49 protein-coding genes, 1 pseudogene and 1 riboswitch (2 of these 51 cut by a window edge) are annotated in these 57,439 nt (G+C 59.3%); of the genes and pseudogenes, 31 read left to right on the plus strand and 19 right to left on the minus strand.

Going from position 1 to position 57,439, the window contains the following annotated elements:
- On the minus strand, positions 1–259 hold the start of the coding sequence (nfo, locus tag OHJ17_RS08025) for a deoxyribonuclease IV (RefSeq protein ID WP_002912937.1). 596 nt of this gene lie to the left of the window's left edge; 259 of the gene's 855 nt are visible here — the first part of the coding sequence; the start codon lies at positions 257–259; the stop codon falls past the left edge of the window.
- A 72-nt stretch (positions 260–331) separates the two neighbouring features.
- Entirely contained in the window at positions 332–1,381 is a 1,050-nt protein-coding gene (locus OHJ17_RS08030; RefSeq protein ID WP_002912935.1) for a YeiH family protein, read from the minus strand.
- Positions 1,382–1,646: 265 nt separating this feature from the next.
- Here OHJ17_RS08030 and yieE point away from each other — a divergent pair, with 265 nt between their 5' ends.
- From yieE to cirA, 3 genes are all read left to right on the plus strand, one after another.
- A complete protein-coding gene (gene yieE, locus OHJ17_RS08035; RefSeq protein ID WP_002912932.1) occupies positions 1,647–2,513 on the plus strand; it encodes a DNA-binding transcriptional regulator YeiE in 867 nt (288 codons plus the stop codon).
- A 178-nt stretch (positions 2,514–2,691) separates the two neighbouring features.
- Positions 2,692–4,161: an amino acid permease gene (locus tag OHJ17_RS08040; RefSeq protein WP_002912929.1), complete on the plus strand. Its 1,470-nt coding sequence runs from the start codon at positions 2,692–2,694 to the stop codon at positions 4,159–4,161.
- Between the two features lie 498 nt (positions 4,162–4,659).
- On the plus strand, positions 4,660–6,633 hold the full coding sequence (cirA, locus tag OHJ17_RS08045) for a catecholate siderophore receptor CirA (protein WP_002912926.1): 1,974 nt from the start codon (positions 4,660–4,662) through the stop codon (positions 6,631–6,633).
- Between the two features lie 70 nt (positions 6,634–6,703).
- Here the strand turns inward: cirA and fghA are convergent, their stop codons facing one another.
- Positions 6,704–7,537 (minus strand): S-formylglutathione hydrolase, encoded by an 834-nt coding sequence (fghA, locus tag OHJ17_RS08050; protein ID WP_004151123.1) that lies wholly within the window; start codon positions 7,535–7,537, stop codon positions 6,704–6,706.
- Between the two features lie 360 nt (positions 7,538–7,897).
- On the opposite strand from fghA, the gene folE reads away from it, so the two are divergent.
- The 6 genes from folE (at position 7,898) to mglC (ending at position 14,877) form a co-directional block, all read left to right on the plus strand.
- On the plus strand, positions 7,898–8,566 hold the full coding sequence (gene folE / locus OHJ17_RS08055; protein WP_002912924.1) for a GTP cyclohydrolase I FolE: 669 nt from the start codon (positions 7,898–7,900) through the stop codon (positions 8,564–8,566).
- Between the two features lie 15 nt (positions 8,567–8,581).
- Complete coding sequence (yeiB, locus tag OHJ17_RS08060; RefSeq protein ID WP_004149106.1) at positions 8,582–9,739, plus strand: DUF418 domain-containing protein YeiB; 1,158 nt, start codon at positions 8,582–8,584, stop codon at positions 9,737–9,739.
- Positions 9,740–9,894: 155 nt separating this feature from the next.
- Positions 9,895–10,917 carry an HTH-type transcriptional regulator GalS gene (gene galS / locus OHJ17_RS08065; protein ID WP_002912919.1) on the plus strand — a complete coding sequence of 341 codons (1,023 nt, stop codon included), beginning with the start codon at positions 9,895–9,897 and terminating at the stop codon, positions 10,915–10,917.
- A 296-nt stretch (positions 10,918–11,213) separates the two neighbouring features.
- Positions 11,214–12,212, plus strand: coding sequence for a galactose/glucose ABC transporter substrate-binding protein MglB (gene mglB, locus OHJ17_RS08070; protein ID WP_002912878.1), 999 nt, complete (start codon positions 11,214–11,216; stop codon positions 12,210–12,212).
- Between the two features lie 118 nt (positions 12,213–12,330).
- Positions 12,331–13,851: a galactose/methyl galactoside ABC transporter ATP-binding protein MglA gene (gene mglA, locus OHJ17_RS08075; RefSeq protein WP_004175074.1), complete on the plus strand. Its 1,521-nt coding sequence runs from the start codon at positions 12,331–12,333 to the stop codon at positions 13,849–13,851.
- A gap of 15 nt (positions 13,852–13,866) precedes the next feature.
- Positions 13,867–14,877 (plus strand): galactose/methyl galactoside ABC transporter permease MglC, encoded by a 1,011-nt coding sequence (gene mglC, locus OHJ17_RS08080; RefSeq protein ID WP_002912871.1) that lies wholly within the window; start codon positions 13,867–13,869, stop codon positions 14,875–14,877.
- A 70-nt stretch (positions 14,878–14,947) separates the two neighbouring features.
- Here mglC and sanA read toward each other — a convergent pair whose 3' ends face one another.
- The 4 genes from sanA to OHJ17_RS08100 all read right to left on the minus strand — a co-directional run bounded on the left by sanA (position 14,948) and on the right by OHJ17_RS08100 (position 18,042).
- The gene (gene sanA, locus OHJ17_RS08085) at positions 14,948–15,664 is read right to left on the minus strand and encodes an outer membrane permeability protein SanA (RefSeq protein WP_002912870.1); all 717 of its coding nucleotides are present in this window, start codon (positions 15,662–15,664) and stop codon (positions 14,948–14,950) included.
- Positions 15,665–15,939: 275 nt separating this feature from the next.
- On the minus strand, positions 15,940–16,824 hold the full coding sequence (gene cdd, locus OHJ17_RS08090) for a cytidine deaminase (RefSeq protein ID WP_004200488.1): 885 nt from the start codon (positions 16,822–16,824) through the stop codon (positions 15,940–15,942).
- A gap of 127 nt (positions 16,825–16,951) precedes the next feature.
- Entirely contained in the window at positions 16,952–17,647 is a 696-nt protein-coding gene (locus tag OHJ17_RS08095; RefSeq protein WP_002912867.1) for a CidB/LrgB family autolysis modulator, read from the minus strand.
- Positions 17,644–18,042, minus strand: a complete 399-nt coding sequence (locus tag OHJ17_RS08100) for a CidA/LrgA family protein (RefSeq protein ID WP_002912865.1) — start codon at positions 18,040–18,042, stop codon at positions 17,644–17,646. The genes OHJ17_RS08095 and OHJ17_RS08100 overlap by 4 nt, the downstream gene beginning before the upstream one ends.
- A 357-nt stretch (positions 18,043–18,399) precedes the next feature.
- Between OHJ17_RS08100 and dusC the strand changes: the two genes are divergently transcribed.
- The 6 genes and pseudogenes from dusC (at position 18,400) to mdtQ (ending at position 27,167) form a co-directional block, all read left to right on the plus strand.
- Positions 18,400–19,332 carry a tRNA dihydrouridine(16) synthase DusC gene (dusC, locus tag OHJ17_RS08105; RefSeq protein WP_002912862.1) on the plus strand — a complete coding sequence of 311 codons (933 nt, stop codon included), beginning with the start codon at positions 18,400–18,402 and terminating at the stop codon, positions 19,330–19,332.
- Positions 19,333–19,688: 356 nt separating this feature from the next.
- Positions 19,689–21,053 (plus strand): carbohydrate porin, encoded by a 1,365-nt coding sequence (locus tag OHJ17_RS08110; protein WP_004175080.1) that lies wholly within the window; start codon positions 19,689–19,691, stop codon positions 21,051–21,053.
- A 155-nt stretch (positions 21,054–21,208) separates the two neighbouring features.
- Complete coding sequence (gene bglG, locus OHJ17_RS08115) at positions 21,209–22,042, plus strand: transcriptional antiterminator BglG (RefSeq protein WP_002912842.1); 834 nt, start codon at positions 21,209–21,211, stop codon at positions 22,040–22,042.
- A gap of 30 nt (positions 22,043–22,072) precedes the next feature.
- Positions 22,073–24,047, plus strand: a pseudogene (gene bglF, locus OHJ17_RS08120) (PTS beta-glucoside transporter subunit IIABC).
- A gap of 15 nt (positions 24,048–24,062) precedes the next feature.
- Positions 24,063–25,457, plus strand: a complete 1,395-nt coding sequence (locus OHJ17_RS08125; protein WP_015958733.1) for a glycoside hydrolase family 1 protein — start codon at positions 24,063–24,065, stop codon at positions 25,455–25,457.
- 270 nt (positions 25,458–25,727) lie between these two features.
- Entirely contained in the window at positions 25,728–27,167 is a 1,440-nt protein-coding gene (gene mdtQ / locus OHJ17_RS08130; RefSeq protein ID WP_004149095.1) for a multidrug resistance outer membrane protein MdtQ, read from the plus strand.
- 33 nt (positions 27,168–27,200) lie between these two features.
- Here the strand turns inward: mdtQ and OHJ17_RS08135 are convergent, their stop codons facing one another.
- Positions 27,201–27,770, minus strand: coding sequence for a DedA family protein (locus OHJ17_RS08135; RefSeq protein WP_002912833.1), 570 nt, complete (start codon positions 27,768–27,770; stop codon positions 27,201–27,203).
- Between the two features lie 154 nt (positions 27,771–27,924).
- Between OHJ17_RS08135 and OHJ17_RS08140 the strand changes: the two genes are divergently transcribed.
- Together OHJ17_RS08140 and pbpG are read left to right on the plus strand one after the other, a co-directional pair.
- On the plus strand, positions 27,925–28,512 hold the full coding sequence (locus OHJ17_RS08140) for a Yip1 family protein (RefSeq protein WP_002912831.1): 588 nt from the start codon (positions 27,925–27,927) through the stop codon (positions 28,510–28,512).
- A 188-nt stretch (positions 28,513–28,700) separates the two neighbouring features.
- A complete protein-coding gene (gene pbpG / locus OHJ17_RS08145; RefSeq protein ID WP_004180615.1) occupies positions 28,701–29,651 on the plus strand; it encodes a D-alanyl-D-alanine endopeptidase in 951 nt (316 codons plus the stop codon).
- Positions 29,652–29,992: 341 nt separating this feature from the next.
- Here the strand turns inward: pbpG and OHJ17_RS08150 are convergent, their stop codons facing one another.
- Positions 29,993–30,547 carry a GNAT family N-acetyltransferase gene (locus OHJ17_RS08150; RefSeq protein ID WP_002912829.1) on the minus strand — a complete coding sequence of 185 codons (555 nt, stop codon included), beginning with the start codon at positions 30,545–30,547 and terminating at the stop codon, positions 29,993–29,995.
- A gap of 85 nt (positions 30,548–30,632) precedes the next feature.
- Positions 30,633–32,378, minus strand: a complete 1,746-nt coding sequence (dld, locus tag OHJ17_RS08155) for a D-lactate dehydrogenase (RefSeq protein WP_002912827.1) — start codon at positions 32,376–32,378, stop codon at positions 30,633–30,635.
- A 194-nt stretch (positions 32,379–32,572) separates the two neighbouring features.
- Here dld and bglX point away from each other — a divergent pair, with 194 nt between their 5' ends.
- The 5 genes from bglX (at position 32,573) to OHJ17_RS08180 (ending at position 38,750) form a co-directional block, all read left to right on the plus strand.
- Positions 32,573–34,870, plus strand: a complete 2,298-nt coding sequence (bglX, locus tag OHJ17_RS08160) for a beta-glucosidase BglX (protein WP_021470311.1) — start codon at positions 32,573–32,575, stop codon at positions 34,868–34,870.
- 136 nt (positions 34,871–35,006) lie between these two features.
- Positions 35,007–35,924, plus strand: a complete 918-nt coding sequence (locus OHJ17_RS08165; RefSeq protein WP_039819413.1) for a glycine betaine ABC transporter substrate-binding protein OsmF — start codon at positions 35,007–35,009, stop codon at positions 35,922–35,924.
- 7 nt (positions 35,925–35,931) lie between these two features.
- The gene (locus tag OHJ17_RS08170) at positions 35,932–37,089 is read left to right on the plus strand and encodes an ABC transporter permease (protein ID WP_004144224.1); all 1,158 of its coding nucleotides are present in this window, start codon (positions 35,932–35,934) and stop codon (positions 37,087–37,089) included.
- Positions 37,082–38,029 carry an ABC transporter ATP-binding protein gene (locus OHJ17_RS08175; protein WP_004149083.1) on the plus strand — a complete coding sequence of 316 codons (948 nt, stop codon included), beginning with the start codon at positions 37,082–37,084 and terminating at the stop codon, positions 38,027–38,029. Before OHJ17_RS08170 ends, OHJ17_RS08175 begins: the two co-directional genes overlap by 8 nt.
- On the plus strand, positions 38,013–38,750 hold the full coding sequence (locus tag OHJ17_RS08180; protein WP_004151128.1) for an ABC transporter permease: 738 nt from the start codon (positions 38,013–38,015) through the stop codon (positions 38,748–38,750). Before OHJ17_RS08175 ends, OHJ17_RS08180 begins: the two co-directional genes overlap by 17 nt.
- Here OHJ17_RS08180 and OHJ17_RS08185 read toward each other — a convergent pair.
- On the minus strand, positions 38,725–38,838 hold the full coding sequence (locus OHJ17_RS08185) for a protein YohO (RefSeq protein WP_002912762.1): 114 nt from the start codon (positions 38,836–38,838) through the stop codon (positions 38,725–38,727). The two genes, OHJ17_RS08180 and OHJ17_RS08185, sit on opposite strands and share 26 nt — an antisense overlap.
- Positions 38,839–39,066: 228 nt before the next feature.
- Between OHJ17_RS08185 and OHJ17_RS08190 the strand changes: the two genes are divergently transcribed.
- The 3 genes from OHJ17_RS08190 to OHJ17_RS08200 are packed head-to-tail and all read left to right on the plus strand — an operon-like array spanning position 39,067 to position 41,986.
- The gene (locus OHJ17_RS08190) at positions 39,067–40,755 is read left to right on the plus strand and encodes a sensor histidine kinase (protein WP_002912760.1); all 1,689 of its coding nucleotides are present in this window, start codon (positions 39,067–39,069) and stop codon (positions 40,753–40,755) included.
- Complete coding sequence (gene btsR / locus OHJ17_RS08195) at positions 40,749–41,468, plus strand: two-component system response regulator BtsR (protein ID WP_004144215.1); 720 nt, start codon at positions 40,749–40,751, stop codon at positions 41,466–41,468. The genes OHJ17_RS08190 and btsR overlap by 7 nt, the downstream gene beginning before the upstream one ends.
- A 47-nt stretch (positions 41,469–41,515) precedes the next feature.
- Positions 41,516–41,986 (plus strand): YehS family protein, encoded by a 471-nt coding sequence (locus OHJ17_RS08200; protein ID WP_002912756.1) that lies wholly within the window; start codon positions 41,516–41,518, stop codon positions 41,984–41,986.
- Between the two features lie 114 nt (positions 41,987–42,100).
- Here OHJ17_RS08200 and metG read toward each other — a convergent pair whose 3' ends face one another.
- The gene (metG, locus tag OHJ17_RS08205; protein WP_002912753.1) at positions 42,101–44,134 is read right to left on the minus strand and encodes a methionine--tRNA ligase; all 2,034 of its coding nucleotides are present in this window, start codon (positions 44,132–44,134) and stop codon (positions 42,101–42,103) included.
- Positions 44,135–44,287: 153 nt separating this feature from the next.
- On the opposite strand from metG, the gene apbC reads away from it, so the two are divergent.
- Positions 44,288–45,397 (plus strand): iron-sulfur cluster carrier protein ApbC, encoded by a 1,110-nt coding sequence (gene apbC, locus OHJ17_RS08210; protein WP_002912751.1) that lies wholly within the window; start codon positions 44,288–44,290, stop codon positions 45,395–45,397.
- Here apbC and OHJ17_RS08215 read toward each other — a convergent pair.
- Together OHJ17_RS08215 and OHJ17_RS08220 are read right to left on the minus strand one after the other, a co-directional pair.
- Positions 45,394–45,858: a GNAT family N-acetyltransferase gene (locus OHJ17_RS08215; protein WP_015958728.1), complete on the minus strand. Its 465-nt coding sequence runs from the start codon at positions 45,856–45,858 to the stop codon at positions 45,394–45,396. The genes apbC and OHJ17_RS08215 overlap by 4 nt on opposite strands.
- A complete protein-coding gene (locus tag OHJ17_RS08220) occupies positions 45,830–46,147 on the minus strand; it encodes an RcnB family protein (protein WP_002912749.1) in 318 nt (105 codons plus the stop codon). The genes OHJ17_RS08215 and OHJ17_RS08220 overlap by 29 nt, the downstream gene beginning before the upstream one ends.
- A gap of 183 nt (positions 46,148–46,330) precedes the next feature.
- Here OHJ17_RS08220 and OHJ17_RS08225 point away from each other — a divergent pair, with 183 nt between their 5' ends.
- Positions 46,331–47,230 (plus strand): LysR family transcriptional regulator, encoded by a 900-nt coding sequence (locus tag OHJ17_RS08225; protein WP_004149074.1) that lies wholly within the window; start codon positions 46,331–46,333, stop codon positions 47,228–47,230.
- On the opposite strand, the gene OHJ17_RS08230 is transcribed toward OHJ17_RS08225, so the two are convergent.
- Both OHJ17_RS08230 and OHJ17_RS08235 read right to left on the minus strand, forming a co-directional pair.
- A complete protein-coding gene (locus tag OHJ17_RS08230; protein WP_023317089.1) occupies positions 47,220–48,563 on the minus strand; it encodes an NCS2 family permease in 1,344 nt (447 codons plus the stop codon). The genes OHJ17_RS08225 and OHJ17_RS08230 overlap by 11 nt on opposite strands.
- Positions 48,564–48,565: 2 nt before the next feature.
- A complete protein-coding gene (locus OHJ17_RS08235) occupies positions 48,566–50,377 on the minus strand; it encodes an adenine deaminase (RefSeq protein WP_023317088.1) in 1,812 nt (603 codons plus the stop codon).
- Positions 50,378–50,497: 120 nt separating this feature from the next.
- On the opposite strand from OHJ17_RS08235, the gene OHJ17_RS08240 reads away from it, so the two are divergent.
- Positions 50,498–51,412, plus strand: a complete 915-nt coding sequence (locus tag OHJ17_RS08240) for a LysR family transcriptional regulator (protein ID WP_004175111.1) — start codon at positions 50,498–50,500, stop codon at positions 51,410–51,412.
- Here the strand turns inward: OHJ17_RS08240 and OHJ17_RS08245 are convergent.
- Entirely contained in the window at positions 51,409–51,831 is a 423-nt protein-coding gene (locus OHJ17_RS08245) for a universal stress protein (RefSeq protein WP_004189084.1), read from the minus strand. The two genes, OHJ17_RS08240 and OHJ17_RS08245, sit on opposite strands and share 4 nt — an antisense overlap.
- A gap of 185 nt (positions 51,832–52,016) precedes the next feature.
- Positions 52,017–52,114: riboswitch (TPP riboswitch) on the plus strand.
- A 34-nt stretch (positions 52,115–52,148) separates the two neighbouring features.
- On the opposite strand from OHJ17_RS08245, the gene thiM reads away from it, so the two are divergent.
- The 3 genes from thiM (at position 52,149) to fbaB (ending at position 54,919) form a co-directional block, all read left to right on the plus strand.
- A complete protein-coding gene (gene thiM, locus OHJ17_RS08250; protein ID WP_004151131.1) occupies positions 52,149–52,922 on the plus strand; it encodes a hydroxyethylthiazole kinase in 774 nt (257 codons plus the stop codon).
- Positions 52,919–53,719, plus strand: a complete 801-nt coding sequence (gene thiD, locus OHJ17_RS08255) for a bifunctional hydroxymethylpyrimidine kinase/phosphomethylpyrimidine kinase (RefSeq protein WP_002912707.1) — start codon at positions 52,919–52,921, stop codon at positions 53,717–53,719. Before thiM ends, thiD begins: the two co-directional genes overlap by 4 nt.
- Before the next feature lie 147 nt (positions 53,720–53,866).
- On the plus strand, positions 53,867–54,919 hold the full coding sequence (fbaB, locus tag OHJ17_RS08260; protein ID WP_002912704.1) for a class I fructose-bisphosphate aldolase: 1,053 nt from the start codon (positions 53,867–53,869) through the stop codon (positions 54,917–54,919).
- A 58-nt stretch (positions 54,920–54,977) separates the two neighbouring features.
- On the opposite strand, the gene OHJ17_RS08265 is transcribed toward fbaB, so the two are convergent.
- The gene (locus tag OHJ17_RS08265) at positions 54,978–56,261 is read right to left on the minus strand and encodes an RbtT/DalT/CsbX family MFS transporter (protein WP_023317087.1); all 1,284 of its coding nucleotides are present in this window, start codon (positions 56,259–56,261) and stop codon (positions 54,978–54,980) included.
- An 81-nt stretch (positions 56,262–56,342) separates the two neighbouring features.
- Positions 56,343–57,439, minus strand: partial view of an FGGY-family carbohydrate kinase gene (locus OHJ17_RS08270; protein WP_004214752.1) — the 3' portion only. Its footprint extends 511 nt past the window's final position; only the last 1,097 of its 1,608 coding nucleotides appear in the window; its start codon lies off the right edge, out of view; its stop codon occupies positions 56,343–56,345.

Consider the following 57,439-nt stretch of genomic DNA (forward strand, 5'->3'; position numbering starts at 1 on the left):
ATTTTTCCAGCGCTTCTTCCACCGGGTGGCCAAGGTTAATCAGGTAGCTGTCGTGCGGCAGGATCTGCCCCGGGCCAAAGTGATACTTTTCACAGGCGGCTTTGAATTCGGCGATGGTCTCGTCGCTGAGCGGCGCGGCGCGCCACTGGCGCTGGTTCTTGGTGAAGAGGGCGAAGGCGGTTGCTTCGATTTCGGCGGCGCGAATGGCGGCATTGGCCAGTCCACCTGAGGCGCTTACGTGCGCTCCTACGTATTTCATAAAAAAAACTCCAGTTAAAGCCGCTGGGGGGTGGGTAATGATAGCGGCTTAACTGGAGAAAGATGTAGTGCTTTATGCCATCAGGCTGTGGATAGCGACGTTAATGACCCCGCCGCCGACAATCAACCAGACGAACAGCATCAGCGCCATCAGCAGCGGTTTCGCCCCGGCTTTTTTCAGCGCGCTGACGTGGGTGGTGACCCCGAGGGCGGCCATTGCCATCGCCAGCAGGACGGTATCCAGCGTCACCAGCATATCCACCACGGCTTTCGGCAGCAGATGGAAGGAGTTAAACACCGCCACCAGGATGAACATAATGGCGAACCACGGAATGGTGATTTTGCTTTTCTCGCCGTTGCCTGCCGGGGTCAGCTGTTTAACACGCGCCGCCAGGAACAGCAGGAACGGAGCCAGCATCATGACGCGCAGCATTTTGGCGATAACCGCCGCGTTCTCCGCGTCCGGGCTGACCGCATGGCCGGCGGCAACAACCTGCGCCACTTCATGCATGGTGGAGCCCATATAGATCCCGTAGGTCTCCGGGGTAAACCAGTGCGCCAGCAGCGGGTACATCGCCGGATAGAGGAAGATGGCGATGGTACCGAAGATAACCACTGTAGCGACGGCAACCGTCACTTTACTGGCTTCGGCTTTGACCACCGGCTCGGTGGCGAGCACGGCCGCCGCGCCGCAGATGCTGCTGCCGGCGCCGATCAGCCAGCTGGTGTGTTTATCGAGACCAAACACTTTCTGGCCAAGGAAGCAGGCGATGAAAAAGGTACTGGAGAGCGTCAGAACGTCAATCAAAATACCGCTCACGCCGACGTCGGCAATCTGGGCGAACGTCAGGCGAAAGCCGTAGAGGATGATCCCCAGGCGCAGCAGATGCTGCTTGGCGAAGATCACCCCGCCGTCGCAGGGCTGCCAGATTTTCGGGTAGACCGTGTTGCCGACGACCATCCCGAACAGGATAGCGAGGGTCAGGGCGCTAAAGCCCGCGCCGGCGATGGCCGGGAAACTACCGGCCCACAGGGCGGCGCCGGTCAGAGCGGCGGTCAGCGCCAGGCCTGGGACAAAATGCCACAGGGAACGATGTTTGGTGGGTAAAGTGAGTGCTGTCATAACCTTCTCCTTTGTCTGCCTAAAGGTTACGCCGCGCGGGATTAAATATAAAATTGATTATATGTTTATAATCAATCGTAATAAGTGGTTAATGGCCGCTTCGCCGGTTACAACGGTGCGAGAGCGGGTTAGGCAGAAGCGGGGCGGTCTCGCCGGCAAGACGATGATTTTGTGATATAAGCGGATTTTCCTTCCGTCAGCCGCCTCGATTTGTGTCACCATAGTAAGGAAGGTTATTCAGGTTGGATTACTAAACGGGTGGGTTATGCATATTACGCTGCGGCAGCTGGAAGTGTTCGCCGAAGTCCACAAGAGTGGGTCGACCACTCAGGCGTCACAGATGCTGGCGCTTTCGCAATCCGCGGTCAGCGCCGCGCTGACCGATCTGGAAGGGCAGCTCGGCGTGCAGCTGTTTGACCGCGTCGGTAAACGACTGGTGGTGAATGAGCATGGACGGCTGCTGTACCCGCGTGCGCTGGCGCTGCTGGAGCGGGCCCTGGAGATCGAGCAGCTGTTTCGCGGCGATAACGGGGCGATCCGAGTCTACGCCAGCAGCACCATCGGCAACTATATTATGCCGGAGATTATTGCCCGCTATCGTCATGACTTCCCGGATCTGCCGGTCGAGCTGAGCGTCGGCAACAGCCTGGACGTCATCAACGCCGTCGCCGACCTGCGGGTGGATTTCGGCCTGATTGAGGGGCCGTGCCATGCCGCCGATATTATTGCCGAGCCGTGGCTGGAGGATGAGCTGGTGGTGTTTGCCGCGCCCAACTCACCGCTGCTGGCGGGGGAGGTGACCCTGCAGCAACTGGCTGAGGCGCCGTGGATCCTGCGCGAGCATGGCTCCGGCACCCGGGAGATTGTCGATTACGTTCTGCTGTCGCATCTGCCGGCGTTTCATCTGGGCATGGAGCTGGGTAATTCAGAGGCGATCAAGCACGCGGTCAGGCATGGCCTGGGCATCAGCTGTCTATCGCGGCGGGTGATTGCCGAACAGCTTGCCTCGGGCACGCTGGCGGAGCTGAAAGTGCCATTGCCCCGGCTGACGCGCACGCTGTGGCGGATCCATCACCGGCAGAAGCATATTTCTAAAGCATTACAACGTTTTCTGCACTATTGCCAGGTGTAGCAGCCCGGTTTTATCGCCTGATTACGGGGGGAATTCGCTGGCAATTCCGCAGGTTAGTGCTTTACTAATAATTTGCGGGCGATCATGAAGCTCTCTTATAACTTTGCATTTGTACCGGATGGAACCCCGATCGTCTGCTACAATCGCGCCTCATTTTTTGGATGGATAGCATTATCACATGGTTTCGGAAACTAAAACCACAGAAGCGCCCACGCTACGTCGTGAACTGAAGGCGCGCCACTTGACCATGATCGCCATCGGCGGTTCCATCGGTACGGGTCTTTTTGTTGCCTCTGGCGCAACCATTTCGCAAGCAGGTCCCGGCGGGGCGCTGCTGTCTTATATTCTGATCGGTTTGATGGTCTATTTCCTGATGACCAGTCTCGGCGAGCTGGCGGCGTTTATGCCGGTATCCGGTTCCTTCGCCACCTACGGGCAGAATTATGTTGAAGAAGGCTTCGGCTTCGCGCTGGGCTGGAACTACTGGTACAACTGGGCGGTAACGATCGCCGTTGACCTCGTGGCCTCACAGCTGGTGATGAGCTACTGGTTCCCTGACACTCCGGGCTGGATCTGGAGCGCCTTGTTCCTCGGCATCATGTTCCTGCTGAACTGGATCTCGGTGCGCGGCTTTGGCGAGGCGGAATACTGGTTCTCGCTGATAAAAGTGGCCACCGTCATTATCTTTATCATCGTCGGCGTGATGATGATTGTCGGCATCTTCAAAGGGGCGCAGCCAGCCGGCTGGAGCAACTGGGGGATCGCGGATGCGCCGTTCGCCGGCGGTTTCTCGGCGATGATTGGCGTGGCGATGATTGTCGGCTTCTCGTTCCAGGGCACCGAGCTTATCGGCATCGCTGCCGGTGAATCTGAAAATCCGGAGAAGAACATTCCGCGCGCGGTGCGCCAGGTCTTCTGGCGTATCCTGCTGTTTTACGTCTTCGCGATCCTGATTATCAGCCTGATCATTCCGTATACCGATCCGAGTCTGCTGCGCAACGATGTGAAGGATATCTCCGTCAGCCCGTTCACCCTGGTGTTCCAGCATGCTGGTTTGCTGTCGGCGGCGGCAATCATGAACGCCGTTATCCTGACTGCCGTGCTGTCGGCGGGTAACTCCGGGATGTACGCCTCCACGCGTATGCTGTACACCCTGGCCTGCGACGGTAAAGCGCCGCGCATTTTCTCGAAGCTGTCGCGTGGCGGCGTGCCGCGTAACGCGCTGTACGCGACCACCGTGATCGCGGCGCTGTGCTTCCTGACTTCCATGTTTGGCAACCAGACGGTGTACCTGTGGCTGCTGAACACCTCCGGGATGACGGGCTTTATCGCCTGGCTGGGTATTGCGATCAGCCACTATCGTTTCCGTCGCGGCTACGTCCTGCAGGGTAACGATATTAATAATCTGCCGTATCGTTCCGGGTTCTTCCCGCTGGGGCCGATCTTCGCCTTCGTGCTGTGCCTGATCATCACCCTCGGACAGAACTACGAAGCGTTCCTCAAGGACACTATTGACTGGGGCGGCGTGGCGGCGACCTACATTGGTATTCCGCTGTTCCTCGTCATCTGGTTTGGTTACAAGCTGGCGAAAGGCACCCGCTTTGTTCGCTACAGCGAAATGACCTTCCCGGACCGCTTTAAGCGTTAATCTTCGCGATTGTGCGATAAAAGCCCTCTGTGAAGAGGGCTTTATATTGCTGGCAAAGTGCAATCTTCAGGGATTGCCCGGCGGCGCTGCGCTTGCGTAGGCCTACAGATAACCTCGTAACTGATTGATATTGCGATGTTTCGTAGGCCTGGTAAGGCGGAAGCCGCCACCCGGCAGACATGTGAGCACAATAACGAAGACAGATTTGTCATCACCCGGAAGCCCTCTGAACAGAGGGCTTTTTTTATGTTTGTGCGGTTACAGCTTGTCACAATTCTTCATAATTATATTGATAATCGTAATCATTATCTTTATCATTTTCGCCCATTACGGATGAAGCCACTCCCCGTCTCTGCCGCTTGTACAGACTGACACCGGGCGACCAGCCACATCGACGAGAAAACAGCGCGAGCATGCCGCCGACAGAGCGGCAAGCCGCCAGCGCGTGTGAGCAGCACCTTGTTGTTTGTTTGGTTGTACACCTCATGGAGATTTGGAATGTTCAGGTTAAACCCTTTTATCCGGGCGGGATTGTCTGCGTCCGTCGTATCGTTGGCGTTTCCGGCTCTGGCCGATGTGAATGAAGAAACGCTGGTGGTGACCGCCTCGGCCACTGAACAGAATGTCAAAGACGCGCCGGCGAGCATCAGCGTCATCACCCAACAGGATTTACAACGCAAGCCTGTTCAGAACCTGAAAGACGTGCTGCGCGATGTGCCTGGGGTCCAGCTCACCAACGAAGGGGATAACCGCAAGGGCGTTAGCATCCGCGGTCTGAGCAGCAGCTATACCCTGATCCTGGTCGACGGCAAGCGCGTTAACTCGCGGAACGCCGTCTTCCGCCACAATGACTTCGACCTTAACTGGATCCCGGTGGATGCTATTGAGCGTATCGAAGTGGTGCGCGGCCCGATGTCCTCCCTTTACGGCTCCGATGCGCTCGGTGGGGTGGTCAACATTATTACCAAAAAAATCGGCCAGAAATGGACCGGGACGCTGAGTGCTGATACCACTATTCAGGAGCACCGCGATCGCGGGGATACCTATAACGGCCAGTTCTTCACCAGCGGCCCGCTGATCGACGGCGTACTTGGAATGAAGGCCTACGGCAGCCTGGCAAAACGCGCCAAGGACGATCCGCAGTCATCCAGTAATGCCACCGGCGAGACGCCGCGCATCGAGGGCTTCACCAGCCGCGATGGCAATGTTGAATTCGCCTGGACGCCGAACGAAAACCACGATTTTACCGCAGGCTACGGCTTTGACCGTCAGGATCGCGATTCCGATTCCCTTGACCGCAACCGCCTTGAGCGGGAGAACTACTCTCTGAGCCATAACGGCCGCTGGGATATCGGCAACAGCGAGCTCAAGTTCTACGGCGAAAAGGTGGATAACAAAAATCCAGGGCAGAGCGGGACTATTACCTCGGAAAGCAATGCCATCGACGGCAAGTATGTCCTGCCGCTGGGCATGATTAACCAGCTGGTGACCTTCGGCGGCGAATGGCGCCACGACAAACTGAAAGATCCGGTCAACCTGAGCAGCGGCGGCCAGTCGACGTCGGCCAGCCAGTACGCCCTGTTTATCGAAGACGAATGGCGCATCATCGAGCCGCTGGCGCTGACCACCGGCATTCGTATGGACGACCATCAGACCTATGGCGATCACTGGAGCCCGCGCGCCTATCTGGTGTATAACGCCACCGATACCGTCACCGTCAAAGGCGGCTGGGCGACGGCGTTTAAAGCCCCGTCGCTGCTGCAGCTTAACCCCGACTGGACCACCAACTCCTGTCGCGGCTCGTGCAGCATCGTCGGTAACCCGGATCTGAAACCGGAAACCAGCGAAAGCTTCGAGCTCGGTCTCTACTACCGCGGGGAAGAGGGCTGGCTTGAAAATGTCGAAGGCAGCATCACCACCTTCCAGAATAATGTCGACGACATGATCGACGTTCTGCGCACCTCCAGCGCCAGCGAAGCGCCGGGCTACCCGAACTTTGTCGGCTGGAAAACCGTCAACGGCAAGCGCGTGCCGATCTTCCGCTATTTCAACGTCAACAAAGCCCGCATCAAAGGGGTGGAGACGGAGGTGAAGATCCCGTTTGGCGATGAGTGGAAGCTGACGGTGAACTACACCTACAACGATGGTCGCGATCTGAGCAATGGCGGCGACAAACCGCTGCAGACGCTGCCGTTCCATACCGCCAACGGCACGCTCGACTGGAAACCGCTGGACGACTGGTCCTTTTACGTGACGGCCAACTATACCGGCCAGCAGCGCGCGGTGAGCGCCACCGGCAAAACGCCGGGCGGCTACACCCTGTTTGACGTTGGCGCGGCATGGCAGGTGACCAAAAACGTGAAACTGCGCTCAGGGGTGCAGAACGTGGGTGATAAAGATCTGAGCCGGGACGACTACAGCTATACCGAAGAAGGCCGTCGCTACTTTATGGCGGTGGATTATCGCTTCTGATTGCCGGCGCTAAAACGCGTCCTGTAGGCCTGAACATGCGCCGCGAAGCAGCTTCGCGGCGCATTGGCGTTTAGCCAAAGAGATGCTGCGCATGGAAGCGCAGATGGTCTTCAATAAACGAGGCAATAAAGTAATAGCTGTGGTCGTAACCGGGCTGGATGCGCAGCGTTAACGGCCAGGCCTTCTGCCGCGCGACCTCCGCCAGTACCGCCGGCTGCAGCTGTCCGGCAAGGAATGGATCGTTGTCGCCCTGATCGATAAGCGTCGGCACGGCGTCCTCCGGCCGGCTGGCCTGCATCAGCGCGCAGCTGTCCCAGGAGTGCCATGCCGATTCATCCGCGCCGAGATAGGCGGTAAACGCTTTCTTGCCCCACGGGACCTGGGAGGGATTGACTATCGGCGCGAAGGCGGAGACGCTGGCGTAGCGGCCGGGATTTTTGAGCGCCATAATGAGCGCGCCGTGGCCGCCCATCGAGTGGCCGCTGACGGCGCAGCGTTCGCCGACGCTAAACTCGCTACGAATAAGCGCGGGCAGTTCGTCACGCAGGTAATCGTACATTCGGTAGTGCGCCGCCCAGGGCGCCTCGGTGGCGTTCAGGTAGAAGCCGGCGCCTTGTCCGAGATCGTAACCGTCGTCGTTGGCCGCCTCGTCACCGCGCGGGCTGGTATCCGGCATCACCAGCGCGATGCCCAGCTCGGCGGCAATGCGCTGGGCGCCCGCCTTGGTGGTAAAGTTCTCATCGTTACAGGTCAGCCCCGACAGCCAGTACAGCACCGGCGGCGGCGTTTCGCGCTCAGGCGGTAAAAAAATGCTGAACGTCATGGCGCAGTTCAGGACAGGGGAGTGATGACGCCAGCGTTGTTGCTGGCCGTCAAAACAGCGATGCTCTTCAAGCAGTTCCATGCAAGGCTCCTCGGAAGGGATGTGCGCGTAAACGTTCATAATACAGATATTTCATTAGCCGGTGAGCAACTTTCACTTTCTCCTTTTGAGAACTTACTGCATCATTAATGCAACTTATAGCCAACATGCCGGTGTAGCGACGGCGCTTATGAATGCGTACAGCGGTTGGAACATTCCGGATACGGCGATAAGGATTTGGCGTTGCGCCTGAGGCATGGCTTCGCTCCCTAATAAAAGGCAGCGCCAATTTCAATAATTATCGTTACGGCTACTGGATTCTGTGCGCCACCTCACGCACAATGAATACAAACTTTGCCCCCAGAAAAAGCAAAGAGCGCCACACCTGCAGGAGAAACATAAATGTCATCACTGAGTAAAGAAGCCGTCCTCGTTCATGAAGCGCTGGTCGCTCGTGGGCTGGAGACGCCGATGCGTGCGCCAGTACAAGAAATTGATAACGAAACACGCAAGCGTTTGATTACCGGTCATATGACCGAGATTATGCAACTGCTGAATCTGGATCTGAGTGATGACAGTCTGATGGAGACCCCGCATCGCATCGCCAAAATGTATGTCGATGAGATCTTCTCCGGGCTGGATTATTCTCGCTTCCCGAAAATCACCGTCATTGAAAACAAAATGAAGGTCGATGAAATGGTCACCGTGCGCGATATCACCCTGACCAGCACCTGCGAACACCATTTCGTTACCATCGATGGTAAAGCGACGGTAGCCTATATCCCGAAAGATTCGGTGATCGGCCTGTCGAAAATCAACCGCATCGTGCAGTTTTTCGCCCAACGTCCGCAGGTCCAGGAGCGTCTGACGCAGCAGATCCTGATCGCGCTGCAGACGCTGCTCGGCACCAACAACGTGGCGGTATCCATTGACGCGGTGCATTATTGCGTGAAGGCGCGCGGCATTCGCGACGCGACCAGCGCCACCACCACCACCTCTCTCGGCGGCCTGTTTAAATCCAGCCAGAATACCCGCCAGGAATTCCTGCGCGCAGTACGTCACCACAACTAAAACGGAGCAGGGTGCATGGAGAGAAATGTCACGCTGGACTTTGTCCGCGGCGTCGCCATCCTCGGTATCCTGCTTCTCAATATCAGCGCCTTCGGCTTGCCGAAGGCCGCTTATCTCAATCCCGCCTGGTCAGGAAGCGCGTCCCTTAGCGATGCCTGGACCTGGGCGCTCCTCGACCTGCTGGCGCAGGTGAAGTTTCTCACCCTGTTCGCGCTGCTGTTTGGCGCCGGTCTTCAGCTATTGCTTCCGCGAGGGAAGCGCTGGATCCAGTCGCGGCTGACGCTGCTGGCGCTGCTCGGTTTCATTCACGGTCTTTTTTTCTGGGATGGCGATATTCTGCTGGCCTATGCCCTGGTGGGGCTGGTGAGCTGGCGCATGGTGCGTGAGGCGCACCATGTCAAATCGCTGTTCAACACCGGGGTGGTGCTCTACCTCACCGGCATTGCGGTGCTGGTCCTGTTGGGGATGATCTCCGGGACCGCGGCGAATCGCTCGTGGGCGCCGGACGCGGCGAACCTGCAGTATGAGCAGTACTGGAAGCTGCATGGTGGCATGGAGGCGGTCAGCAACCGGGCGGATATGCTATCTGACAATCTGCTGGCGCTGGGCGCGCAGTATGGCTGGCAGCTGGCGGGGATGATGCTGATGGGCGCGGCGTTGATGCGCAGCGGCTGGCTGAAGGGACAGTTTAGCCTGCGTCACTACCGGCGTACCGGCGCGCTGCTGGTGGCGGCCGGCATGGCGGTCAATCTGCCGGCAATATTCGCCCAGTGGTATCTGGCCTGGGACTATCGCTGGTGCGCGTTTTTACTGCAGGCGCCGCGCGAACTTAGCGCCCCGCTGCAGGCTATCGGCTATGCCGCGCTGGCCTGGGGCTACTGGCCGCAGCTCTGCCGTTTCCGCCTGGTGGGCGCTATCGCCTGCGTCGGACGCATGGCGCTGACCAACTACCTGCTGCAGACCCTGATCTGCACCACCCTGTTTTATCATCTTGGGCTGTTTATGCGCTTCGATCGTCTGCAGCTGCTGGCCTTTGTCCCCCCCATCTGGGCCGTTAACCTCCTTGTCTCATCGCTCTGGCTGCGCCGCTTCCGCCAGGGGCCGGTGGAATGGCTGTGGCGTCAGTTAACCCTGCGTGCGTCAGGCACATCATTGAAAGACACATCCAGATAACGATCTCGATCACAATCATTAACAAAACGGATGTAAACGTTTCCAGTCGTGTGACCTCACTCACGCAGCGGACCGCGGGTCACTGCCAGAATAGCCTCCTTGCTAAGCACAGGAGGTGAATGTGACGTGCTGTAATTCTCTTAAGGTCGCTGAGTATGATCACCATTCGTGATGTCGCCCGCCAGGCGGGCGTTTCCGTGGCCACCGTGTCGCGGGTGCTGAATAACAGCGCGCTGGTGAGTCCGGATACGCGCGACGTGGTGATGAAAGCGGTGACCCAACTGGGCTACCGGCCCAACGCCAACGCCCAGGCGCTGGCCACCCAGGTCAGCGATACCATCGGCGTAGTGGTGATGGACGTCTCCGATGCCTTCTTCGGCGCGCTGGTGAAAGCAGTGGATACCGTTGCTCAGCAGCATCAGAAATATGTGCTGATCGGCAACAGCTATCACGAGGCGGAAAAAGAGCGTCACGCCATCGAGGTGCTGATCCGTCAGCGCTGCTCGGCGCTGATCGTCCATTCGAAAGCGCTGAGCGATGATGAACTGAGCGACTTTATGCAACATATCCCGGGGATGGTGCTGATCAACCGCATCGTGCCGGGGTATGCCCATCGCTGCGTCGGACTCGACAACGTCAGCGGCGCGCTGATGGCCACCCGTATGCTGCTCAATCATGGTCACCAGCGCATCGGCTATCTCTCCTCAAACCACGGCATTGAAGATGACGATATGCGCCGGGAAGGGTGGAGCAAAGCGCTGCAGGAGCAAGGCATCATCGCCCCGGACAGCTGGATCGGTTCCGGCTCCCCGGATATGCAGGGCGGTGAAGCGGCGATGGTCGAACTGCTGGGGCGCAATCTCGGCCTCACCGCGGTGTTTGCCTATAACGACAGCATGGCGGCCGGCGCGCTGACGACGCTGAAGGACAACGGCATTGTCGTGCCGCAGCATCTGTCGCTGATTGGCTTTGATGATATTCCTATTTCCCGTTACACCGATCCTCAGCTCACCACCGTGCGCTATCCGGTAATGTCGATGGCAAAGCTGGCCACCGAGCTGGCGCTGCTGGGGGCGGCCGGCAAGCTGGATCGCGAGGCGACGCACTGCTTTATGCCGACGCTGGTGCGCCGTCATTCCGTTGCCCAGCGGCAAACTGTGGGGCCGATCACTAACTGACGCGATCGTGGGATGTAACCGCTTTCAATTTGTGAGTAAATTCACAGTATATTAACATTCGCCTGATTATGATGGCAGCGTTTACCAGTCTGAACCACGAGGTGATGGATATTCCTCACTTTATTTAGTAGGAACAAGGCGTTAAACGAGTTTTACAGTCGTATTTTTCTGGAGCGTTACCCGACACGGAAGACCGAATTTTCGTCGTGAAATGCGTTGTGCGGTAACACTAATGCAACAAATCCCGCCTGCATTTTCTCACAATAATGACCCTGCATAATAAAACCGGAGATTCCATGAATAAGAAGGTGTTTACCCTGTCTGCTGTAATGGCTGGTCTGTTATTTGGCGCCGCCGCACACGCAGCAGATACCCGTATCGGCGTGACGATTTATAAATATGACGACAACTTTATGTCGGTAGTGCGTAAGGCGATTGAAAAAGATGGCAAATCCGCGCCAGACGTCCAGCTATTGATGAATGATTCGCAGAACGACCAGTCGAAACAAAACGATCAGATTGACGTGCTGCTGGCGAAAGGCGTGAAGGCGCTGGCGATTAACCTGGTTGACCCGGCCGCCGCAGGTACGGTGATTGAAAAGGCGCGCGGGCAGAATATTCCGGTGGTGTTCTTCAACAAAGAGCCTTCCCGCAAAGCGCTGGATAGTTATGACAAGGCTTATTACGTCGGTACCGATTCGAAAGAGTCCGGGATTATTCAGGGCGATCTGATCGCCAAGCACTGGAAAGCCAACCCGAACTGGGATCTGAATAAAGACGGTCAGATCCAGTACGTCCTGCTGAAAGGCGAGCCGGGCCATCCGGATGCGGAAGCGCGTACCACTTACGTTATTAAAGAGCTGAATGATAAAGGTCTGAAGACCCAGCAGCTGCAGCTGGATACCGCGATGTGGGATACCGCCCAGGCGAAAGACAAAATGGACGCCTGGCTCTCCGGCCCGAATGCCAACAAGATTGAAGTGGTGATCGCTAACAACGACGCCATGGCGATGGGCGCGGTTGAAGCGCTGAAAGCGCACAATAAGAGCAGCATTCCGGTGTTCGGCGTTGATGCCCTGCCGGAAGCCCTGGCGCTGGTGAAATCCGGCGCGATGGCCGGTACTGTGCTGAACGATGCCAACAACCAGGCAAAAGCGACCTTCGAGCTGGCGAAAAACCTTGCCGACGGGAAAGACGCCGCGGCAGGCACCAACTGGAAAATTGACAACAAGATTGTTCGCGTCCCCTACGTGGGCGTCGATAAAGACAACCTGAGCCAGTTTACCGGCAAATAATCGTGATGTGAGTTGCGGGCGTGGGTTATCCACGCCCGATTATTCCTGATACAGAACCAGACTCCTGCTGGCGCTAGTGCGCCGGACGGGGCTTGCATGAACGCAGCCAGGTATAACTATGGTCAGCAATAATAGCGAACGGTCAGGCGAATATTTGTTGGAGATGAGCAACATCAACAAATCGTTTCCTGGCGTCAAGGCTCTTGATAATGTCAACCTGAAGGTTCGTCCGCACTCCATTCATGCGTTAATGGGTGAGAACGGCGCCGGTAAATCGACATTATTAAAATGCCTTTTTGGGATCTATCAAAAAGATTCCGGTAGCATTCTTTTTCAGGGAAAAGAGATCGATTTCCATTCGGCGAAAGAAGCCCTGGAAAACGGTATTTCGATGGTGCATCAGGAATTAAACCTGGTATTACAGCGTTCGGTCATGGATAACATGTGGCTCGGGCGCTATCCAACTAAAGGCATGTTTGTCGATCAGGACAAAATGTACCGGGATACCAAGGCCATTTTTGATGAGCTGGATATTGATATCGATCCGCGCGCCCGCGTCGGTACCTTATCGGTATCTCAGATGCAGATGATTGAGATCGCGAAGGCGTTTTCCTATGACGCCAAAATCGTCATCATGGATGAGCCGACGTCATCGCTGACGGAAAAAGAGGTCAACCATCTGTTTAAGATCATCCGTAAGCTGAAAGATCGCGGCTGCGGTATCGTCTATATCTCGCATAAAATGGAAGAAATTTTCCAGTTGTGCGATGAAATAACCATCCTGCGCGACGGCCAGTGGATCGCCACCCAGCCGCTGGAAGGGCTGGATATGGATAAGATCATCGCCATGATGGTCGGGCGTTCGCTTAACCAGCGTTTTCCGGATCGCGAAAACACTCCGGGCGAAGTGATCCTCCAGGTGCGCAATCTCACCTCGCTGCGCCAGCCCTCCATTCGCGATGTCTCCTTTGACCTGCATAAGGGCGAAATTCTCGGTATCGCCGGCCTGGTGGGCGCTAAACGCACCGACATCGTGGAGACCCTGTTCGGCATCCGTGAGAAGGCCAGCGGCACCATCACGCTGCACGGCAAGAAGATCAACAACCACAGCGCCAACGAGGCGATTAACCACGGTTTTGCGCTGGTGACCGAGGAGCGGCGCTCTACCGGGATTTACGCCTATCTGGATATCGGATTTAACTCGCTGATCTCCAATATTAAGAAATATAAAAACAGCATCGGCTTGCTGGATAACTCGCGAATGAAGAGCGATACCCAATGGGTTATTGACTCGATGCGCGTCAAAACCCCCGGTCAGCATACGCAGATTGGCTCGCTTTCCGGTGGTAACCAGCAAAAGGTCATTATAGGCCGCTGGCTGCTGACCCAGCCGGAGATCCTGATGCTGGATGAGCCAACGCGCGGTATCGACGTCGGCGCCAAGTTTGAAATCTATCAGCTGATTGCCGAACTGGCTAAAAAAGACAAAGGGATCATTATTATTTCTTCCGAAATGCCGGAACTGCTGGGGATTACCGACCGCATTCTGGTGATGAGCAACGGCCTGGTCGCGGGCATTGTTGAGACTAAAACCACTACGCAAAACGAAATACTGCGTCTTGCGTCATTGCACCTTTAAGATCAGGGGCTTCACATGAGTGCGTTAAATAAAAAGAGTTTTCTCACTTACCTGAAAGAGGGTGGGATATATGTTGTCCTTCTGGTCCTGCTGGCCATTATTATTTTCCAGGATCCGACATTTTTAAGTCTGCTCAACCTGAGTAATATTCTGACCCAGTCCTCGGTGCGTATTATTATTGCCCTCGGCGTGGCCGGACTTATCGTCACGCAGGGGACCGACCTCTCCGCCGGCCGTCAGGTGGGTCTGGCGGCGGTGATTGCCGCCACCATGCTGCAGGCGGTGGATAATGCCAATAAGGTATTCCCGGATATGGCGACCATGCCGATCCCGCTGGTGATCCTGCTGGTGTGCGCCATCGGGGCGGTCATCGGCCTGATTAACGGGATCGTCATTGCCTACCTGAACGTGACGCCGTTTATTACCACTCTCGGCACCATGATCATCGTGTACGGCATTAACTCGCTGTACTACGACTTCGTGGGCGCGTCGCCGATCTCCGGCTTCGACAGCCACTTCTCCCATTTCGCGCAGGGGTTTGTGGCGCTGGGCTCCTTCCGCCTGTCCTACATTACCTTCTATGCGCTGATTGCCGTCTTCTTTGTCTGGATCCTGTGGAACAAGACGCGCTTTGGCAAAAACATTTTCGCTATCGGCGGTAACCCGGAAGCGGCGAAGGTCTCCGGGGTTAACGTAGCGTTAAACCTGCTGATGATCTATGCCCTCTCCGGCGTGTTCTACGCCTTCGGCGGCCTGCTGGAAGCCGGTCGTATCGGTTCGGCGACCAATAACCTCGGCTTTATGTACGAACTGGACGCCATCGCCGCCTGTGTGGTGGGCGGCGTATCGTTCAGCGGCGGGGTAGGGACCGTATTCGGCGTGGTGACCGGGGTGATTATCTTCACCGTCATCAACTACGGCCTGACCTATATCGGCGTCAACCCTTACTGGCAGTACATTATTAAGGGGGCGATTATTATCTTCGCCGTGGCGCTGGACTCCCTGAAATACGCCCGTAAGAAATAAGGTTGAACGCATCAAAAACCCGCGCCTGGCGCGGGTTTTTTTATATCTGAAACGAATGCGTTGATGGAGGCTACTTTTCTTTCTGCAGCTCCAGCAGCTGCTCCGGGGTCACGGCCGGGTAGGACTGGGCGTCATCCGGCACGTCATGCTGCTGCGCCGGAATCGGGATGAGAGGGCCGAGAAAGCGCGGTTCCCGTTTGAAGATATAGAGGTCCGCCAGCGCGCCAAAGCGGGCGCCGAACTCGCGCAGCCGCACGCTCCACATATCCTTCGGCGACGGCACCGCGTAGCACTGGGCCTGGATCCCCATATGCAGGGCGATAAACAGCGCCCGTTCGCAGTGGAAGCGCTGGGTGATGATAATGAAGTCGTTGGTGTCGAACACTTTCCGGGTACGGACGATCGAGTCGAGGGTACGGAAACCGGCATAGTCCAGTACGATATCCGCGGGATCGACGCCGCCTTTAATCAGGTCCCGACGCATGGTCATCGGTTCATTGTAGCTTTGCAGAGCATTATCGCCGCTCAGCAGGAGATAGTTGACCTTGCCGCTGTTGTAGGCGTTCAGCGCACCCTGGATGCGGTAACGGTAATACTGATTGATGACGCCGGTGCGGTAATATTTGGCGGTGCCCAGCACCACACCGACCTGACGGTAGGGCAGGTCCTGCAGTTCATCATAGATATAGGGTGCGGTTTTCCAGCTCATCCAGCGGTCAAGACCCAGCACGGTCAACAGCAGCAGGCCGAGCAGGACTAACAGGCTGTAGAACGCACGCTTTAACATGAACTTGGCTCAATAATAGACAACGGAGTCTTCAGGCTACTTTACCCGCCGGGTAAGCGCAAGAAACCCGCGTTTGATTGCGGGGATTTTCAGCAATATAGACAGATCGCCGAATGCAGGCCGGGTAAGGCGTGAGCCGACACCCGGCATAGGGATCTTCAGCTCGCCATGGCGCGAACCGTAGGTCGGGTAAGCGTAGCGCCACCCGACACCTAACGGTATAAAAAGTCAGCCGGATAAGCCGAAGACGCCGTCCGGCAATCTGCTCAGGCTGATCAACCTAACAGGACGCGCTCAATATTGTGGCAGCCCAGCGCCTTCAGGGTGGCGACGGTGGCATCCCACTGGATCAGCGCCGCGTCGGCTTTCTCCGCCAGGATTGCCCGCTGGATAGCGGGATAATCATAGCCGTTGAGGCTAAGGAGATTCAGCGCCCCCTGCAGCGGCGGCAGCGTCGGGTTGAACGCTGCGTTTTCCGCATAGCTACCGCTGAAAATGGTACCGTCTTTCAGCTCCAGCGCCACGCCGGAAGGCGAGTGGCTATAGGGCGCATGGCAGCGGTTGGCGGCCTGAATAGCTGCCTGGGTCAGGGCATCGCCGCTCACCGGGTAGCCATGGTCCTGTTCATCCATCAGCAGGGTTTTGATCTCCAGGTCTTTCGGGCCAAAGGCGTCCGGCAGATAGTGCTCCAGAGCATGCGCTTCGCGACCCGGCAGATGAATGCGCAGCGCCAGCCCGCTGTTCAGTTCGTTCATAAACTGACGGCAATGACCGCACGGCGTGTAGTTCACCGTGATAGCGCGCAGGGAGGTCTCGCCGCGCAGCCAGGCGTGGCTGATGGCGCTCTGTTCCGCGTGAACGGTCTGCTGCATGGTAGCGCCGAGAAACTCCATATTGCCGCCAAAGTACCAGCGGCCGCTGACGCCGCGGGCGATAGCCCCGACGTTAAAATGAGAAAGGTCGGGGCGCGCGCAGGCAGCGGCAAGCGGCAGTAGCGCAAAAGCCAGCGCGTCTTCGTCCAGACCTGTCGCATGCTGCAGCGTCGCCACCTGATCGGCTTCGAGCAGCGCCGGGAAATGCGGGTCGGCGAGCATCGGGGCGATGGCCGCCTGCAGATCTGCTGCCAGAGTCGTCAAAGCAGCTTGAAAACGTGAGTGCATAGCGTTGCCTCATAACAGTGTAATGGGAAGCCAGTGTACGGGCGGCCAGCGGTTCCATATGTGATGAATATCTCATTCTTTATGCAACTCCGATTTGTTGCATTAAAAAATGTGATTTAAATCACTATTAACCTACCACTGCGAGGATCAGCGGAAATAAGAACGGCGCCATCAACGAGGTGATGATCCCGCATAGCACCAGCGCCAGTGAGCTAAACGCGCCTTCCTGATAGTCCAGCTCGGCGCAGCGGGCGGTGCCGAGGGCGTGCGAGGCGGTGCCCATTGACAGGCCGCGCGACGCTTTGGTGCGAATGCGCATCAGGTTAAGCAACGTATGCCCAAATACCGCGCCGAGGATGCCGACAAAAATTACGCACACGGCGCTGATGGCCGGAATGCCGCCGATGCTGCCGCTAACCGCCATAGCAATCGGCGTAGTGACTGACTTAGGCAGAATAGAGGCGGCGATTTGCGGCGTGGCGCCCATCAGCAGAGCGACGGTGGTGCCGGTGATCATCGCCACGCAGCTGCCAATAAAGCAGATGGTAATGATAGATTTCCAGCGGGCGCGGATCTGGTGCAGCTGTTCATACAGCGGGAACGCAAGGGCCACTACCGCCGGCTGCAGCAGATCGTTCAGGACTTTGCTGCCGGCAAAATAACGCTCATAGGAGATCCCGGTCAGCAGAAGAAATGGAATAATCACCACCATCGCCACCAGCAGCGGGTTGAGCAGCGGGAACTTAAAGCGGGCCGCCAGTTTGCGGGCGAGAAAAAAGACGATCAGGGTTAGCGGTAGCGACCACCAGATTTCATGCATCATTCTTCTTTTCCTTTTTGGCCAATCACTTTACGTTCGCCATGCACCAAATGGGAGCTCCAGCTCACCACTACAAACACCACCAGCGTACTGATGGCGCAGGAGATAACGACAGGCCCCAGCTGGGCGCGCAGCAGATCCCAGTACTGCATCACCCCAACGCCGATCGGCACGAACAGCAGCGCCATATAGCGGATCAGGATATTGCAGCCGGGGTTGACCCATTGCGGCGGCATAATTTGCAGCGCCAGCAGCACGAAGAGGATCAGCATGCCGATGATGCTGCCGGGGATAGTGATAGGCAGCAGCCCGGCGATAAAAATTCCGGCGTACAGGCAGGCGTAAATCAGGACGAAAGCCCGCAGGTACTGCCAGATAATAGTCAGCGATTTACTCATGGTAATAACCCTTGATGAAGTGCATTCATCATACAATTAATCCCTAAAATGTGCTACCGATCACATCATGAATTCTATGCATAGCGCTGATAGCTTACGGGAACCATAGTCTCACCCGTCAGGGCCCGACACCTTGCGGCTCAGGCGGGATCGCTCCCCACGCTACCTTGCTGGATGAGGCGCGGCAAATAAAGGCGAATGGGACGCCACAGACCTCTGTAAAGCATAGAGATTATCTCGCCGCTTTGCCGCATCGAGCGTGCGGGGAACGGCGTGCGTCTGGTCCGACGCATTGAGCGCTTTCAACCAGCGCCCGGAGGCGCTACCATAGCGCCTCTTTTTTTTTCGGGTAACGATATGCGTGTTCTACTGGCGCCGATGGAAGGCGTGCTCGATTCGCTGGTGCGCGAGCTGCTGACCGAGGTTAACGATTACGATCTCTGCATCACCGAATTTCTGCGCGTGGTGGATCAACTGCTGCCGGTAAAATCGTTCTACAGGCTATGCCCGGAACTGCATCACCAGAGCCGCACGCCGTCCGGCACCCGCGTACGCGTCCAGCTGCTGGGACAATATCCCGAGTGGCTGGCGGAAAATGCCGCCCGCGCGGTGGCGCTGGGTTCATGGGGGGTGGATTTAAACTGCGGCTGTCCGTCGAAGCTGGTAAACGGCAGCGGCGGCGGGGCAACGCTGCTGAAAGATCCAGAGTTGATCTATCGCGGCGCGAAAGCCATGCGAGAGGCGGTTCCCGAGCATCTGCCGGTGACGGTGAAAGTTCGTCTTGGCTGGGACAGCGGTGAACGGCGCTTTGAAATCGCCGACGCGGTGCAGCAGGCGGGGGCCAGCGAACTGGTGGTTCACGGCCGTACCAAAGAAGATGGCTACAAAGCCGAACGCATCAACTGGCAGGCGATCGGCGAGATCCGCCAGCGCCTGACTATCCCGGTGGTCGCCAACGGTGAAATCTGGGACTGGCAAAGCGCCCAGGATTGTATGGCTGTCACCGGCTGCGATTCGGTGATGATTGGCCGCGGGGCGCTCAATGTGCCGAACCTCAGCCGGGTGATCAAATACAACGAACCGCGCATGCCGTGGCCGCAGGTGGTCCAGCTGTTGCAAAAATATACCCGCCTGGAAAAGCAGGGTGATACCGGCCTGTATCATGTGGCAAGAATTAAGCAGTGGTTAGGCTATTTACGCAAGGAATATACCGAGGCGCTGACCCTGTTTAATGAAATTCGCGCCCTGCAAACGTCTGCTGAAATAGCGGCGGCGATCGGCCGCTATTAACCGCCATACTGTTATTCGCTTCACATATTATTACTTGCATGCCTGTTGATGATAGGCATGGGTTGAATAAAGTGATAATGTGCGGTCAATCAATTCAGGATTGCTACTGAACTCAGGCAAAACCTAAGCACTTTCGTCATTCGTGGCGCAAAGTGCTTAGGTTTTTTTTTGGTAAAAATTCAGGGTGGATAAAATGATGGTGTAAAACAATGAGATGTGAATAACGATTTCTCTGGCATTGTCGCGGTTTTATTACCGACGGACGCTTTTTGCCATTCATTTTTAAAAAAAGAAAACGGGTAAATAAATAGCCTGGGGATCCCCTTTGTTTTTATTCAGTCACGGTGGATATCACAATGCATAACAAAAAAATAAATCAGCTTTTGATCGGCGCTATGCTGGCGGCCATGGCGCCTGCCGTGAGCGCCGCGGACATCCCGGCGTGGAACGGCAGCGCGCTGGGGTTTGAAGCCGGGCAGCAAGGGCTGCTGGGCGATATGCTAGGCATTCGTCCGATCCTTGAAGAAAACGGCTTTCATTATAATCTCGGCTATCTTAACGAGATGGCCTACAACGCCGGCGGCGGTTATGACCATGATAAACACCTGGCCTATATTGACCAGGTGGCGCTGACCTTTACCCAGGATCTGGAGCGCTGGACCGGCATACCGGATGCGCGTCTCGAAGGCAACATCGTCAACCGCAACCACGATGATAATCTCACCACGAAACGGCTGCAGGATCCGCGGGTGAGTTTCAACGATCTATCGCAGGAGAGCTGGGGCGGCGGGTCGATTACCCGCCTTGGCTGGCTCACCTTTGCCCGCAGCTTTGACGACCGCCGCCTGACCTGGCGCATCGGCATGATGAACAAGGTGCAAACCTTCGACCAGATCATACCCTGCGATTTTCAGCTGCTGACCCAGTGCGGTGGGAAATCGGCCAACTCGCTGACCTGGAATAACTGGAACATTCATACCTGGGGCACCACCCTGGAGTACAAGCTGACGCCGACCGTCACCCTGAAAGGCGGAGTGATGGAGCAAAACCCGCAGGCTACCGCGCGCAGCCACGCGTGGAGCTGGTCGACGAAGGGTAGCAAAGGCATCTTACTGCCGATGGAGATCGAAACCCGTCCGCTGATTAATGGCCTGCCGGGAGCCTATAACCTTGGCGTGGTCTGGACTAACGCGCCGCAGAGCGACCTCTACAGCGGTAAATCCGGCGGCGCCGGGGCGACCGATCCGCAAGGTTACGCCGAGCACGACAGCACCTGGTTTATGTACGCCGGCCTGAACCAGCAGATCACCCGCCACGCCGACGACCCGCTGCGGGGGATGAGCGTCTCACTGAGCGGCAGCCTCAGCGACCAGCGCAGCAACTATATCCACTCCGCCGTCGCCGCCTCCATGCGCTACCGCGGTCTGTTTGACGCCCGCCCGGAGGACTGGATTGGCTTCGGCCTGACGTGGATCGACATGAGCAGCCACTACGCACGTAATCAGCGCTATATGAATCAGATAAGCGGCGCCACCGACTATAACGATCCGGCTTACCAGCCGGTGGCCGGTCATTCGCTGAACGGTGAGCTCTATTATCGCTTCCGCCCGGTCTCCTGGCTGGAGCTGCAGCCGGGCCTGCAGTACTGGCACCGTCCGGGCGGCGTCGCTCAGACCCAGGACGCGTGGGTAGTGGAGTGGAAAACCGTCGTGACCTTCTGATAGTCGCGATCTTAATCACGTTTTTTCACTTGTCAGGTTGAGCGCGCAGCAGAAGTTGTTACAGTGCGGGTGTTGGATTGCAACTGCTGCGGCAGGCAAAACCTGATCACCTGGCGTTTCGTCGGGGGTCAGGTTTTTTTGTTTCTGGGGTCTATATGCAAATCGCCAAAGTACTCAATAACAATGTGGTGGTGGTTCTCGACGAGCACCGGCGCGAACAGGTGGTGATGGGGCGAGGGCTGGCCTTTCAGAAACGCCCGGGCGACGTGCTGGACGACAGTAAAATTGAAAAAGTTTTCGCCTTACAAAGCGATGAGCTGGTCGGCCGCTTAGGCGAGCTTCTCAGTCAGATACCGTTAGAAGTGATGACCACCTGCGATCGCATTATCGACCTGGCACGCGGACGGCTGGGCAAGTTACAGGAAAGTTTGTACATCACGTTAACGGATCACTGTCATTTTGCTATCGAGCGGCAGAAAAAGGGCATCGCACTGCGTAACGTGCTGCTGTGGGAGATTAAGCGGCTGTATCCGAAGGAGTTCGCGCTGGGCCAGGAGGCAAGGGCCATCATTGCCAAAAGGCTCGGCGTGGAGTTGGCGGAGGACGAAGCCGGATTTATCGCCCTGCATCTGGTGACGGCGCAGCTCAACAGCGAAATGCCGGAGGTCATGCACGTGACCCGGGTGATGCAGGAGATCCTGCAGCTGGTGAAGTATCAGCTGCAGCTTAACTACGATGAAGAGTCGCTGAGCTATCAGCGTTTCGTCACCCACCTGAAGTTTTTCGCCCAGCGGATGCTGACGCGCACGGTGGTGGAAGATGACGACGTCTCGCTGCACAGCGCGGTGAAAGATAACTACGCCAAAGCGTGGAAGTGTGCGGAAACGGTGGCGACGCATCTGCAAAAGCAGTATCAGCGGTCGCTGACCACCGAAGAAATTATGTTTCTTGCCATTCATATCGAACGGGTAAGAAAAGAGGGGCGTTAATTCTCCCCAACAAAACTGGATTGTTACTGCATGATGCAGGCAAAACCTGAGCGCGACGCCCACCGGCGTGGTTCTCGGGTTTTTTTATTTTTTACTACTCAGTCGCCGGTTGTCTGCGGGCAGCGGCAGTAAGGAAAAGAGCATGGAATATAAAGCACTCGCGCAGGATATTCTCAACCGCGTCGGCGGCAAAGAGAACATTGTGAGTCTGGTTCACTGTGCGACACGTCTGCGTTTTAAACTGAAGGATAACGGCAAAGCCGATGCCGAAGGGCTGAAGGCCAATCCGGGCGTGATTATGGTGGTGGAGAGCGGCGGCCAGTTTCAGGTGGTGATTGGCAACCACGTTCACGACGTCTGGCTGGCGGTGCGCCAGGAGGCGGGGTTAAGCGATGACAGCGAACCGGTTGCCGAGGAAAAAGCGGCCAAAGGATCGGTGTTAAGCCAGCTTATCGACATCATCTCCGGCATTTTTACACCGTTTATCGGCGTGATGGCGGCAACCGGTCTGCTGAAAGGCCTGCTGGCGCTGGCGGTGACCTGCGGCTGGCTTACGCCGGAGCAGGGGACTTATAAAATCTGGTTTGCCGCCAGCGACGCGCTGTTCTTTTTCTTCCCGCTGTTTCTTGGCTATACCGCCGGGAAGAAGTTTGGCGGCAACCCGTTTATCTCGATGGTGATTGGCGGGGCGTTAACCCACCCGCTGATGATTCAGGCCTTTGAGGCCAGCCAGGCGCCGGGCGCGGCGGTGGAGCACTTTCTCGGCATTCCGGTGACCTTTATCAACTACAGCTCGTCAGTGATCCCGATTATTCTCGCCTCATGGGTCTGCTGCTGGCTGGAGCGCAAGAGCAACGCGCTGTTGCCGTCATCGATGAAAAACTTCTTCAGCCCGGCCATCTGCCTGGCGGTGGTGGTCCCGCTCACCTTCCTGGTGATTGGCCCGGTCGCCACCTGGCTGAGCCATCTGCTGGCCAACGGCTACCAGTTCATTTATGCGTTTGCCCCATGGCTGGCGGGCGCGGTACTGGGCGCCATGTGGCAGGTGTGCGTTATTTTCGGCCTGCACTGGGGGCTGGTGCCGTTGATGATCAACAACATGACGGTACTTGGTCACGACTCCATGCTGCCGATTATTCTTCCGGCGGTGATTGCCCAGGTGGGCGCCGTGCTCGGTATTTTCCTCGCCACCCGCGATGCGCGTCAGCGGGTGCTGGCCGGTTCCGCCTTCTCCGCCGGGCTGTTCGGCATCACCGAGCCGGCTATCTATGGCCTGACTCTGCCGCTGCGCCGTCCGTTTATCTTCGGCTGTGTCGCCGGGGCGATTGGCGGGGCGATCACTGCCTTTAGCAACAGTTATGCCTACTCGTTTGGCCTGCCAAACATCTTTTTCCCGGCGCAAATGATCCCGCCCGGCGGGATTGACGCCAGCGTCTGGGGCGGGCTTATCGGCACCGGCGTGGCTTTCGTGCTCGCCTGCGTGCTGACCTTCTTCGCCGGCCTGCCGCGCGGTAGCGCCGCACCAGGCGCCGTGACGGTAGCCCCGGTCTCGGCAAACGATATTCTGGCGCCGATGAGCGGCAGCGTTATCGCCCTCGAGCAGGTGCCGGATAGCACCTTCGCCAGCGGCCTGCTGGGTAAAGGGGTCGCCATTATCCCGGCGGTGGGCCAAGTGATTGCCCCGTTCCCGGGCGAAGTGGCCTCCCTGTTTCAGACTAAACACGCCATCGGCCTGCAAAGCGACAGCGGCATTGAGCTGCTGATCCACGTCGGCATTGACACGGTCAAACTCGACGGCGTGCCCTTTACCGCGCATGTGAAAGAGGGCGACAGGGTACAGGCCGGCGATCTGCTGATTGAGTTTGATCGCCAGGCGATTCTGGACGCCGGCTACGACCTGGTGACCCCGATCATTATCAGCAACAGCGACGACTACCGGGAGATTGATACGGTGGCGTCCAGCACCGTCGAAGCCGGTCAGCCGCTGTTGTCAGTCAGCCATTAATCACAGGAGAAAAAGATGAAAACATTCCCGACGGATTTTTTATGGGGCGGCGCGACCGCGGCCAATCAGGTGGAAGGTGCTTATCTGGAAGATGGCAAAGGCTTATCCACCTCCGATGTGCAGCCGCACGGCGTGTTCGGCGAAGTGGTCGAGCGCGTACCCGGCGACAGCGGCATAAAAGATGTGGCGATCGATTTTTACCATCGCTATCCGGAAGATATTGCCCTGTTTGCCGAGATGGGCTTTAACTGCCTGCGAGTCTCCATCGCCTGGACCCGCATCTACCCCAACGGCGACGACGCCGAGCCGAACGAAGCCGGCCTCGCGTTCTACGACAAGCTGTTCGACGAGATGGCGAAGCACAGCATCACCCCGCTGGTGACGCTGTCGCATTATGAAATGCCATGGGCGCTGGTAAAAAACTACGGCGGCTGGGGCAGCCGGGAGGTGATTGGCTTCTTTGAGCGCTACGCCCGGACGGTGTTCAGCCGCTATAAAAATAAGGTCAAACTGTGGCTGACCTTTAACGAAATCAATATGTCGCTGCATGCCCCGATGACCGGCGTCGGCCTGCCGGCCGGCAGCAGCAAAGGCGAGGTGTATCAGGCGATTCACCACCAGCTGGTGGCCAGCGCGCTGGCGGTCAAAGCCTGTCATGAGCTGGTGCCTGAGGGCAAAATCGGCAATATGCTGCTCGGCGGGCTGATGTATCCCCTGAGCTGCAAACCGGAGGATGTGTTTGAGACGCTGCAGGAGAACCGCAGCTGGCAGTTCTTCGGCGACGTACAGGCGCGCGGCGCGTACCCGGGCTATATGCAGCGCTATTTCCGTGACAACGGCATCACGCTCACCATCACCGACGCCGATCGTGAAGCGCTAAAAACCACCGTCGACTTTATCTCCTTCAGCTACTACATGACCGGCTGCGTCACCGCCGACGAGGCGCTGAACCAGCAGGCGCGCGGCAATATTCTCAGCATGGTGCCGAACCCGCACCTGGCGAGCTCGGAGTGGGGCTGGCAGATAGACCCGCTGGGCCTGCGCACGCTGCTGAACGTGCTGTGGGATCGCTACCAGAAGCCGCTGTTTATCGTGGAAAACGGTCTGGGCGCCAAAGATAAGGTGGAAGCCGACGGCAGCATTAACGATGACTACCGCATCAGTTACCTGAACGACCACCTGGTGCAGGCGCGGGAAGCCATTGACGATGGCGTTGAGCTGATGGGCTTTACCAGCTGGGGACCGATTGACCTGGTGAGCGCCTCAAAGGCGGAGCTGTCGAAGCGCTACGGCTTTATCTATGTCGACCGCCATGATGACGGTACCGGCACCCTGGCGCGCAGTAAGAAGAAGAGCTTTGGCTGGTATAAAGAGGTGATTGCCAGCCGCGGCGCCAGCCTGAAAGCCTAAAGAATGCCCGCCCGGCCATCGCCGGGCGGGAGATTAGCCGGTTTACGCGCGCGCAGTAAAAAGGTCATCGGAGGTTCTTTCTCTTCATCCAGAGCGGGCAGGATGGAAAAGAGGTGCGGCTCGTTAAAAGATGCCGGCTTATATTCATCCCTTGAATTGATAAGGTTGTTTATTTTTAGCAAACTAATAATTTAGTCACACGCTTTACTAAACGCGTTTAATTCAATTAACTTATGATAACCAACCTGATTAAGTTATCTGACCTGTCCAATGAAATTGATATTAAATAAAAGCGTGCTGGCGGCATTGCCCCTGGCCATCGCGCTGGCTGGCTGCGCGCCATCTCATGAGGTTGCTAATCCGCCGCAGCAGCAAATTCCAGCCTCCCATGTTTCCATGGATCTCCCTGCCGCCGTGAAAAATGGCTGGCCGCAGACTGACTGGTGGAAAGATTACCATGACCCACAGCTTAATAATCTGATTCAGCGAGCGTTGGCCAACGCGCCGGATATGCAGATTGCCGAACAGCGCATCAGGCTTGCCGAAGCGCAGGCGCGAATGTCGCAGGCGAATCTTGGCCCGGAGATGGATTTCTCCGCCGATATTGAACGCCAGCGCATGTCGGCCGAAGGCCTGATGGGACCGTTTGCTACCGACACCGACGGCAATACCGGCCCGTGGTACACCAACGGTACCTTTGGCCTGACCGCCGGTTGGGATCTCGATCTGTGGGGCAAAAACCGTGCGCTGGTGAAAGCGCGTATCGGCGAGCTGAAAGCCCAGGTTGCTGAACAGGCCCAGACCCGTGAGCTGCTCTCCGGCAGCGTGGCGCGTCTGTACTGGCAGTGGCAGACGGAAGCGGCGATCAAAGCGGTGCTGCAGCAGGTGAAAAACGAGCAAAATAATATTGTGACGGTCGACAAGGCCCTGTATCAGCGCGGGATCACTAACTCCGCCGAAGGGGCGGAGAACGATATTAACGTCAGCAAAACCGACCAGCAGCTGGCGGACGTGACGGGCACGATGAAAGAGATTGAAGCGCGGCTGATGGCCCTGACCAACAGCCAGAGCCAGTCGCTAAACCTCAAACCCGCCAGCCTGCCAACGGTCAGCGCGCAGCTGCCAGATACCCTCGGCTATGAGCTGCTGGCGCGCCGCCCGGATCTGCAGGTCGCCCACTGGTATATTGAGGCGTCCCTGAGCGAAGTGGACGCGGCGAAAGCGGCATTTTATCCGGACATCAATCTGATGGCGTTCCTGCAGCAGGATGCCCTGCACTTAAGCGATCTTTTCCGCCATTCGGCGCAGCAGATGGGCGTTACTGCCGGGTTGACGCTGCCGATCTTTGACAGCGGCCGCCTTAACGCCAACCTGGATATCGCCAGCGCGCAGAATAGCCTGTCGATCGCCCAGTACAACAAAGCGGTGGTGGATGCCGTTAACCAGGTGGCGAAAACCGCCAGCCAGGTCGAAACATTAATGGCCAAAAGCCAGCAGCAGCAGCAGGTTGAAAAAGACGCTCAGCGGGTAGTAGATCTGGCGCAGGCCCGAATGGCGGCGGGGATCTTACCTGGCTCCAGAGTCAGTATGGCGAAGCTCCCGGCGCTGCAGGAACGGATCACCGCATTGCGCCTGCACGGCCAGTGGATTGACGCCAGCATTCAGCTGACCTCGGCCCTCGGCGGCGGCTACCACCAGACGGTGAAGTAACCGCCAACCACGGTGCGCCCGCGGGCGCGCCGCTTAGTCTTTCTTCTTACTCTCGCGCCGCCTGAGCCACCAGTGGGCGGCCACCACCACCACCACCGCGAGGATCAGCCAGATCCAGTGCTTCAGATGGGCGTCCAGATGATGCAGCCACGGGCCAACCACCTCGCCGCCGAGATAGCCAATGGTGGTAAACAGCAGGGCCCACACCAGCGCTCCGACAATATTCAGCGGCAGGAAAATGCGCGGCGGCAGGCGGCTGGCGCCGATCAGCAGGGGGCCGATTACCCGGAAGCCATACATAAAGCGGGTGCCGATGACAAACAGCCACGGCCGGTGCTGGATCATACGCTGCGCTTTACGGATCCGCGCTTTCTGACTGGCGAAACGGCGCAGGATGCGTCCCCCGAAGCGGCGACCGACCAGATAGAGCAGCTGATCGCCAATCATCCCGCCGAGGGCGACGGCGATCACCACCAGGGGAAATTTCAGTAGCCCCTGATGCGCCGCGACGCCGCCCAGCAGGGTAATGGTCTCACCTTCCGCCATGCTGCCGACGATCAGCGCCGCGTAGCCATACTGGGAAATCAGGTGATTGATATCCATAAAAAGCTTTTCTCCTTACCTCATCACCTCTTAATCATACACCCTGCTGACCAAAACGCGGCGACGCAGAATTTTCTGTGCTGTACATAAAATAATCTACAGGGTGAATTATACTTGGATCAGTGCAGTACGAAGCCGTGACAAGGGGGACGCTATGAACCATGTCTGGGGGCTCTTCGCTCATCCCAACCGGGAAATGAGCGTGATTAAGAGCGAGAATGAAACCATTTCTCATCACTATACGCATCATGTGCTGCTGATGGCGGCGGTTCCGGTAATCTGCGCCTTTATCGGCACCACGCAGCTGGGCTGGAACTTCGGCGATGGCACCGTGATTAAACTGTCGATGCTGACCGGACTGGCGCTGGCGGTGCTGTTTTACGCCGTGATGCTCGCCGGGGTGGCGATCATGGGGCGGGTCATCTGGTGGATGGCGAGGCAGTATCCGCAGCAGCCTTCCCTGAAACGCTGCATGGTGTTTGCCGGCTACGTCGCCACCCCGCTGTTTCTGAGCGGGATTGTGGCGCTCTATCCGCTGGTCTGGCTGTGCGCGCTGGTCGGTACTATTGCGCTGTTCTATACCGGGTATCTGCTGTATCTCGGCATTCCGACCTTCCTGAGCATTAATCGGGAAGAGGGGTTAAGCTTTGCCAGCTCGACGCTAGCTATTGGGGTACTGGTGCTGGAAGTGCTGCTGGCCATCACCGTGGTGCTCTGGGGGTATGGCTACCGACTCTTCTGATCGGGCGACACGGGTAAATATGCATTGCCGGCAAATATGTATTTTATGTCGGCAATGCAGCATTTCTTCACGATTCTTATTAGGCACAGGGCCTTACGGCGCGGTATGATGGCGTTTGCCAGCGAAGTTGCCCACTTAACCTCGCGGCGTACGTTCCATAACGTGCAAAAATACTTTTCAGAATGCCCATGATGCCGAAATTTCGAGTCTCTTTGCTCAGCCTGACCTTGCTGCTGGCTGTGCCTTTTGCGCCCCAGGCGTTAGCAAAAACCCCGACGGCGGTGACCGCCTCGCAGCCGGAAATTGCCTCCGGCAGCGCCATGATCGTCGATCTGGCCACGAAAAAAATCATTTATGCCAGCCAGCCGGATCTGGTGCGCCCGATGGCGTCGATCACCAAAGTGATGACGGCCATGGTGGTGCTCGATGCCCATCTGCCGCTGGATGAGATGCTGACGGTGGATATCAGCCATACGCCGGAAATGAAGGGGATCTACTCCCGCGTGCGCCTCAACAGCCAGATTAGTCGCCGCGATATGCTGCTGCTGGCGCTGATGTCTTCCGAGAACCGCGCGGCCGCCAGCCTGGCGCATCACTATCCGGGCGGCTACGACGCTTTTATTCGCGCGATGAACGCCAAAGCCCAGGCGCTGGGCATGACCCATACCCGCTACGTGGAGCCCACCGGCCTGTCGGTGCATAACGTCTCCACCGCCCGCGATCTGACCAAACTGCTGATCGCCAGCGAGCAGTATCCGCTGATCGGCCAGCTGAGCACCACCAAAGAAGAGACCGCCACCTTCGCCCATCCGGCCTACAGCCTGCCGTTCCGCAACACCAACCATCTGGTGTATCGCGATAACTGGAACATTCAGCTGACCAAAACCGGCTTCACCAACGCTGCCGGCCACTGCCTGATTATGCGCACGGTGATTAACCAACGTCCGGTGGCGCTGGTGGTGATGGATGCCTTCGGCAAATATACCCACTTCGCTGACGCCAGCCGCTTGCGGACCTGGATTGAAACCGGGAAGGTAATGCCGGTACCCGCCTCGGCGCTGAGCTATAAAAAGCAGCGCGAAGCGCAGATGGCGGAGGCGATGCTGAAAGGCGGCGCGCAGACCGCGCAGAACGATTAATCTGCATGTCTCCCGGATGGCGGCGCATTGCGCCTTATCCGGGCTACGTGATTTGGCGCCGGGTTCGCCCCTTTCGTAGGCCCGGCAAGCGCAGCGCCGCCGGGCAATATAGCCGACACCGTGCCGCGTGTGTGCCGGATGGCGTCTCGCGCCTTATCCGGCCTACGTGATTTGGCGCCGGGTTTGCCCCTTTCGTAGGCCCGGCAAGCGCAGCGCCGCCGGGCAATCAGGTCGAGTGCCGGTGTTTGTGGCGGATGGCGGCTGACGCCTCTCCGGAACCGCGCTGAACGGTAGCCCGGCTAAGGCGTTTACGCCGCGAGCCGGGGATTTGACGCCGGATATCACTCCGGCAGCGTCCAGTCGCCGTCACCCAGCGCGCGCTGCATAATCAACGTATCCCGCCAGTCGCCCATCTTGTAGCCGACGCTGCGCAGCTGACCCGCCACGGTAAAGCCGAACTTTTTATGGATCGCCAGCGAGCCGGCATTGTTATGGCCATCGCCGATGATCGCCAGCATCTGCCGCCACGGGCCTTTCTCGCACTCAGCGATTAGCCTGGACAGCAGCGCGCTGCCGATGCCGCGTCCGCCCATTCCGGATTCCACGTATATCGATTCCTCGAGGGTGTAGCGATAGGCCGGACGCGGGCGATAGAAGGTGGCATAGCAGTAGCCGACGATAGCCCCGCGCCACAGCGCTACCAGCCACGGCAGCCCGTTGTCGCGCACGGTCTGGATCCGTTTACGCATTTCGTCAACGGTGGGGGGGATCTCTTCGAAGGAGGCGCGGCCATTAAGTACGTGCCAGACATACAGCGCGGCGATGGCGTGCGCATCGTCGGGCAGCGCTTCGCGAATTTCTAAATCACTGTCGAGTAACGGGGCCTCTGCGGGCATGGCGGCGCTCCTGAATCTGCCGGAGAAACATTCTCCGGCGTGCAGCGTAATACAGAAGCGCCAGGCTGAATAGTCCTGCCGTCGATTATTGCGGATCCGCCGGAGAGGCTGGCGTCGGGGCCGCTTCACCCCAGTATTTCTGCTTGCTGGTTTTACCAATCCCCGGGTTCATGCTGTTGGTGGGATCGTTCTGGCGATAGAACTGCTGCAGGCTCTCCGGGGCCTCATACAGATGACCCACGTTATGCTCCGCCGGATACTGGGCGCCGCGCGCTTTCAGTAACTCCAGCATTTTTTCCTTCAGCGCGTGGGCGTCGACCCCTTTCCTGACGATGTAATCCTGATGGAACACATGGCACATAAAGTGGCCATAGTAGAGCTTATGCACCAGCTGGCTGTCGATTTCGGGCGGCAGATGTTCGAACCACTCGGTATCGTTACGGCGCAGGGCGATATCCAGCGCCAGAATATCTTCGACTTCGTCGGCATGCACCGCCTGATAGCGGATCGCCGCGCCGGCGGCGGCAAAGCGATGGAGGAACGCCTTGCTGCCTTCCTCCGGCGTACAGGCGAAGAAATCCCCCTCGGCCTGCTGGAAGTACTCCGTCAACCAACGCTGCGCTTCTTCGATGCCGTCGCCAGCCATCTTCAGCAGCAGATGATGTTCATATTTATCGCGCCAGGTTTTCATCCGCTCCGGTAAATGCGCCGGGAAGACGTGGCCGAGCTTCTGCATAAAGCGGTCGGTAAAGTGCGGCTTAAACAGCGAGACTTTCTCCAGCATCGCGTCGGTGCGCCCCTTCATGGTGAAGAAGAACGGCATTTTGTCGGTGCCGAGCTTGTCGATCATCAGGAAGGTGTCTTTGCCATACTTCTCGGCGATATCGTAAATATCGCGGTGCATATATTCCCCCGCCACCGGCAGATGCTGGAACTCGGCGAGGATATGGCGGCGGATCTCGGTCAATACCTGCGGCTGGTTGGTGCCAATGTAAAACACCTGCTGGCGCTTTTCCGCCGGGAAAGTATCGAGACGCACGGCGAAAACCGCCAGCTTGCCGGCGCAGCCGGAGGATTCGAACAGGCGGTCCGGGTCGGCGTTATAGCGCGCCGGGGTGTCGGCATCGACATCGCGCACGCGGGTGACATAGTCGTGATCGTGGGCGTGGCGGCCGTCGTGCAGGACATCGCTATCGCTAATCCGTTCGTCGTCGAGGCGGCTGAGGATCTGCTCCGGCGTGCTGCCGAGATCGATACCCAGATGATTGACCAGCTTCAGCTTGCCGTCGGCGTCAATCTGCGCGAACAGCGACATCTCAGTGTAGGCCGGCCCGCGCTGCACCAGCGAGCCGCCGGAGTTGTTGCAGATCCCGCCGATGACCGATGCGCCGATGCATGACGAACCGATCACCGAGTGCGGTTCGCGTCCCAGCGGTTTGAGCGCTTTTTCCAGCGAATAGAGGGTGGTGCCGGGCCAGGCCAGCACCTGCTCGCCTTTGTCCAGCAGATGCAGTTTGTCCAGGCGCAGGGTGCTGATAATCACGATCTCGCGATCGTAATCATTGCCGTTGGGGGTCGAACCTTCGGTCAGGCCGGTGTTGGCCGCCTGCATCAGAATTATTTTATCGGCGTCTACGCAGGCGTTGAGCACGCGCCAGAGCTCCAGCAGGGTACCGGGAAAGACAACCGCCAGGGCCTCGCCCTGACCGGAGCGGAAGCCCTTGCGGTAGCGCTGGGTTTTTGCCGGGTCGGTCAGCAGATGCGAAGGGCCAACCAGGCGCGCCAGGTCAGCCAGAAACGTTTTATGGGTGTCAGTGGGTGCAGATGACATGTTCCACTCCTTGTGGTGGTGCGCGAAATATCGAGGATAAGCATAGCGCTTTGTATGACAATTTGATGCATGAATGTTTCGCAAAAATCAGAGAAGAACCTTAGCATTCTGCGGGCGCGTTGTTTATATATATGGCAAACTGCGGTTTTTATTATGTTTTACCGAGTCCCCGTCTGAGATAAAGCGAGATAACAATGAAATGGCTCTGCACTGTAGGCGTCGCCGTGAGTCTGGCGCTGCAACCCGCGCTGGCGGATGAACTGTTTGGTAACCACCCCCTGACCCCGCAGGCGCGGGATGCCTTTGTCACCGACCTGCTGAAAAAAATGACGGTGGACGAGAAAATCGGCCAGCTGCGTCTGATAAGCGTTGGCCCGGATAACCCGAAAGAGGCGATCCGTGAAATGATCAAGAACGGTCAGGTGGGGGCGATTTTTAACACCGTTACCCGCCCGGATATCCGTGTAATGCAGGATCAGGTGATGCAGCTTAGCCGCCTGAAGATCCCGCTGTTCTTTGCCTACGATGTGCTGCACGGTCAGCGTACCGTGTTTCCGATAAGCCTCGGCCTGGCCTCGTCGTTTAACCTTGATGCGGTGAAGACCGTGGGCCGCGTGTCAGCTTATGAAGCCGCCGATGACGGCTTGAACATGACCTGGGCGCCGATGGTCGACGTCTCCCGCGACCCGCGCTGGGGACGCGCTTCCGAAGGGTTCGGGGAAGACACCTATCTGACCACGATGATGGGCCAGGCGATGGTGGAGTCGATGCAGGGCAAGAGCCCGGCGGACCGCTATTCGGTGATGACCAGCGTCAAGCATTTCGCCGCCTACGGCGCGGTGGAGGGCGGGAAAGAGTACAATACGGTCGACATGAGCCCGCAGCGCCTGTTCAACGACTATATGCCGCCGTATAAAGCCGGGCTTGATGCCGGCAGCGGCGCGGTGATGGTAGCCCTGAACTCGCTGAACGGCACCCCGGCGACCTCTGATTCCTGGCTGCTGAAAGACGTCCTGCGCGACCAGTGGGGCTTTAAAGGCATCACCGTTTCCGACCACGGCGCCATCAAAGAGTTGATTAAGCACGGCGTGGCCTCCGACCCGGAAGACGCGGTGCGCGTAGCGCTGAAGTCCGGCATCAACATGAGCATGAGCGACGAGTATTACAGCAAGTACCTGCCGGGGCTGGTGAAGTCCGGCAAGGTGACCATGGCCGAGCTGGATGATGCCACCCGACACGTGCTCAACGTGAAATATGATATGGGACTGTTCAACGATCCCTACAGCCACCTGGGACCGAAAGATTCTGACCCGCAGGACACCAATGCGGAAAGTCGTCTGCATCGTAAAGAGGCGCGCGAAGTGGCTCGCGAGAGCCTGGTGCTGCTGAAGAACCGTCTTGATACGCTGCCGCTGAAAAAATCCGGCACTATCGCGGTGGTGGGCGCGCTGGCGGACAGCAAGCGCGACATGATGGGCAGCTGGTCCGCGGCCGGGGTGGCCGACCAGTCGGTGACCGTCCTGACCGGCATCAAAGAAGCGCTGGGCGATAACGGCAAAGTGATTTACGCCAAAGGGGCGAACGTTACCGATGACAAAGGCATTGTCGATTTCCTCAATTTGTATGAGAACGCGGTGCAGGTTGACCCACGCTCGCCGCAGGAAATGATCGACGAAGCGGTCGCGGCGGCGAAGCAATCCGATGTGGTGGTCGCCGTGGTGGGCGAGGCGCAGGGCATGGCGCATGAGGCCTCCAGCCGGACCGATATCACCCTGCCGCAGAGCCAGCGCAATCTGATTGCCGCTCTTAAAGCCACCGGCAAACCGCTGGTGCTGGTGCTGATGAACGGGCGTCCGCTGGCGCTGGTGAAAGAGGATCAGCAAGCCGATGCGCTGCTGGAGACCTGGTTTGCTGGCACCGAAGGCGGCCACGCCATCGCCGACGTGCTGTTTGGCGACTACAACCCGTCGGGCAAGCTGCCGATGTCTTTCCCGCGCTCGGTGGGGCAGATCCCAACCTACTACAGCCACCTGAATACCGGCCGGCCGTATAATCCGGAGAAGCCGAACAAGTACACCTCGCGTTACTTCGATGAAGCCAATGGCCCGCTGTATCCGTTTGGTTACGGCCTGAGCTACACCACCTTTAGCGTCTCCGATGTCAACATGTCGTCGGCCACCATGCCGCGCGATGGCAGCGTGACCGCCAGCGTGCAGGTGACCAACACCGGCAATCGCGAAGGGGCGACGGTGATCCAGCTCTACCTGCAGGACGTCACCGCCTCCATGAGCCGGCCGGTGAAAATGCTGCGCGGCTTTAAAAAGGTCACCCTCAAACCGGGCGAAACGCAAACCGTTAGCTTCCCAATCGACGTCGGCGCGCTGAAGTTCTGGAATCAGCAAATGAAATACGTTGCTGAGCCGGGCAAATTCAATGTCTTTATCGGCGTGGACTCCGCCCGCGTGAAGCAGAGCGAGTTTGAGCTGCTGTAAGGCATCGCTCTTAAGTCCAACGTCACGCTTTAAAGGCCGATTAATCGGCCTTTTCTTTTTCGCATCGCTGGCAAATGGGCTACGCTTTTCTCTTAAGCTTCTGTAAGCGAAGCGCAAAAGAACTGAGGGATGCGGGATGAAGATGGCAACGACATGGTCCGGCGCGCTGGCGCTGGCCGCCCTGATAAGTTTACCGCTGCAGGCGGCGGAGCCGGTGAAGGTCGGCTCGAAAATTGATACCGAAGGCGCGCTGCTGGGCAATATGATCCAGCAGGTGCTGGAAAGCCACGGCGTAAAAACGATTAATAAAATCCAGCTCGGCACCACGCCGGTGGTGCGCGGGGCGATTGTCGCCGGCGAGCTGGATATCTACCCGGAATATACCGGCAATGGCGCCTTCTTCTTCAAAGATGAAAACGACCCGGCGTGGAAGAATGCCCAACAGGGCTATGAGAAGGTGAAGCGCCTCGATCAGGAGAAACATCAGCTGGTATGGCTCACCCCGGCGCCGGCCAACAACACCTGGACTATCGCCGTGCGCCAGGACCTGGCGGAGAAAAATAAGCTGACCTCGCTGGCCGACCTCAGTCGCTACCTGAAGCAGGGCGGCGAATTTAAGCTGGCGGCTTCGGCGGAGTTTATTGAGCGCCCGGACGCGCTGCCGGCGTTTGAAAAAGCGTATGGCTTCAACCTCAACCAGAACCAGCTGCTGTCGCTGGCCGGGGGCGATACGGCGGTGACCATCAAAGCGGCGGCGCAGCAGACCTCCGGTGTCAACGCGGCGATGGCCTACGGCACCGACGGCCCGGTGGCGGCTCTGGGATTACAGACGCTGAGCGACCCGCAGGGCGTGCAGCCGATTTACGCCCCAACGCCGGTGGTGCGCGAGACGGTGCTGAAAGCCTACCCGCAGATCGCCGACTGGCTGCAGCCGGTCTTCGCCAGCCTCGATGAAAAGACCCTGCAGCAGCTCAACGCCCGCATCGCGGTGGAAGGCCAGGATGCGAAGCGCGTGGCGGCAGATTATCTGCAGCAGAAAGGCCTGCTGAAGTAAGCCACCGGTGACCATTCGCTGTACTCACCGCGTCGGCCTGCTGCTGACAGGTCTGCTGCTGGTTACGCTGGCGCTGCCGTTTATTACTTACGCGCCGAATCGCTTACTCTCCGGCGAAGGGCGCGGGCTGTGGCAGGTAATGCCCTGGCTCGCCGGCGTTCAGCTGGCGGCGGCCCTTGCCGGGATGCTGCTTTGCTGGCTGCCAGGCAGGGCCGCGCCGCTTCTCCACCTGCTGCTGGCCGAACTGCTCTTCCCGCTGCTTATCTGGGGCAGCGGCCAGGCGGCGCTTGAGCTCTCCCGCCATGGCTCGCCGCTGGCGCGCACCTCGCCCGGCAGCGGCCTTTGGCTGTCGCTGGCGCTTTGTCTGCTGCTGGCCAGCGAGGCCATCCGTCATCTTACCGTCCGGCCGCTCTGGCGCTGGCTGCTCAATGCGCAAGTCTGGCTGTTGCCCATCATCCTGCTCGCTATCGGGGCGCTCGATCAGCTCTCCTTGCTGAAGGAGTATGCCAACCGTCAGGAGGTATTTGATGACGCCCTGCGCCAGCATCTGCTTCTGCTGTTCGGCACCCTGCTGCCGGGCCTGCTGATTGGCCTGCCGCTGGGGGTATGGCTGTGGCGGCGTCCGCGCTGGCAGGCGCCGGCTTTCACCGCGCTCAATGTGATCCAGACTATTCCGTCGGTAGCGCTTTTTGGCCTGCTGATTGCGCCGCTTGCCGGTCTGGCGCGTTATTTCCCGACGCTGGGCGAGCTGGGCGTCTCCGGGACCGGCGTGGCGCCAGCCCTGATCGCTCTCACTCTCTATGCGCTACTGCCGCTGGTGCGCGGGGTGGTGACCGGCCTGCAGCAGGTACCGCAGGATGCCCTGGAAAGCGCGACGGCAATGGGCATGAGCGCCGGGCAGCGCTTTCGTCAGGTGCAGCTTCCGCTGGCGATGCCGGTACTGCTGCGCAGCCTGCGGGTGGTCAGCGTGCAAACCGTCGGCATGGCGGTAGTGGCCGCGCTGATCGGCGCCGGCGGCTTTGGCGCGCTGGTTTTTCAGGGGCTGCTGAGCAGTGCGCTGGATCTGGTGCTGCTGGGCGTGGTGCCGACCATTGCCCTGGCGGTGGTGGTGGATGCCCTGTTCGCCCTGTGGGGCGCCTGGCTAAAAGGAGAGGCCAATGATTGAATTTCAAGGGGTCAGCAAAGTGTTTGCCGGCCACCCGGCGGTGAAGGACCTGACCCTGGAGCTGCGCGAAGGCGCTTTCTCGGTGCTGGTGGGGACTTCCGGCTCGGGCAAGTCGACGACGCTGAAGATGATCAACCGTCTGCTGGAGCCGGACCGGGGCACTATTCGCTTTGCCGGCGAGGACATTCGCCAGCAGCCGGTCCTGACCCTGCGGCGGCGGATGGGCTATGCCATCCAGTCCATCGGCCTGTTTCCCCACTGGACGGTGGCGCAGAATATCGCCACCGTGCCGCAGTTGCAAAGATGGCCGCGGGCAAGGATCGCCGACCGGATCGACGAGCTGATGGCGCTGCTGGGGCTGGAGGCGACGCTGCGCGACCGTTACCCGCATCAGCTCTCCGGCGGCCAGCAGCAGCGGGTGGGGGTGGCGCGGGCGCTGGCGGCAGATCCGGAGGTGCTGTTGATGGATGAGCCCTTCGGCGCCCTCGACCCGGTGACCCGCGAGGCGCTGCAGCAGGAGATGCTGCGCATCCACCGTCTGCTGGGACGGACGATTGTGCTGGTGACCCATGATATTGACGAAGCGCTGCGTCTGGCGGACCACCTGGTGCTGATGGACGGGGGCGAGGTGGTCCAGCAGGGGGCGCCGCTGGAGATGCTCCTGCGACCGAAAAATAGCTTTGTACAGACCTTTTTTGGCCGTAGCGAGCTGGGCGTGCGCCTGCTGTCGCTGCGCGAGGTGGGGGACTATTTGCGTCCCGACGAACGGCTGGCGGGCGAGGGGCTGACCGTCACCATGACCCTGCGGGAAGCGCTGTCGCAGTTTGTCGCCCGGCGCTGCGAGACGCTGCCGGTGGTCGATGCCGAAGGCAGGCCCTGCGGTACGCTGCATTTTGCCGATCTGCTGCGCCAGGAGATGAGCCATGAAGGCGCTTCGTGAGCCGCTGTGGTGGCTTATCGCGCTGTTTATCGGCCTGCTGGCAGGGCTGCCCTACAGCGCGCCGCTGTTCAGTCGGCTGTTCCCGGAACTGCCGCGGCCGGTCTACCAGCAGGAGAGCTTCTGGGCGCTCACTCTCGATCACGGCTGGCTGGTGGTGGCGTCCAGCCTCGCGGCAACGGCAATCGGGCTGGGGGCAGGGGTGGCGGTCACCCGGCCCGCCGGCAGCGCGTTTCGTCCGCTGGTGGAGACCATCGCCGCTATCGGTCAGACCTTTCCGCCGGTGGCGGTGCTGGCGATGGCGGTGCCGGTGCTGGGCTTTGGCTGGCTGCCCGCGCTTATAGCCCTCGCGCTGTATGGCATACTGCCGGTGCTGCAGGGGACACTGGCCGGGCTGGGTTCGATACCGCCTGGGGTGTCAGGCGTGGCTGAAGGGATGGGAATGACCGGCTGGCAGCGTCTGTATAAGGTGGAACTACCGCTGGCGGCCCCGGTGATCCTGGCGGGGATCCGCACCTCGGTCATCGTCAATATTGGTACCGCGACCATTGCCTCGACGGTGGGGGCCAGTACGCTCGGGACGCCGATCATCATCGGCCTGAGCGGCTTTAATACCGCCTATATTGTTCAGGGGGCGCTGCTGGTGGCCCTGGCGGCGATTATCGTCGACCGCGCGTTTGAGCGTCTGACCCGCTGGATCAGCCGACACCGCCACGCACAATAAAGGAATAGCCGGCCAGCATTACGCCGCTGATCCCGCCGATGGCCATAAGTAAGAAGAGAGTGACGACCGCGATTTTCGCTGGCTTCATAATAGGCTCCTGATGTTAACAGGGGGATTATACGGTGAAGCGCAGGTGTTAATGAAACATTAATTGCGGTTTAGCGCGCCGCGCCGGGCTTTTTGCCGCGTTTGCTGCGCAACGCGCCGCAAAAAGTGTGATCCTGGCCGTCATTTTTCATTTTTATGCAGGGCTTCAAAGAAAGTTTTCGCCAGGCAGGGTATGGTACGCGCTTTCAGGCATGTGTGGTTTGCGGGTATGTACGAGTTTGATCTGGTGTTGCTGCTGCTTCAGCAGATGTGCGTATTTTTGGTCATCGCGTGGTTGATGAGCAAAACCCGACTGTTTATCCCCCTGATGCAAGTCACCGTTCGCCTGCCGCACAAGCTGCTGTGCTACGTCACCTTCTCCATTTTCTGCATTATGGGGACCTATTTCGGTCTGCATATCGAAGACTCCATCGCCAACACCCGCGCCATCGGCGCCGTGATGGGCGGCCTGCTCGGCGGCCCGGTGGTCGGCGGGCTGGTGGGGCTCACCGGCGGCCTGCACCGCTACTCGCTGGGGGGAATGACCGCCTTAAGCTGCATGGTCTCCACCATCGTCGAGGGGCTGCTGGGCGGGCTGGTGCACAGCGTGCTGGTCAAACGCGGCCGGCCGGACAAAGTCTTTAGCCCGCTGACCGCCGGGGCGATCACCTTCGTGGCCGAGCTGGTGCAGATGATGATCATTCTGCTGATTGCCCGCCCGTTCCAGGACGCCCTGCATCTGGTGCAGAGCATTGCCGCGCCGATGATGGTCACCAATACCGTCGGTGCGGCGCTGTTTATGCGCATTCTGCTGGATAAACGGGCGATGTTTGAGAAGTACACCTCCGCCTTTTCCGCCACGGCGCTGAAGGTGGCGGCGTCCACCGAGGGGATCCTGCGTCAGGGATTCAACGAAGAGAACAGCATGAAGGTGGCCCAGGTGCTGATCCAGGAGCTGGACATCGGCGCGGTGGCGATCACCGATCGCGACAAGCTGCTGGCGTTTACCGGCATCGGCGACGACCACCATCTGCCGGGCAAGCCTATTTCCTCCTCATATACGCAACGGGCGATTGAGACCGGGGAGGTGGTCTACGCCGACGGCAACGAGGTGCCTTACCGCTGCTCGATTCATCCGCACTGTAAGCTGGGGTCGACGCTGGTGATCCCCCTGCGCGGCGAGAATCAACGGGTGATAGGCACCATTAAACTGTATGAGGCGAAAAATCGCCTGTTCAGTTCGATCAACCGCACCCTCGGGGAGGGGATTGCCCAGCTGCTGTCGGCGCAGATCCTCGCCGGACAGTACGAGCGGCAGAAGGCGCTGCTGACGCAATCCGAAATCAAGCTCCTGCACGCCCAGGTCAACCCGCACTTCCTGTTTAACGCGCTTAACACGCTGAAGGCGGTGATCCGCCGCGACAGCGATCAGGCCGGCCAGCTGGTGCAGTATCTGTCGACCTTCTTTCGCAAGAACCTGAAACGGCCGACGGAAATTGTCACTCTTGCCGATGAGATCGAGCATGTTAACGCCTATCTGCAGATTGAGAAGGCTCGCTTTCAGGCTAACCTGCAGATCCAGATGGCGGTGCCGGAAGGGCTGGCGCATCACCAGCTGCCGGCTTTTACCCTGCAGCCGATCGTGGAGAACGCCATTAAGCATGGTACATCGCAACATCTTGGCGTCGGCGAAATTACCATCCGCGCCAGCCAGGACGATCGCTGGCTGCAGCTGGATATCGAAGATAACGCCGGGCTGTACCGGGCCAACCCCCAGGCCAGCGGGCTGGGGATGAATCTGGTGGACAGGCGGCTGCGGGCGCGTTTTGGCGCCGACTGCGGCATCAGCGTCACCTGCGAGCCGGAGCGCTTTACCCGTGTCACCCTACGTCTGCCCCTGGAGGAGAATGCATGCTGAGAGTATTGATCGTCGATGATGAGCCGCTGGCGCGGGAAAACCTGCGCATTTTGCTGGAGACACAGCGCGATATCGAGATTGTCGGCGAGTGCGGCAACGCGGTGGAGGCCATTGGTGCGGTGCATAAGCTGCGTCCCGACGTGCTGTTTCTCGACATCCAGATGCCGCGCATCAGCGGTCTGGAGATGGTCGGAATGCTCGACCCGGAGCACCGCCCCTATATCGTGTTTCTCACCGCCTTTGATGAATACGCGGTGAAAGCCTTTGAGGAGCATGCCTTTGACTATCTGCTGAAGCCGATTGAAGCTGCCCGGCTGGAGAAAACCCTCGCCCGCCTGCGCCAGGAGCGTAATCTGCAGGATGTGTCGCTGCTGGATGATGCTCAGCAGACGCTGAAATACATTCCCTGTACCGGCCACAGTCGTATCTGGCTGCTGCAGATGGAGGATGTGGCCTTCGTCAGCAGCCGGATGAGCGGCATCTACGTGACCGACCGCGAGGGAAAAGAGGGCTTTACCGAACTGACCCTGCGCACCCTTGAGAGCCGCACGCCGTTGCTGCGCTGCCATCGCCAGTATCTGGTGAATATGGCGCACCTGAAGGAGATTCGCCTGGAGGAGAATGGTCAGGCGGAGCTGCTGATGCGCGCCGGGCAAACGGTGCCGGTGAGCCGGCGCTATTTAAAAAGCCTGAAAGAGGCGATTGGCCTGTAAAGCTGGTACACTGCGCCCCATTGCATCATCGACAGTAAAAGGCCCTCATGCTCAGTAATGATATTCTTCGTAGCCTGCGCTACACCCTGAAAGTCAATAATAACGATATGGTGCGCATTCTCGCGCTCTCCGCTATGGAATCCACCGCCGCCAGCTTCGACACCTGGACGACGAAAGAGGATGAAGAGGGCTTTGTTCGCTGCCCGGACATTATCCTGTCGGGTTTCCTTAACGGCCTTATCTATGACAAGCGCGGCAAAGATGATTCGGCCCCGGAGCTGGCGCTGGAGCGTCGGGTGAATAACAACACGGTGCTGAAAAAGCTGCGGATCGCCTTCTCGCTGAAAACGGACGATATCCAGGCGATTATGAGCGAGCAGAAATACCGGGTGTCGGTGCCGGAGATCACCGCCATGATGCGCTCGCCTGACCACAAAAACTACCGCGAGTGCGGCGACCAGTTTCTGCGCAATTTCCTGCGCGGACTGACCCAGCGGGTGCATAACCCGAAGGCATGATTTTTTGCCGGGTGGCGGCTTCGCCTGACCCGGCCTACAACGACTGCCCCCGGGCGCGTGCTAGCATAGCGCCGCCGGGCAAAAAAAAGCCGGAGATACTCTCCGGCTTTTTTGTTATTTCACCTGCTGACCCGGCTTGGCGCCGTCGTCAGGGCTTAAGAGGAAGATATCCTTCCCGCCAGGGCCGGCGGCCATCACCATGCCCTCGGAGATGCCGAAACGCATTTTGCGCGGCGCCAGGTTGGCGACCATCACCGTCAGGCGGCCAATCAGCGGCTGCGGATCCGGGTAAGCGGAGCGGATGCCGGAGAAGACATTGCGTTTTTCGCCGCCGAGATCCAGCGTCAGGCGCAGCAGCTTGTCGGAGCCCTCGACGAATTCCGCGTTTTCAATCAGCGCCACGCGCAGATCGACTTTGGCGAAATCGTCAAAGGTGATGGTCTCCTGAATCGGATCGTCCGCCAGCGGACCGGTGACCGGCGCCGCGGTGGCTTTCACCTCTTCTTTAGAGGCTTCTACCAGGGCTTCCACCTGCTTCATCTCGATACGGTTGTACAGCGCCTTGAACGGATTGACCTTATGCGCCAGCAGCGGCTGCTGAATGGCATCCCAGCTCAGTTCGCTGTTGAGGAACGCTTCCGCACGCGCGGCCAGCTGCGGCAGGACCGGCTTCAGCCAGGTCATCAGCACGCGGAACATATTCAGGCCCATGGTGCAGATGGCCTGCAGGTCGGCGTCGCGGCCTTCCTGTTTCGCCACCACCCACGGCGCCTGCTCGTCGACGTAGCGGTTAGCCACGTCGGCGAGGGCCATGATTTCGCGGATGGCCTTACCGAACTCGCGGCTGTCCCATGCTTCGCCGATGCTTTCCGCCGCGTCGGTGAAGGTTTTGTACAGCGCCGGGTCGGCCAGCTCCGCGGCCAGCACGCCGTCGAAACGCTTGCTGATAAAGCCGGCGTTGCGTGAGGCGAGGTTAACCACCTTGTTGACGATGTCGGCGTTCACGCGCTGCACGAAATCTTCCAGGTTCAGGTCGATGTCATCGATGCGTGAAGAGAGCTTGGCGGTGTAGTAGTAGCGCAGGCTGTCGGCATCGAAATGATTTAACCAGGTGCTGGCCTTGATAAAGGTGCCGCGCGACTTGGACATCTTGGCGCCGTTAACCGTCACGTAGCCGTGCACGAACAGGTTAGTCGGCTTACGGAAGTTGCTGCCTTCCAGCATCGCCGGCCAGAACAGGCTGTGGAAGTAGACAATGTCTTTGCCGATAAAGTGATACAGCTCGGCCGTAGAATCTTTCTTCCAGTATTCGTCGAAGCTGGTGGTGTCGCCGCGCTTGTCGCACAGGTTCTTGAAGGAGCCCATGTAGCCGATCGGCGCGTCCAGCCAGACGTAGAAATATTTGCCCGGCGCGTTGGGAATTTCGAAGCCGAAGTACGGCGCATCGCGGGAGATGTCCCACTGCTGCAGGCCGGATTCGAACCACTCCTGCATCTTGTTCGCGACCTGCTCCTGCAGGGCGCCGCTGCGGGTCCACGCCTGCAGCATTTCGCTGAACGACGGCAGGTCGAAGAAGAAGTGCTCGGAGTCACGCATCACCGGCGTGGCGCCGGAGACCACCGATTTCGGGTCGATAAGCTCGGTAGGGCTGTAGGTCGCGCCGCACACTTCGCAGTTATCGCCATACTGGTCCGGAGATTTGCACTTCGGACAGGTGCCTTTCACAAAACGGTCCGGCAGGAACATGCCTTTTTCCGGATCGTAGAGCTGAGAGATGGTGCGGTTTTTAATAAAACCGTTCTCTTTCAGGCGGGTGTAGATAAGCTCCGACAGCTCGCGGTTCTCGTCGCTGTGCGTCGAGTGATAGTTATCATAGCTGATGTCGAAGCCGGCGAAATCGGTCTGATGCTCCTGACTCATTTCGCCAATCATCTGCTCCGGAGTGATACCGAGCTGCTGCGCTTTGAGCATAATCGGCGTGCCGTGGGCGTCGTCGGCGCAGATGAAGTTGACCTCGTGGCCGCGCATTCGCTGGTAACGGACCCAGACATCAGCCTGGATGTGCTCCAGCATGTGGCCGAGGTGGATGGAGCCGTTGGCGTACGGCAGGGCGCACGTTACCAGAATTTTCTTCGCGACTTGAGTCATAGTGAGCATTACATCTTCTGTTGTAAAAAGGGCTTCCGATATTACCAAAAGGGCTGTGGGTGCGCCATAAATGGCTGCCCATATATGGATAATCGTTACCTGTGATAAACTCTGTGATTACTGAAAGCATCTCAAAACAACAAAGGAGTCGGGATGAATTCGCAATCCCAGGCCAAATCCCCTGAGCGCCTACGTGCGATGGTCGCCGGGACGCTGGCCAATTTCCAGCACCCAACCCTGAAGCATAATCTCACCGCCCTTAAGGCGCTGCACCATGTCGCCTGGCTGGACGATACCGTCCATATTGAACTGCAAATGCCGTTCGTCTGGAGCAGCGCTTTCGAAGCGCTGAAAGAGCAGTGCAGCGCCGAACTGCTGCGCATCACCGGCGCGAAGGCCATCGACTGGAAGCTGACCCACAGCATCGCGACCCTCAAACGGGTGAAAAACCAGCCCGGGGTCAACGGCGTGAAAAACATTATCGCCATCAGCTCCGGCAAAGGCGGCGTCGGTAAATCTTCTACTGCCGTAAACCTGGCGCTGGCCCTGGCGGCGGAAGGGGCGAAGGTGGGCATTCTGGATGCCGATATCTATGGTCCGTCGATTCCGACCATGCTGGGTGCGGAAGACAGCCGCCCGACCTCGCCGGACGGCACTCATATGGCGCCGATCATGAAATATGGTCTGGCAACCAACTCCATCGGCTACCTGGTGACCGACGACAACGCCATGGTCTGGCGTGGGCCGATGGCCAGCAAGGCGCTGATGCAGATGCTGCAGGAGACCCTGTGGCCGGATCTTGATTACCTGGTGCTGGATATGCCGCCGGGCACCGGCGACATCCAGCTGACCCTGGCGCAGAACATTCCGGTGACCGGCGCGGTGGTGGTCACCACGCCGCAGGACATCGCGCTGATCGACGCCAAAAAAGGCATCGTGATGTTCGAGAAAGTGGAAGTGCCGGTGCTGGGGATCGTGGAAAACATGAGCATGCATATCTGCAGCAACTGCGGGCACCACGAGCCTATCTTCGGCACCGGCGGCGCGCAAAAACTGGCCGAGAAATACCACACCCAGCTGCTGGGCCAGCTGCCGCTGCATATTACGCTGCGGGAAGATCTGGATAACGGCACGCCGACGGTGGTGGCGCGTCCGGACAGCGAATTTACCGACATCTACCGCCAGCTGGCGGGCCGGGTGGCGGCCCAGATGTACTGGCAGGGAGAAGTGATCCCCGGTGAGATTGCCTTCCGCGCCGTTTAAGGCCGCGGCGAGCGCATCAGCCAGTATCTGCCCTCGGGCGACGCGCCCTGTGCTTCAATGGTCCAGCCATGACGCTGGTAGAAGCGCAGGGCGTTTTTATTTTCCATCAGGCACTTCAGCGTTCCGCTGGCGGTAAAGGTCCGTTCGACCTGCGCCAGCAGCGCGCTGCCGATATGTTTGCCCTGCCAGTCGGGGTCGACAAACAGATGGTGAAGGAAATTATCGGCGGTCCATACGGCGGCAAAGCCCACCGGCTGGCCGTCGCATTCCGCGACCCACAGCTGTTCATCCGCGGTGGCGGCATCGAAATCTTCCAGCCGCCACGCCGCGGCGGGAAGCCAGGTCCACGATAAACTGCGCGCCCGCAGGAAGATCTGGCGCAGCGCCGGAGAGTCCGCTGGCTCGCCGGGGCGGACGTGGAGATTGCGCGGATCAGCGATGGTAGAAGATCTCGCCATCATACACTTTGAGGATTTTGCCTTCGGTATCGGTAATCAGCACGTAGTTACCGCCCATATAGGTCCAGTGGCTGCCGGCGTCCGGCGCAGGCAGGTTACGCTGCTGCCACTGTTTAATGTTGTATTCCGGGGTGAGATACATCGCCGGAACGGTGTCGCCGATGTGAAACTGGGTGAAATCGGCGGTGAACTCTTTCAGCGCATACTGATCGATCCCCGCGGCAGTAGCCGTCCAGCTGGCGCCAGCGGTGGCAAGAAGTACGCCCAGAAGCATCATTTTTGTTTTACGCATAGTTTCCTCAATATTACCTGGACTCAAAATAGCAGCCTCGTATCATTCCTGATGCGTTGCTGAAATGGCAAGCACTGGATTTTTAAAAAGTGTAAGCAAAACGCGGCGCAAGTCTTGTGCCGCTTGCGTTGCAGCGACGGTGATGCGTATTTTGGGAGCAATCTGAAGCAGGGGAGAATCGGCATGTTCAGGCTGGAAGATCTGACCTTATTTGTCCGCGCCGCGGCGCTGGGCAGTTTTAGCGACGCGGCGCGCGAGGCCGGGCAGCAGCCGGCGCAGGTCAGCGCGGCAATTAAGCGTCTGGAGACGATCCTCAATATTCGCCTGTTTGCCCGTTCGACCCGCAGCCTGCGCCTGACGCCGGAGGGGGAGACCTGGCTGCCCTACGCCACCCAGATGCTCGATACCCTCGAGGCCGGTCTGCAGAAGATCCAGACCCCGGATGATGAAGTTCGCGGCATGTTGCAGATTGCCGTGCCGTCGGACCTCGGGCGTAACCTGCTCCTGACCCTGTTCCGCGATTTCCGCCAACGCCACCCGGCGCTGCGCCTGCGGCTGCTCTTTTCCGATCAGCTGACCGACGTGTTTAAAGATCCGGTGGACGTTGCGTTTCGCTATGGCAATAACGACGATGCCTCGTTTATCTCGCTGCCGGTGGCGCCGGAAAATCGTCGGGTGCTGGTGGCCTCGCCTGAGTGGATAGCCCGCCATGGCGAACCGCAGACCCTCGAGGAACTCAGCCAGCACAATGCGTTGATCTACATTTTGCGCGGCCGTCCGTTCGACCGCTGGTCGCTGAGCCTCGACGGCGTGGTTCAGCAGCAGAAGGTTTCCGGCACGGTGATGAGCGACGACGCCGAGGTGATCCGTCGGCTGGCGATCGCCGGGGAGGGCATTGCCTATAAATCGATGCTCGACGTCAGCGACGATCTGCGGGCGGGGCGCCTGCGGCGACTGCTGCCGCGTTATCAGGGGGATGTGGTGCCGTTGAATCTGATTTGTCCGCACCGCAAACAGCTCTCTGCCGCGGTGCGTTTGTTATATGAAGAGGTGAAATCACATTGTGAAGGGCTTAATGCCTGACTAAGGTCGCGAAGTAATACACTAGCGGGACGGCCAATACCCACAGGCCAATCGGGATCTCCCGCCACTTACCGGCGATAGCCTTGATCACAATGTAAAACAGCAGCCCGCCGGCAATCCCGGTGCCAAAGCTGTTGGCGATAAGGGTGATCATCACCATCATCAACACCGGCAGCCCGTCGGTGAAGTTGGCAAGATCCACTTTGCGCAGGCCGCTGAACATGTTCAGGCCAATCAGGATCAGCGCCGGGGCGGTGGCTTCTTTCGGGATCATCAACGCCACCGGCGTGAACAGCAGCATCAGCAGGAACATTACCGCCGCTGACAGCGCGGTGAGGCCGGTTTTGCCGCCCGCTTCCGCTGCCGCCGAAGATTCAATCAGCGCCGTCGCCGCCGGAATGCCCACCCACGGGCCGAGCGCGGCGGCAATCGAATCGACCATGAACGGGCGATTAATCTGCGGCATGTTGCCTTCTTCATCCAGCAGACCCGCCTCGCCGCCCACCGCCAGCGTTGTCCCCATGGTGGAGAAAAACTCAGATGCGAAAAAGACGAACAGGAACGGCAGGAAGGCGATGTTTAACGCCCCCAGCAGGTCAACCTGTCCCAGCACCGGCGCCAGCGAGTGGGGGGCATCGATAAAATGCGTCGGCAGTTTAGTCACGCCGAACGGGATACCCACCAGCGTGGCGCACAGAATGGCCCACAAAATCGCGCCCGGTACCTTACGCGCCTGCAGGGCTATCGCCAGGAACAGGCCGCACAGCGCCACCAGCGCGCCGGGGGCGAGAAAGTCGCCGAGCATCAGGGCGTTGGTTTTCGCATTGGCCAGCACCAGCCCGGCATTGCGAAAACCGAGGACGGCGACAAACAGGCCGATGGAGGCCGTCAATCCCAGCTTGATCGACTGCGGCACCGAGCGGGTGACCACTTCGCGCAGGCCAAAGCGGGTCAGCAGGAAGAAGAGGATCCCCGACCAGCAGGCAATTCCGAGGCCAGTCTGCCAGCCAATCCTTTCGCTACCGGCCAGCGTCACCCCCACCAGCACCGAGCCGCCAATGCCCGGGCCGACGATAAACGGCAGGTTGGCATAAAACGCCATCAGCAGCGAGCCGACGACGAAGACCAGAATGGTGCCGGTGGTGGCGGCGCCTTTATCCATCCCGCCGATCGCCAGCAGCCCCGGGATAACCACCAGTAAATAGGCGGCGGCGAGAAAGCCGGTGATCCCGGCCAGGCATTCGGTGCGTAGCGTGCCGCCGCGCGAGCGCAGCGCAAAGCGGCGCTCCAGCCAGTTAGCGCGGGCGGAAGAGTGAAGTGTGTTATCGGCCATGCTCAGGCTCCCTGAGGATTATTGTTGTGATCGGTTGGCTCCGGGATCTCCCGGCAGGCTATCAACGGGTCGACTATCTGGCGGCTGCCGCCGTCGGTCAGACCCAAATCGGTTAAATGCGGCCCGGCGTTACAGGCAAGGCAGGTGCCTTCAATGGCCTTGAAGACCCGGTACGGCGGCTCCCAGTCGGCGACTTGGCTGCTCAGATCGCGCAGCTCGCGGAACTGACGCGCCAGTTCCGCGGCCGGGAGATCCGACAGCATGCCGGCAATCGGCATCGCCACATGGGCGAGGATCTCGCCCTGTTGCGCCAGCGCCATCCCGCCGCCGGAGGCGATAAGCTGGTTGGCCGCCAGCGCCATATCATTAGCGTCGCGCCCGAGCACCACCAGATTATGCGAGTCGTGGGAGTAGCTGGTGGCGATGGCGCCGCGCAGCTCACCCCAGCCTTCAAGCAGGGCGATTTGCGGCGTCGCCTGATGGCGGCCGTGGCGGTGCTTGACCCAGATCAGACTGAAGCCGGCGGGCAGCTGGACTTTCCCGTCACGAACCTGCACTTCCACTTCGCCCCACCGGGTGAAGCGCGCGCCGCGGATATGGCGCAGGCGGGCGATGCCGTGACGAATGCCCTGGACGCGCAGAATAAAGTCATCGGCGCGGAGGGGGGCGATCTGCAAAGTATCGCGCGGCGGCGTGACGCCCGCGGCGGGCGCGATCGGTGTCAGCAGGTTGCCCGCGCGGGCCAGCAGCTTACCGCCTACGTAGACTTCGCGGGCCACCAGTTTCTCCAGGGAATCAAACACCACCAGATCCGCGCGCCGCCCGGCGGCAATCAGCCCGAGATCGTGGCGCTGCAGGCGAAGAGCGGCGTTGAGGGTGGCGAATCGCAGCGCATCGACCGCCGGTAAACCGTGCTCGATCAGCAGATTAAGCAGGGCGATGATGCCGCCTTTCTCCAGCAGCATATCCGGCGGCACGTCATCGGTGCAGACGGTGATTTGCGAGGAGAGGTGCGGCAGCGTTTTTAACGCCGCGACGATATCTGGCAGCAGATAGGGGTGCGAGCCGCGGATCTCGATCGTCAGCCCGGCGCGCAGTTTTTCCAGCGCGTCGTCCGCCGAGGTAAGTTCGTGATCGGAGGTGACGCCGGCGGCGAGGTAGGCCTGCAGGTCAGCGCCGCTCAGGCCGCGGGCGTGGCCTTCAATCAGTTTGCCGCTGTTGAGACCGGCCTGGACAATCTCCTGCATCCGCTCGCTACCGTGCAGCACGCCGTGCATATCCATCACCTCCGCCACGCCGCGCACTTCCGGCCAGCCGAGCATGGTCTCCATCTCCGCGCCGGCAAAATCGGCGCCGGACATTTCGAGACCCGGCGTGGAGGGAACGCTGGACGGCGCGGCGACCATCACCTGCAGCGGCAGATGGCGGCTGGCGTCCACCGCATAGCGCACGCCAGCGACGCCGAGGACGTTGGCCAGCTCATGCGGATCCCAGAACACCGCGGTGGTGCCCTGGGTGAGGACGATTTCCGCATAGCGCTCCGGCGGCAGGTGCGAGCTTTCGAGATGCACGTGGGTGTCCATCAGGCCGGGGGACAGGTAGCCACCGGCCAGGGAACGCACTTCATGGGCGTCTTCGCGACTGCCGCGCGGATGGACGCTGGCGATCATCTCGCCGACGATACCGACGTCAGCGGGGCGAATTTCGCCCGTGGCCATATCGACGATCTGCGCATCGATCAGTAGCAGATCAAACGGGGATTCACCGCGCGCGGCCTGCACGGCGCGACGGCGGACTTGAGCATTGCTGGACATAACCACTCCGGCACAAGGATAATGCGGATACTCTAGGGGCACAGCAAACGTTTGCCCAGATGAATAAATTTATCACCCGATAAGCTCGGGTTATTGTGCAGGACCACCGTAGCGAACCCGATGATGAACGAACCCTGGCAGCGGCTGCCCGCGCTCTCTCTTAAACAGCTTCAGTATTTCGTCACCCTGGCCCAGCTGCGCCATTTTACCGATACCGCCAGTCGGCTGGCGATTAGCCAGCCGGCGCTGAGCAGCGCCCTGCGGCAGATTGAAACGGTACTCGGCGGCAAACTGGTCAACCGTACCGCTGCGACGGTCACTCTGACTGAACTGGGGGCGGCGATTTTACCCCACGCCCAGCGGATCCTCAGCGTGGCGCAGGCGGCCTTTTCCGATATGCAGCAGATTGTCGAGGCGGGCGGCGACGGGACGGTGCGGATCGGTCTGGTGCCGTCGGTCAGTTCGCTGCTGTTTCCGCTGCTGCCGCAGACCCTGGCTGAGGCCTTTCCGCGTCTGCGCATTGAATTTCACGATCAGACCAACGATGCGCTTATCCAGGCGCTGCAGCGCGGCGAGATTGATTTCGGCATCGGGGCGATCGACAGCTCACTGCCCGCAGAACTGCTGGTCTATCCGCTGCGCGAAGATCCCTTCGTGGCGGTGCTGCACCGCGACGATCCGCTGGCCGCGCAGGCGCATCTGCCGTGGAAACAGCTGGTGGGGCGGGATATTGCTGTGTTCTCGAAGGGCAATATCCAGCGGCTGGTGGCGGCATTAGTGGAGAGCCATCGCCTGACGCTGACCACGCGCTACCAGGTGGACTATATCGAAACCCTGTATGGTCTGGTGCGCTCGCGCTTAGCGGTGGCGATTCTGCCGGCGCTGTACACCACCCATCTGCAGGACCCGGCGCTCAGGGTCGCCCACCTGCAGCAGCCGGCGCTTGCCCGCACAGTGGCCCTGATGCGCGGCCCGCAGGCGCTGCCCCCGCTTATTGAAGACTGTTTTTCCCTGCTGCAGGCCGCCTTGCGCTAGGGCAGGTGCTTGATCAGCACGTCTACGGTTAAGTGGTTGATGTACTCCAGCGAGTGTGAGGAGAGGACGCCCAGCAGCCGGTTATGGTGCCCGGCAATAATTAAATCGATCTGCCGCTGCCGAACGCAGGTTTCCACGTCTTCAAACCGGCGGGTGGTCACCAGCGAGAGGGTATCCACCGGCAGGGAGACGGTGCAGGCCAGCTCGTTGAGCAGGGCTTTGGCCTGGATCACCTCCTGCGAGACCCGATCGTCGCGCAGGCTGTCGGAAACATAGTTCAGCGCCCGGTAATCGGTGCTGATGTGGGCGATGGTGATGCGCATGCCGTTCTCTTCTGCCATTCTGGCGGCATGCTGGAGCAGCGGGACGCCGTCCTGACTGCTGTTAATCAGTACCAGCGCATGGTGATAAACGGCCATGGCGTATATCCTCGGTAGGCTAAATAGCGCATGATGTCATTATTTTCCGCCCGCCAGCAGCGGAATGCAATCCCGTCCGGTCGCCTGATGAGCATGATGGCCGCGATGGTGTCGTATCCAGGGCTAAAGGCTTGTTGTATGAACCGGTGAGTTGCGGTAAATTCCACAACGCTTAACAATTTCACTATTTTGACTCGGGGTGCCCTTCTTCGTTGAAGGCTGAGAAATACCCGTACCACCTGATCTGGATAATGCCAGCGTAGGGAAGTCAGAGACCGCAGGGTCATTGCTTCTACCTCGTCTGGCGGGAGCAAACTATGCCTGAGCTGTTGAATCCCGCGCCTGTCGCGCACCTGCGCCATCTGCTGCGCGCCCATTCCCCCCTTGTGCACTGCATGACCAATGACGTGGTGCAGACCTTTACCGCCAATGTTCTGCTGGCCGTCGGCGCCTCGCCGGCGATGGTGATCGATCCCCGCGAAGCGGCGCAATTTGCCGCTATCGCCGATGCGCTGTTAATTAACGTCGGTACCCTGACCGAAGATCGCGCCGTGGCGATGCGCGCCGCGGTGGAGCACGCCCGGCAGGCCGGCAAGCCCTGGACGCTGGATCCGGTGGCGGTCGGCGCCCTGACCGTGCGCACTGCCTTTTGTCACGAGCTACTGGCCCTCCAGCCGGCGACCATTCGCGGCAATGCCTCTGAAATTCTGGCGCTGGCCGGGATGAGCGCCGGTGGGCGCGGGGTGGATACCACCGATACGGCCGCCGCGGCGCTGCCGGCGGCCCAGGCGCTGGCTCGTCGGCTGGCTACCGTGGTGGCGGTCACTGGCGAGGTGGATTACGTCACCGACGGCGAGCGGGTGCTCAGCGTGGCGGGGGGCAATCCGCTGATGACCCGGGTGGTGGGCACCGGCTGCGCGCTGTCGGCGGTGGTGGCGGCGAGCGCGGCGCTGCCGGGAGACCGGCTGGAAAACGTGGCCGCCGCCTGCGGGCTGATGAAGCAGGCCGGGGAGATCGCCGCCCGTCAGGGAGGCCCAGGCAGCTTTATTCCGGCGTTTCTCGACGCGCTGTATCAGGAGGTGCAGGGATGAAACGCATCAACGCCCTGACCATCGCCGGCACCGATCCCAGCGGCGGGGCCGGTATCCAGGCCGATCTGAAAACCTTCTCCGCGCTGGGGGCCTATGGCTGCTCGGCGATCACCGCCCTGGTAGCGCAGAATACCCGCGGCGTACAGTCGGTCTATCGCATCGAACCGGATTTTGTGGCCGCGCAGCTCGACTCGGTGTTCAGCGATGTGCGTATCGATACCACCAAAATCGGCATGCTGGCGGAGACCGATATTGTGGAAGCCGTGGCCGAGCGGCTGGCGCGCTACCGGGTGGCCAACGTGGTGCTGGATACCGTCATGCTGGCGAAAAGCGGCGATCCGCTGCTGTCGGCCTCGGCGGTGGAGACCCTGCGTCAACGATTGTTGCCGCAGGTGTCATTGATCACCCCGAACCTGCCGGAAGCGGCCGCGCTACTCGATGCCCCCCATGCGCGTAACGAACGGGAAATGCTGGAGCAGGGGCGGGCGCTGCTGGCGCTGGGCTGCGGCGCGGTATTGATGAAGGGCGGCCATCTCGACGATGCCGAAAGCCCGGACTGGCTCTTCACCCGCGAAGGGGAACAGCGGTTCACCGCGCCGCGAGTGCAAACCAAAAATACCCACGGCACCGGCTGTACGCTCTCCGCCGCGCTGGCGGCGCTGCGCCCGCGTCACGCGGACTGGGCGGCCACCGTTATCGAGGCGAAGGCCTGGCTGTCGGCGGCTCTGGCACAGGCCGACTCTCTGGAGGTAGGCCACGGTATCGGGCCGGTGCACCATTTCCACGCCTGGTGGTAAATGGCAGCGCAACGGGACAGCAGAATCTCCTGAAAAAATGGCCCCCCGGCTGGAAAATAGGCTAAGTCGGTACCAGGCTTAACCTGCCCAAAAAAATTGGGTTGGGATAATGCATGCCGGCTTCGGCCGGCCTTACGGGAGATTGCTATGACTGATATTACGCAGTTGCTGGGCAAAGATGCCGAGAGCCTGTTGCAGCACCGTTGTATAACCATTCCGTCCGACCAGCTGTATCTGCCTGGCGCAGATTATGTTGATCGGGTGATGGTGGATAACAACCGACCACCGGCGGTGCTACGCAATATGCAGACCCTGTACAATACCGGACGCCTGGGGGGAACCGGCTACCTTTCCATTCTGCCGGTTGACCAGGGCGTGGAGCACTCGGCGGGCGCCTCCTTTGCCGCCAACCCGCTGTACTTTGATCCGAAAAATATCGTCGAGCTGGCGATCGAAGCCGGCTGTAACTGCGTGGCGTCGACCTACGGCGTGCTGGCCTCGGTGTCGCGCCGCTACGCGCATCGCATCCCTTTCCTGGTGAAGCTCAACCATAACGAAACGCTGAGCTACCCCACCGAATACGACCAGACCCTCTACGCCAGCGTTGAGCAGGCGTTCAATATGGGGGCGGTGGCCGTGGGAGCGACGATCTATTTCGGCTCAGAACAATCGCGTCGTCAGATAGAAGAGATTTCCGCCGCCTTTGAGCGGGCCCATGAGCTGGGCCTGGTCACCGTGCTGTGGGCCTATCTGCGCAATTCGGCGTTCAAGAAAGACGGCGTCGACTATCATGTTTCCGCTGACCTGACCGGTCAGGCCAACCACCTGGCGGCCACCATCGGCGCCGATATCGTTAAGCAAAAGATGGCGGAGAATAACGGCGGCTACAAAGCGGTTAACTTCGGCTATACCGACGACCGGGTGTACAGCAAACTGACCAGCGATAACCCCATCGATCTGGTGCGCTACCAGCTGGCCAACTGCTATATGGGCCGCGCCGGGCTGATCAACTCCGGCGGCGCGGCGGGCGGGGAGACCGACCTTGCCGACGCGGTGCGCACGGCGGTGATCAATAAACGCGCCGGCGGCATGGGGCTGATCCTTGGCCGCAAAGCGTTTAAGAAATCGATGGCCGACGGCGTGAAGCTGATCAATGCCGTGCAGGATGTTTATCTGGATGGCAAAGTGACTATTGCATAAGGCAAAAATCCGGGCGTCACCGCCCGGATTGCGCATTGTTTGTACCAGATGCGGTTTATTAAGACTCTGCCGCGTTGGCGGTAAACGGTTTCGCATGCTGATCGCTGGTAAAGCCAGGCTGTTCAACGCGGATTAACGGGCACAGGAAGAAGGCCAGAATATATAAGGTGGTATAGGCTATTACCACGCCGATAGTGCTGAAATAGGGCAGCAGTACCACGGCAATCGCCGGAGCCAGAAAGTTCGACAGCCCGGCTGACAGGTTATAGACCGAAATGGCCGCGCCTTTATGGTTCGGCTCCAGCGCCGGGAACACCGCCGCCATCGGCACAAACGCGGCGACAAAAATCCCCAGGGCAATAGCCGGTACCAGCGCCATGGCAAAATTATGGCCGAAGTGCTGGGGCAGGTAATAGAACGCCAGGCTGGAAAGCGCCATCCCGATGCAGCCGAACCAGCGGATAACCTTCATCCAGCCCATTTTCTCCGCCACAATCCCCCAGAAAACGTTCGAAAAGATCGTGGTGAAGAAGAATGCCGCCCATACCTGCAGCCATTCCGAGGTGGTAAATCCCAGCTCATCAACAAACATCATCGGCATGATCACCGCAAAACCAAACAGCGACAGGGTGTTGATAATGCGCACAATGCTCGAGAACAGAATGCTGCGGTTGGTATAGAGTAGCGTCGCCGCGCGCCCCAGTTCGGCGAATTTTTCACGAGTGGTCAGGTTCTGCATATGGCGCGGCGTTTCGGTATGACGCATCGACACCAGCGCAATAATGCCGCCGGTGGCGCAAAAGAGCAGCGCCAGCCACAGGGTGCCCATTTCGCCAATGTGGGGAATGGTAAAGCTCGGAATATAGCTGCCGAACACGCCGATACCCACCGAGTAGACCGCCCAGAACCAGCCCAGCGCGGAGCTGGAACTGTCGCTGCGGACGTTGTGGATAATGGCGACGATAAAGGAGTAGAGGAACAGCGGGTAGGCCAGGCCGCGGATGCCATAAAACAGCAGGATCAGCGCATAGTTGGCGCGACCGAGGCCGAAGACGAGGAACAGTACGTGGAACACACACCACAGCACGAAGCCAATCAGCATGGCTTTACGTGGGGTAATGATTTCCGCCACCACGCCGGAGACCCACGCCGACAGGGCGGCAGCCAGACCGTAGAGAGTAAAGGCAAAGGAAGCCTGCGCCGGGGTGAATCCGAGTGCTTTGATGTAGTGCGACAGAAAAGCCAGCTCAAAGCCGTCGCCGGTCATAAACACGGCGATGGCGACATATCCCCAGATGAGGTTGAGCGGTAGACCGTACCACTGTTTGTTATTAACGGACATGTTGACCTCGATTTCAGAGTGCAGATGAGTGTCTCCGCTGCATAGCAGCGGAGCATTATTGTTATAAAATAAGGAGGTATGTTATTCGCGAATCAGCCTGCCGGCCTGTTGTAGCGCCTTATAGGCCGCATACCTGCGCTGATGAAGCGGGCTAAACGCCGTCTCGCTGTGATAGGTGGCATCCACCTGAGTAAACTGCTTCATGGCCTCCGGCAGCGAAGCCGCGACTCTGCCCGCCACCGCGCCGAGGATGGCGGAACCTAACAGCACCGGCTCGCGGCTGGCGGTGCTCACGATGCTAACGCCGCAAGCGTCGGCCAACAGCTGACGCACCAGCGGATGCTGCCCGGCTCCGCCGCTGATGACGATATTTTCACTCTCAATTCCGCAGGCGCGCTGGGCGTCAATGATCTGTCGCAGACCATAGCCAATCCCGCATAGCCCGGCAACGTACAGCGCGGTCAGGTTATCCAGGTCCCGCTCCATCCCCAGCCCGGCAATCAGCGCTTTCGCGTGGGGATCGGCAAGCGGCGCGCGATTACCGAGAAACTCCGGAACGACGTGCAGACCGGCGGCCAGCGTTACCGCTTCAGAAGGGGAAGCAACTTGCGTCAGAACGCGATCCGCCAGCCAGACCGGCAGAGGGACGCCTGCGGCTTTCGCTTGCTCGCGCGCTTCCGCCGCCGCCGGATGGAAGCTCAGCAGCTGGTCGATAGCCGCGCCGGCGGCGCTTTGCCCGCCTTCACTTAGCCAGTAGCCCGGCACCATCGCCGAATAGTAAGGGCCCCAGACGCCCGGGACGAATACCGCTTCCTGAGTGGTGGTCATGGTGCAGGAAGAAGTGCCGAAGACATAGGCCATATTGTTGACCGCGCCGTTAAGCACGCCGACGGTACCGATGCCGCCCGCGTGGGCGTCAATCATCCCCACCGCCACCGGCGTACCGATCGGCAGGCCCATCTCCTCTGCCGCCGTGGCGCAAAGGCCCTCGCCGCAGGGGGTGCCTGGATCGACAATCCGCTGGCCGATGCGGACAAAATCTTCATCCGCCAGCTCTTCGAGGCCAATCTGGCGGAAGTAACCGGCATCCCAGCGTTGTTCATGCGCCAGGTAGGTCCATTTACAGGTCACCGTGCAGACCGAGCGGGCTTCATCGCCGGTTGAGCGCCAGGTGAGGT

The organism is Klebsiella sp. KP20-425-1 (genome assembly GCF_025813515.1).
Taxonomy (GTDB): Bacteria; Pseudomonadota; Gammaproteobacteria; order Enterobacterales; family Enterobacteriaceae; genus Klebsiella; species Klebsiella pneumoniae.

Bases quoted from the DNA above. Each gene is read 5' to 3' on its own strand.
- OHJ17_RS08030 (WP_002912935.1), bottom strand. From the start codon at position 1,381: ATGACAGCACTCACTTTACCCACCAAACATCGTTCCCTGTGGCATTTT.
- yieE (WP_002912932.1), top strand. From the start codon at position 1,647: ATGCATATTACGCTGCGGCAGCTGGAAGTGTTCGCCGAAGTCCACAAG.
- OHJ17_RS08040 (WP_002912929.1), top strand. From the start codon at position 2,692: ATGGTTTCGGAAACTAAAACCACAGAAGCGCCCACGCTACGTCGTGAA.
- cirA (WP_002912926.1), top strand. From the start codon at position 4,660: ATGTTCAGGTTAAACCCTTTTATCCGGGCGGGATTGTCTGCGTCCGTC.
- fghA (WP_004151123.1), bottom strand. From the start codon at position 7,537: ATGGAACTGCTTGAAGAGCATCGCTGTTTTGACGGCCAGCAACAACGC.
- folE (WP_002912924.1), top strand. From the start codon at position 7,898: ATGTCATCACTGAGTAAAGAAGCCGTCCTCGTTCATGAAGCGCTGGTC.
- yeiB (WP_004149106.1), top strand. From the start codon at position 8,582: ATGGAGAGAAATGTCACGCTGGACTTTGTCCGCGGCGTCGCCATCCTC.
- galS (WP_002912919.1), top strand. From the start codon at position 9,895: ATGATCACCATTCGTGATGTCGCCCGCCAGGCGGGCGTTTCCGTGGCC.
- mglB (WP_002912878.1), top strand. From the start codon at position 11,214: ATGAATAAGAAGGTGTTTACCCTGTCTGCTGTAATGGCTGGTCTGTTA.
- mglA (WP_004175074.1), top strand. From the start codon at position 12,331: ATGGTCAGCAATAATAGCGAACGGTCAGGCGAATATTTGTTGGAGATG.
- mglC (WP_002912871.1), top strand. From the start codon at position 13,867: ATGAGTGCGTTAAATAAAAAGAGTTTTCTCACTTACCTGAAAGAGGGT.
- sanA (WP_002912870.1), bottom strand. From the start codon at position 15,664: ATGTTAAAGCGTGCGTTCTACAGCCTGTTAGTCCTGCTCGGCCTGCTG.
- cdd (WP_004200488.1), bottom strand. From the start codon at position 16,824: ATGCACTCACGTTTTCAAGCTGCTTTGACGACTCTGGCAGCAGATCTG.
- OHJ17_RS08095 (WP_002912867.1), bottom strand. From the start codon at position 17,647: ATGATGCATGAAATCTGGTGGTCGCTACCGCTAACCCTGATCGTCTTT.
- OHJ17_RS08100 (WP_002912865.1), bottom strand. From the start codon at position 18,042: ATGAGTAAATCGCTGACTATTATCTGGCAGTACCTGCGGGCTTTCGTC.
- dusC (WP_002912862.1), top strand. From the start codon at position 18,400: ATGCGTGTTCTACTGGCGCCGATGGAAGGCGTGCTCGATTCGCTGGTG.
- OHJ17_RS08110 (WP_004175080.1), top strand. From the start codon at position 19,689: ATGCATAACAAAAAAATAAATCAGCTTTTGATCGGCGCTATGCTGGCG.
- bglG (WP_002912842.1), top strand. From the start codon at position 21,209: ATGCAAATCGCCAAAGTACTCAATAACAATGTGGTGGTGGTTCTCGAC.
- OHJ17_RS08125 (WP_015958733.1), top strand. From the start codon at position 24,063: ATGAAAACATTCCCGACGGATTTTTTATGGGGCGGCGCGACCGCGGCC.
- mdtQ (WP_004149095.1), top strand. From the start codon at position 25,728: ATGAAATTGATATTAAATAAAAGCGTGCTGGCGGCATTGCCCCTGGCC.
- OHJ17_RS08135 (WP_002912833.1), bottom strand. From the start codon at position 27,770: ATGGATATCAATCACCTGATTTCCCAGTATGGCTACGCGGCGCTGATC.
- OHJ17_RS08140 (WP_002912831.1), top strand. From the start codon at position 27,925: ATGAACCATGTCTGGGGGCTCTTCGCTCATCCCAACCGGGAAATGAGC.
- pbpG (WP_004180615.1), top strand. From the start codon at position 28,701: ATGATGCCGAAATTTCGAGTCTCTTTGCTCAGCCTGACCTTGCTGCTG.
- OHJ17_RS08150 (WP_002912829.1), bottom strand. From the start codon at position 30,547: ATGCCCGCAGAGGCCCCGTTACTCGACAGTGATTTAGAAATTCGCGAA.
- dld (WP_002912827.1), bottom strand. From the start codon at position 32,378: ATGTCATCTGCACCCACTGACACCCATAAAACGTTTCTGGCTGACCTG.
- bglX (WP_021470311.1), top strand. From the start codon at position 32,573: ATGAAATGGCTCTGCACTGTAGGCGTCGCCGTGAGTCTGGCGCTGCAA.
- OHJ17_RS08165 (WP_039819413.1), top strand. From the start codon at position 35,007: ATGAAGATGGCAACGACATGGTCCGGCGCGCTGGCGCTGGCCGCCCTG.
- OHJ17_RS08175 (WP_004149083.1), top strand. From the start codon at position 37,082: ATGATTGAATTTCAAGGGGTCAGCAAAGTGTTTGCCGGCCACCCGGCG.
- OHJ17_RS08180 (WP_004151128.1), top strand. From the start codon at position 38,013: ATGAAGGCGCTTCGTGAGCCGCTGTGGTGGCTTATCGCGCTGTTTATC.
- OHJ17_RS08185 (WP_002912762.1), bottom strand. From the start codon at position 38,838: ATGAAGCCAGCGAAAATCGCGGTCGTCACTCTCTTCTTACTTATGGCC.
- OHJ17_RS08190 (WP_002912760.1), top strand. From the start codon at position 39,067: ATGTACGAGTTTGATCTGGTGTTGCTGCTGCTTCAGCAGATGTGCGTA.
- btsR (WP_004144215.1), top strand. From the start codon at position 40,749: ATGCTGAGAGTATTGATCGTCGATGATGAGCCGCTGGCGCGGGAAAAC.
- OHJ17_RS08200 (WP_002912756.1), top strand. From the start codon at position 41,516: ATGCTCAGTAATGATATTCTTCGTAGCCTGCGCTACACCCTGAAAGTC.
- metG (WP_002912753.1), bottom strand. From the start codon at position 44,134: ATGACTCAAGTCGCGAAGAAAATTCTGGTAACGTGCGCCCTGCCGTAC.
- apbC (WP_002912751.1), top strand. From the start codon at position 44,288: ATGAATTCGCAATCCCAGGCCAAATCCCCTGAGCGCCTACGTGCGATG.
- OHJ17_RS08215 (WP_015958728.1), bottom strand. From the start codon at position 45,858: ATGATGGCGAGATCTTCTACCATCGCTGATCCGCGCAATCTCCACGTC.
- OHJ17_RS08220 (WP_002912749.1), bottom strand. From the start codon at position 46,147: ATGCGTAAAACAAAAATGATGCTTCTGGGCGTACTTCTTGCCACCGCT.
- OHJ17_RS08225 (WP_004149074.1), top strand. From the start codon at position 46,331: ATGTTCAGGCTGGAAGATCTGACCTTATTTGTCCGCGCCGCGGCGCTG.
- OHJ17_RS08230 (WP_023317089.1), bottom strand. From the start codon at position 48,563: ATGGCCGATAACACACTTCACTCTTCCGCCCGCGCTAACTGGCTGGAG.
- OHJ17_RS08235 (WP_023317088.1), bottom strand. From the start codon at position 50,377: ATGTCCAGCAATGCTCAAGTCCGCCGTCGCGCCGTGCAGGCCGCGCGC.
- OHJ17_RS08240 (WP_004175111.1), top strand. From the start codon at position 50,498: ATGATGAACGAACCCTGGCAGCGGCTGCCCGCGCTCTCTCTTAAACAG.
- OHJ17_RS08245 (WP_004189084.1), bottom strand. From the start codon at position 51,831: ATGGCCGTTTATCACCATGCGCTGGTACTGATTAACAGCAGTCAGGAC.
- thiM (WP_004151131.1), top strand. From the start codon at position 52,149: ATGCCTGAGCTGTTGAATCCCGCGCCTGTCGCGCACCTGCGCCATCTG.
- thiD (WP_002912707.1), top strand. From the start codon at position 52,919: ATGAAACGCATCAACGCCCTGACCATCGCCGGCACCGATCCCAGCGGC.
- fbaB (WP_002912704.1), top strand. From the start codon at position 53,867: ATGACTGATATTACGCAGTTGCTGGGCAAAGATGCCGAGAGCCTGTTG.
- OHJ17_RS08265 (WP_023317087.1), bottom strand. From the start codon at position 56,261: ATGTCCGTTAATAACAAACAGTGGTACGGTCTACCGCTCAACCTCATC.